Annotated in this window: 51 protein-coding genes (1 of these 51 cut by a window edge); 24 read left to right on the top strand and 27 right to left on the bottom strand. The window is 64.3% G+C overall.

Annotated elements, in window-relative coordinates; all coding sequences use genetic code 11:
* Nucleotides 1–1812, top strand: partial view of a caspase family protein gene (locus tag A3A9_RS39780; protein ID WP_051371280.1) — the 3' portion only. 759 nt of this gene lie to the left of the window's left edge; the window shows 1812 of its 2571 coding nt (coding positions 760–2571); its start codon lies off the left edge, out of view; it ends in the stop codon at nt 1810–1812.
* 68 nt (nt 1813–1880) lie between these two features.
* On the opposite strand, the gene A3A9_RS0130510 is transcribed toward A3A9_RS39780, so the two are convergent.
* A complete protein-coding gene (locus A3A9_RS0130510; protein ID WP_027062024.1) occupies nt 1881–2522 on the bottom strand; it encodes a glutathione S-transferase family protein in 642 nt (213 codons plus the stop codon).
* Nucleotides 2523–2755: 233 nt separating this feature from the next.
* Between A3A9_RS0130510 and A3A9_RS0130505 the strand changes: the two genes are divergently transcribed.
* The 6 genes from A3A9_RS0130505 (at nt 2756) to A3A9_RS0130480 (ending at nt 7466) form a co-directional block, all read left to right on the top strand.
* On the top strand, nt 2756–3064 hold the full coding sequence (locus tag A3A9_RS0130505; RefSeq protein WP_027030030.1) for a hypothetical protein: 309 nt from the start codon (nt 2756–2758) through the stop codon (nt 3062–3064).
* A gap of 56 nt (nt 3065–3120) precedes the next feature.
* Complete coding sequence (locus A3A9_RS0130500) at nt 3121–4128, top strand: LacI family DNA-binding transcriptional regulator (RefSeq protein ID WP_027062023.1); 1008 nt, start codon at nt 3121–3123, stop codon at nt 4126–4128.
* Nucleotides 4129–4202: 74 nt separating this feature from the next.
* A complete protein-coding gene (locus A3A9_RS0130495; RefSeq protein ID WP_027062022.1) occupies nt 4203–4994 on the top strand; it encodes a 3-methyl-2-oxobutanoate hydroxymethyltransferase in 792 nt (263 codons plus the stop codon).
* 23 nt (nt 4995–5017) lie between these two features.
* Nucleotides 5018–6022, top strand: coding sequence for a sterol desaturase family protein (locus A3A9_RS0130490; protein WP_027062021.1), 1005 nt, complete (start codon nt 5018–5020; stop codon nt 6020–6022).
* A gap of 110 nt (nt 6023–6132) precedes the next feature.
* Entirely contained in the window at nt 6133–7074 is a 942-nt protein-coding gene (locus tag A3A9_RS0130485) for a substrate-binding domain-containing protein (protein ID WP_027062020.1), read from the top strand.
* A gap of 74 nt (nt 7075–7148) precedes the next feature.
* A complete protein-coding gene (locus tag A3A9_RS0130480; protein WP_027030035.1) occupies nt 7149–7466 on the top strand; it encodes a MocE family 2Fe-2S type ferredoxin in 318 nt (105 codons plus the stop codon).
* 1 nt (nt 7467) lies between these two features.
* Here A3A9_RS0130480 and A3A9_RS0130475 read toward each other — a convergent pair whose 3' ends face one another.
* The 3 genes from A3A9_RS0130475 to A3A9_RS0130465 form a co-directional block, all read right to left on the bottom strand.
* Nucleotides 7468–8298: an aldo/keto reductase gene (locus A3A9_RS0130475; protein ID WP_027062019.1), complete on the bottom strand. Its 831-nt coding sequence runs from the start codon at nt 8296–8298 to the stop codon at nt 7468–7470.
* A 132-nt stretch (nt 8299–8430) separates the two neighbouring features.
* Nucleotides 8431–9063 carry a DUF5074 domain-containing protein gene (locus A3A9_RS0130470; RefSeq protein WP_027062018.1) on the bottom strand — a complete coding sequence of 211 codons (633 nt, stop codon included), beginning with the start codon at nt 9061–9063 and terminating at the stop codon, nt 8431–8433.
* Nucleotides 9064–9096: 33 nt separating this feature from the next.
* Nucleotides 9097–10317 (bottom strand): hypothetical protein, encoded by a 1221-nt coding sequence (locus A3A9_RS0130465; protein ID WP_027062017.1) that lies wholly within the window; start codon nt 10315–10317, stop codon nt 9097–9099.
* Nucleotides 10318–10636: 319 nt separating this feature from the next.
* On the opposite strand from A3A9_RS0130465, the gene A3A9_RS0130460 reads away from it, so the two are divergent.
* The 4 genes from A3A9_RS0130460 (at nt 10637) to A3A9_RS0130445 (ending at nt 13285) form a co-directional block, all read left to right on the top strand.
* The gene (locus A3A9_RS0130460; RefSeq protein WP_027062016.1) at nt 10637–11386 is read left to right on the top strand and encodes a DUF899 domain-containing protein; all 750 of its coding nucleotides are present in this window, start codon (nt 10637–10639) and stop codon (nt 11384–11386) included.
* A gap of 121 nt (nt 11387–11507) precedes the next feature.
* Entirely contained in the window at nt 11508–11786 is a 279-nt protein-coding gene (locus tag A3A9_RS0130455; RefSeq protein ID WP_027062015.1) for a hypothetical protein, read from the top strand.
* Nucleotides 11787–11826: 40 nt separating this feature from the next.
* Nucleotides 11827–12831 (top strand): zinc-dependent alcohol dehydrogenase family protein, encoded by a 1005-nt coding sequence (locus A3A9_RS0130450; protein ID WP_027062014.1) that lies wholly within the window; start codon nt 11827–11829, stop codon nt 12829–12831.
* A gap of 181 nt (nt 12832–13012) precedes the next feature.
* Nucleotides 13013–13285, top strand: a complete 273-nt coding sequence (locus A3A9_RS0130445; protein WP_027062013.1) for a hypothetical protein — start codon at nt 13013–13015, stop codon at nt 13283–13285.
* On the opposite strand, the gene A3A9_RS39775 is transcribed toward A3A9_RS0130445, so the two are convergent.
* The 8 genes from A3A9_RS39775 to A3A9_RS0130405 form a co-directional block, all read right to left on the bottom strand.
* Nucleotides 13282–14736 carry a pyridoxal phosphate-dependent decarboxylase family protein gene (locus A3A9_RS39775; RefSeq protein WP_033838883.1) on the bottom strand — a complete coding sequence of 485 codons (1455 nt, stop codon included), beginning with the start codon at nt 14734–14736 and terminating at the stop codon, nt 13282–13284. The genes A3A9_RS0130445 and A3A9_RS39775 overlap by 4 nt on opposite strands.
* Nucleotides 14736–16328 (bottom strand): hypothetical protein, encoded by a 1593-nt coding sequence (locus A3A9_RS41945; RefSeq protein ID WP_051371278.1) that lies wholly within the window; start codon nt 16326–16328, stop codon nt 14736–14738. The genes A3A9_RS39775 and A3A9_RS41945 overlap by 1 nt, the downstream gene beginning before the upstream one ends.
* Nucleotides 16315–17955, bottom strand: coding sequence for an ATP-grasp domain-containing protein (locus A3A9_RS39765; RefSeq protein WP_202596421.1), 1641 nt, complete (start codon nt 17953–17955; stop codon nt 16315–16317). The genes A3A9_RS41945 and A3A9_RS39765 overlap by 14 nt, the downstream gene beginning before the upstream one ends.
* A gap of 359 nt (nt 17956–18314) precedes the next feature.
* Nucleotides 18315–19466 carry a substrate-binding domain-containing protein gene (locus tag A3A9_RS0130425; RefSeq protein WP_027062012.1) on the bottom strand — a complete coding sequence of 384 codons (1152 nt, stop codon included), beginning with the start codon at nt 19464–19466 and terminating at the stop codon, nt 18315–18317.
* A gap of 80 nt (nt 19467–19546) precedes the next feature.
* The gene (locus A3A9_RS0130420; RefSeq protein WP_027062011.1) at nt 19547–20533 is read right to left on the bottom strand and encodes an ABC transporter permease; all 987 of its coding nucleotides are present in this window, start codon (nt 20531–20533) and stop codon (nt 19547–19549) included.
* Entirely contained in the window at nt 20530–22098 is a 1569-nt protein-coding gene (locus A3A9_RS0130415; protein ID WP_027062010.1) for a sugar ABC transporter ATP-binding protein, read from the bottom strand. The genes A3A9_RS0130420 and A3A9_RS0130415 overlap by 4 nt, the downstream gene beginning before the upstream one ends.
* Before the next feature lie 358 nt (nt 22099–22456).
* Entirely contained in the window at nt 22457–23188 is a 732-nt protein-coding gene (locus A3A9_RS0130410; RefSeq protein ID WP_027062009.1) for a DeoR/GlpR family DNA-binding transcription regulator, read from the bottom strand.
* A gap of 129 nt (nt 23189–23317) precedes the next feature.
* On the bottom strand, nt 23318–23932 hold the full coding sequence (locus tag A3A9_RS0130405) for a TetR/AcrR family transcriptional regulator (protein ID WP_027062008.1): 615 nt from the start codon (nt 23930–23932) through the stop codon (nt 23318–23320).
* A gap of 272 nt (nt 23933–24204) precedes the next feature.
* On the opposite strand from A3A9_RS0130405, the gene A3A9_RS0130400 reads away from it, so the two are divergent.
* The 6 genes from A3A9_RS0130400 to A3A9_RS0130375 all read left to right on the top strand — a co-directional run bounded on the left by A3A9_RS0130400 (nt 24205) and on the right by A3A9_RS0130375 (nt 31876).
* A complete protein-coding gene (locus A3A9_RS0130400; protein WP_027062007.1) occupies nt 24205–24702 on the top strand; it encodes a (2Fe-2S)-binding protein in 498 nt (165 codons plus the stop codon).
* A complete protein-coding gene (locus tag A3A9_RS0130395; RefSeq protein ID WP_027062006.1) occupies nt 24699–25757 on the top strand; it encodes an FAD binding domain-containing protein in 1059 nt (352 codons plus the stop codon). The genes A3A9_RS0130400 and A3A9_RS0130395 overlap by 4 nt, the downstream gene beginning before the upstream one ends.
* A complete protein-coding gene (locus A3A9_RS0130390) occupies nt 25747–28005 on the top strand; it encodes a xanthine dehydrogenase family protein molybdopterin-binding subunit (RefSeq protein WP_027062005.1) in 2259 nt (752 codons plus the stop codon). Before A3A9_RS0130395 ends, A3A9_RS0130390 begins: the two co-directional genes overlap by 11 nt.
* A gap of 105 nt (nt 28006–28110) precedes the next feature.
* Entirely contained in the window at nt 28111–28584 is a 474-nt protein-coding gene (locus A3A9_RS0130385) for a (2Fe-2S)-binding protein (protein WP_027062004.1), read from the top strand.
* Nucleotides 28581–29564, top strand: coding sequence for an FAD binding domain-containing protein (locus tag A3A9_RS0130380; RefSeq protein ID WP_027062003.1), 984 nt, complete (start codon nt 28581–28583; stop codon nt 29562–29564). Before A3A9_RS0130385 ends, A3A9_RS0130380 begins: the two co-directional genes overlap by 4 nt.
* Nucleotides 29561–31876, top strand: a complete 2316-nt coding sequence (locus tag A3A9_RS0130375) for a xanthine dehydrogenase family protein molybdopterin-binding subunit (RefSeq protein ID WP_027062002.1) — start codon at nt 29561–29563, stop codon at nt 31874–31876. The genes A3A9_RS0130380 and A3A9_RS0130375 overlap by 4 nt, the downstream gene beginning before the upstream one ends.
* Before the next feature lie 64 nt (nt 31877–31940).
* Here A3A9_RS0130375 and A3A9_RS0130370 read toward each other — a convergent pair whose 3' ends face one another.
* A complete protein-coding gene (locus A3A9_RS0130370; RefSeq protein ID WP_245279159.1) occupies nt 31941–33182 on the bottom strand; it encodes a hypothetical protein in 1242 nt (413 codons plus the stop codon).
* Nucleotides 33183–33396: 214 nt separating this feature from the next.
* Here A3A9_RS0130370 and A3A9_RS39760 point away from each other — a divergent pair, with 214 nt between their 5' ends.
* The gene (locus A3A9_RS39760; RefSeq protein WP_051371276.1) at nt 33397–33705 is read left to right on the top strand and encodes a hypothetical protein; all 309 of its coding nucleotides are present in this window, start codon (nt 33397–33399) and stop codon (nt 33703–33705) included.
* A gap of 16 nt (nt 33706–33721) precedes the next feature.
* Here A3A9_RS39760 and A3A9_RS0130360 read toward each other — a convergent pair whose 3' ends face one another.
* Nucleotides 33722–34603, bottom strand: a complete 882-nt coding sequence (locus A3A9_RS0130360; RefSeq protein ID WP_033838892.1) for an EamA family transporter — start codon at nt 34601–34603, stop codon at nt 33722–33724.
* A gap of 196 nt (nt 34604–34799) precedes the next feature.
* A complete protein-coding gene (locus tag A3A9_RS0130355; protein WP_027061999.1) occupies nt 34800–35885 on the bottom strand; it encodes a sensor histidine kinase in 1086 nt (361 codons plus the stop codon).
* Nucleotides 35886–36161: 276 nt separating this feature from the next.
* On the opposite strand from A3A9_RS0130355, the gene A3A9_RS0130350 reads away from it, so the two are divergent.
* Nucleotides 36162–36566, top strand: coding sequence for a host attachment family protein (locus A3A9_RS0130350; RefSeq protein ID WP_027061998.1), 405 nt, complete (start codon nt 36162–36164; stop codon nt 36564–36566).
* Between the two features lie 135 nt (nt 36567–36701).
* On the opposite strand, the gene A3A9_RS0130345 is transcribed toward A3A9_RS0130350, so the two are convergent.
* From A3A9_RS0130345 to A3A9_RS0130315, 7 genes are all read right to left on the bottom strand, one after another.
* Entirely contained in the window at nt 36702–38192 is a 1491-nt protein-coding gene (locus A3A9_RS0130345; RefSeq protein ID WP_027061997.1) for an efflux transporter outer membrane subunit, read from the bottom strand.
* A gap of 11 nt (nt 38193–38203) precedes the next feature.
* Nucleotides 38204–41371 carry an efflux RND transporter permease subunit gene (locus A3A9_RS0130340; RefSeq protein WP_027061996.1) on the bottom strand — a complete coding sequence of 1056 codons (3168 nt, stop codon included), beginning with the start codon at nt 41369–41371 and terminating at the stop codon, nt 38204–38206.
* Nucleotides 41372–41374: 3 nt separating this feature from the next.
* Complete coding sequence (locus A3A9_RS0130335) at nt 41375–42652, bottom strand: efflux RND transporter periplasmic adaptor subunit (RefSeq protein WP_027061995.1); 1278 nt, start codon at nt 42650–42652, stop codon at nt 41375–41377.
* Nucleotides 42636–45785, bottom strand: coding sequence for an efflux RND transporter permease subunit (locus tag A3A9_RS39755; protein ID WP_051371274.1), 3150 nt, complete (start codon nt 45783–45785; stop codon nt 42636–42638). Before A3A9_RS39755 ends, A3A9_RS0130335 begins: the two co-directional genes overlap by 17 nt.
* Nucleotides 45782–46927, bottom strand: coding sequence for an efflux RND transporter periplasmic adaptor subunit (locus A3A9_RS39750; RefSeq protein ID WP_161634555.1), 1146 nt, complete (start codon nt 46925–46927; stop codon nt 45782–45784). The genes A3A9_RS39755 and A3A9_RS39750 overlap by 4 nt, the downstream gene beginning before the upstream one ends.
* Entirely contained in the window at nt 46908–47120 is a 213-nt protein-coding gene (locus tag A3A9_RS0130320; RefSeq protein WP_027061994.1) for a hypothetical protein, read from the bottom strand. The genes A3A9_RS39750 and A3A9_RS0130320 overlap by 20 nt, the downstream gene beginning before the upstream one ends.
* A 131-nt stretch (nt 47121–47251) precedes the next feature.
* A complete protein-coding gene (locus A3A9_RS0130315; RefSeq protein ID WP_027061993.1) occupies nt 47252–47941 on the bottom strand; it encodes a hypothetical protein in 690 nt (229 codons plus the stop codon).
* A 210-nt stretch (nt 47942–48151) separates the two neighbouring features.
* Between A3A9_RS0130315 and A3A9_RS0130310 the strand changes: the two genes are divergently transcribed.
* The 3 genes from A3A9_RS0130310 (at nt 48152) to A3A9_RS0130300 (ending at nt 50961) form a co-directional block, all read left to right on the top strand.
* On the top strand, nt 48152–48877 hold the full coding sequence (locus A3A9_RS0130310) for a response regulator (protein WP_027061992.1): 726 nt from the start codon (nt 48152–48154) through the stop codon (nt 48875–48877).
* Entirely contained in the window at nt 48874–50115 is a 1242-nt protein-coding gene (locus A3A9_RS0130305) for an ATP-binding protein (protein WP_027061991.1), read from the top strand. Before A3A9_RS0130310 ends, A3A9_RS0130305 begins: the two co-directional genes overlap by 4 nt.
* A gap of 336 nt (nt 50116–50451) precedes the next feature.
* Nucleotides 50452–50961, top strand: a complete 510-nt coding sequence (locus A3A9_RS0130300) for a hypothetical protein (protein ID WP_152536206.1) — start codon at nt 50452–50454, stop codon at nt 50959–50961.
* Between the two features lie 67 nt (nt 50962–51028).
* Here the strand turns inward: A3A9_RS0130300 and A3A9_RS0130295 are convergent, their stop codons facing one another.
* The 4 genes from A3A9_RS0130295 to minC form a co-directional block, all read right to left on the bottom strand.
* Nucleotides 51029–51352, bottom strand: coding sequence for a hypothetical protein (locus A3A9_RS0130295; protein ID WP_152536205.1), 324 nt, complete (start codon nt 51350–51352; stop codon nt 51029–51031).
* A gap of 322 nt (nt 51353–51674) precedes the next feature.
* Nucleotides 51675–51947 carry a cell division topological specificity factor MinE gene (gene minE / locus A3A9_RS0130290; protein WP_027030066.1) on the bottom strand — a complete coding sequence of 91 codons (273 nt, stop codon included), beginning with the start codon at nt 51945–51947 and terminating at the stop codon, nt 51675–51677.
* Entirely contained in the window at nt 51944–52759 is an 816-nt protein-coding gene (gene minD, locus A3A9_RS0130285; RefSeq protein WP_027030067.1) for a septum site-determining protein MinD, read from the bottom strand. Before minD ends, minE begins: the two co-directional genes overlap by 4 nt.
* A gap of 71 nt (nt 52760–52830) precedes the next feature.
* Nucleotides 52831–53637 carry a septum site-determining protein MinC gene (gene minC, locus A3A9_RS0130280; protein WP_027061988.1) on the bottom strand — a complete coding sequence of 269 codons (807 nt, stop codon included), beginning with the start codon at nt 53635–53637 and terminating at the stop codon, nt 52831–52833.
* Between the two features lie 219 nt (nt 53638–53856).
* On the opposite strand from minC, the gene A3A9_RS0130275 reads away from it, so the two are divergent.
* Both A3A9_RS0130275 and A3A9_RS41940 read left to right on the top strand, forming a co-directional pair.
* A complete protein-coding gene (locus A3A9_RS0130275; RefSeq protein WP_152536204.1) occupies nt 53857–55941 on the top strand; it encodes a hypothetical protein in 2085 nt (694 codons plus the stop codon).
* A 563-nt stretch (nt 55942–56504) separates the two neighbouring features.
* The gene (locus tag A3A9_RS41940; RefSeq protein ID WP_051371270.1) at nt 56505–57002 is read left to right on the top strand and encodes a hypothetical protein; all 498 of its coding nucleotides are present in this window, start codon (nt 56505–56507) and stop codon (nt 57000–57002) included.
* On the opposite strand, the gene A3A9_RS41935 is transcribed toward A3A9_RS41940, so the two are convergent.
* Nucleotides 56978–57439 (bottom strand): winged helix-turn-helix domain-containing protein (locus tag A3A9_RS41935; RefSeq protein WP_027061986.1); only part of this gene is annotated, 462 nt, incomplete at its 5' end. The two genes, A3A9_RS41940 and A3A9_RS41935, sit on opposite strands and share 25 nt — an antisense overlap.

The following is a 57439-nucleotide window of genomic DNA, read 5'->3' as shown; positions in this document are numbered from 1 at the left end:
GTCTATGTGAAGACCGGCGGCCGGCAGCTGCCATGGACCAATGCCAGCCTGCGGCGCCTGCTCTATTTCGGCCAGGCGCCGGAAGAGACCGGCAGCGACGAGGCCTCGATCCGTTCGGCGCGGCGCAAGCTCCTGCTGACCATCGCCGCGACACCGGCCGAGCAGCGCACGATGGTCGAGACGGTGGCGGCTCAGAACGAAGTGCCGCTGGACCAACTCTACGGCATGCTCGGCGCCTTGGAGGTCGACACCTCAGCCGGACCCGGGGAATTGCAGGCGCAACTCGCGGCGGGCGCGCAAAAACTGCGCGAAATCCTCGCCCGGCACGACAGCGAAACCCGGCAAGACCCGGAATTGATTCGGCTTTCCGGCCTTGCCGACCGCGCACAATCGGAGGGCGCGATCAATCTGGCGCTGACCTTCCGCGCCAAGGCCAGCGCCCGTGCCGAGGAGATCAGCAAAGAGCTCGACGAGGCAGAGGCTGACATCAGGCAGAGGCGGCTTGAACTGGCCGGCACCTTCGCCGACCATGCCCGTACCGCGATCCTCAACTTCGACTATCGCACCGCCGCCGAGCGTTACGAGGACGCCTTCAGGCAAACGGAGCGCTGGGATCCGAAAGCCGCCTTCCTCTACAAGGTCTTGGAGGCCGATGCCTTGACCGACCAGGGCATGGTCAAGGGCGAGAACGCGGCCCTTTCGCAGGCCGTCGATGTCTACGAAGCGGCCAAGCTCCTGCCCGGCGTCACCGTTTTCGGCGGCCCTGCCGGCGTCGCCATCAACGAAGGCATCACGCTCACCGCACTGGCCGAGCGCGAGAACGGCACGGCGCGCATCGAGCAGGCGATTGGCGTCTATGAAGACGCGCTCAAGGTGTTCAGCCGCAAGCGCTATCCGCAGGAATGGGCAACCGTGCAGATCAATCTCGGCAATGCCTATGACCTGATGGCCCAGCGCGCCGGTGGTATGACCTATTACAAAAAGGCGATAGAGGCGTTCCGGCAGGCCTTGAAGATCTACACCAAACAGCTCGATCCCGATGCATGGGCAGGGCTGCAGAACAACATCGGCAATGAACTCTCCGCCATGGCCGATGGCGGTGACGCGAAGAAAAACCTGACCCAGGCGATCGAAGCGTTCCATGGCGCGCTCACGGTGTGGACCCGTGAAAAAGTGCCGGTGCAATGGGCGATGGCCGAGGCCAATCTTGCCGTTTCGATGCGCCAGCTCGGCGATCTGCAGGACGGTACCGAGATGCTCGAAGCGTCGGTTGCGGCTTTCAACGACGTCCTCGAGGTTCGCACGCGCGACAAGCAGCCCGTCGATTGGGCGTCCACCCAAAACAATCTTGGCGCGGCCCTTCTGTCGCTTGGCCAGCGCGGCAAGGGCTCCGATTACTTCAAGCAGTCGATTGACGCGTTCGACAAGGCGCAGGAGGTGATCACCCGGGCGCGCGATCCCTTCACCTGGGCGACCCTCACCTACAATATAGGCCGCGCCTACCGTTTCATGGGCGATGCCGAAGACAGTGTGCTGCTCTACCGCAAGGCGCTGGAGCAGATGGACCTGGCGCTCACCGAACTGAAGCGCGACAAGTCGCCCGTCATCTGGGGCAAGACCCATTCGGTGCGCGGCGAGATCCTGCTCGCCATCGGCACCAGGACGCACGACAAGGCGACCCTGCTCGCCGCCCGCGACGCCTTCATCACCGCCCGCGATATCTTTCGCGAGCAGCATTATTCCTCAAACTTCGAGGGTTTCTACGTCAGGGAACTCGGCCTGGTCGAGCAACAGCTCGCGCAGGCCCAATAAGTTCCAGCCAAGTAAGCCCAAGCCGATCGGGTCGTGTCATTGGCGCAGCGCGCTTTTTGCGCAGCGCCTCAGGTGGATTTTACCGGCGGCAGTTCGGGCGCGTCGAGCCCCTCGAACGGATCACGCCAGGCCTCGATGGCTTCGAGCCGGCGGTACCAGCCGGCGAGCGCGGGATAATCGCCGATCGGCAGGCCGCCGACATCGTTGAAAGCCAAAAACGTCGCCATGCGGAAGTCGGCGTAGGAAACCGAACTCCCCACCAGCCATTGCCGGTCGCCAAGCGCTGCCTCCAGGATCGCCGCCGTTTTGTGAAACAATTTCAACCCCTCCTCGACCAGCTGATGATCGATCGGGCCCAGATGATAACGCTGCTTGGTGCCGCGCTCGAAATGCACCATGTCGCAGGCCCTGGCAAAATTCTCCTTGCCCCAGCTCAACCAGCGGATCATGTCGGGCTCGTCATCGCCGGTGCGCCAGAAATCCGATCCGACGTCGCGCGACAGCCGGCAGGCGATGGCGTCGGCCTCCCACAGGCTGCCGCCCGGCCACGTCAGTATCGGGATGGAAAGGTTGGGATTGAGCGGCCGGAACCGCTCCGCTTGCCCCGGCGCGAACGGTGACGCGAATTCGAAGGTCACCCGCGCCTTGAGGTAACGCGCCACCGCGACCGCCAGGCGCGGATTGGGATTGCGGCTGAAATACAGTTTCATTTCGCCCCCAGCCGGCACCGGCTCGACCTTGTCACGCATGTATGCCTCTCCTCTCCCTGGCGAACATCGCCAGACCTAGGACGAAAGCAATCGATGCCATCCGACATTTTTGATCAAGGCGGATTGAGACATTTGACTGCCGATCGAAACCGTATGAGTTGCGTAAAGTTTGGGTTGACCGCCCCTGATGGCGAGGCGACACTTCATCTCGCACCAAGGCAGGAGGAAATACGATGGACGAGCCCGAACGGTGGCGCCACATGTCGACGGCGCCGAAGGACGGCAGCCGCATCCTGGTCACGGTGCGCCCGTCCGAACAAGGGCCCGCTGAAGTCGACCTTGCCTATTGGGCGCGCGGCGACCAGTTCGCCGGCGAAGGCTGGCGCGCGTCGGATTCCTCGCCCGGCCGCGTCGTCGAATATGCCGACCCGGAGCTGAAGTGCTGGATGCCCCTGCCCTCGGCCAACCTCAGCCGCGGCGGCGCGCTGCCGGCGCCTTGGGAAGGCGAGGATGCGCAGCAATTGGATGGGTCGGGGATCTGAGCTTTCCCAGCAAAAGTATGATAACTCCCTGATCAAATCGCATCAGGGAGGACGCCATCGCCAAACCAACCTTCGCCGCCATCGCCCGCCGTGCCGGTGTCGGCACCGCGACGGTCGAGCGCGTGCTCAACGGCCGGGGCGGTGTTCGGCCCGAGACGGTGGAGAAGGTGGTTGCCGCCGCGCGCTCGCTCGACTATCCGCGCCGGCTGCCCGAGGCGCATCGCGGCATCATCCGCATCGAGGTCATCCTGGTGCGGCCGGACTCGACTTTTTTCTCCCGACTGTCCCGCGCCTTCGAGCGCATCGCGGCCACGCTCGACCGCACTGTCGCTGTGCACCGGACCTTTCTCGACGAAGGCGACGCTTCCGCCGTCGCCCGGCGCATCCGCGAACCCGGCATGCGCCGTGGCGGGCTTATCCTGGCGGTGCCGGACGATCCATTAATCCGCGCCGCGCTCGCCGAAGTCGAGGCGCAAGGCGTTCCAACGGTCCAGGTGGTGACCCGCATCGCCGGCTCGAAGGCCGACTATGTCGGCATCGACAATTACGCCGCCGGCCGCATGGCCGCGCAATTGATGAGCCGCATGCAGACGGGCAGCGGCAGCATCGTCGCGCTCTGCCACAGCCAGATCTACCAGGTGCACCGCGACCGCATCCGCGGCTTTTCCGATTATCTTGCAGAACATCCGCGCGCCGACCTCGCCTTTGTCGAGGTGCTGTTCGGTCATGACGAGGGCCACCGCAGCGCTGACCTTCTCGTCGATGTGCTGGGCCAGCGCCCGGATCTCGCCGGCTTCTACAATGCCGGGGGTGGCAATGGCTCATTGAACGAGGTGCTGGAACGCCGTTCACGCCGCCACGAAATTTTCTTCGTCGGCCATGAACTGACCGAGCGCAGCAGCGTAGCCCTGCGCGCGGGGACCATGGACGTCGTGCTCGACCAGGCGCCGGAAGCGCAGGCGCGCCGCGCCATCGACCTCATCCTGGCTCGGCTTGGCCTGCACGACCTGCCGATCGAAAACCCGCCGATCCGCTTCATCACCTTTACCGCTGAGAACCTTTGATCTGATTTGATCAAGGAACAAGCGGCCATCTGCCGCCCGCGATGCTACGCCTCTCGCAAATGGGAGGATCACCGGTGACGAGACGGCTGACAGTACAAGACCTCCAGAGCACCAAGGGCATCCGCAAATGGCTGCAATTGCATGTCGACACGCCGGCCGAGGCCGGCGCCGACGTCGCCAGCGACATCGTCATCCTGTCCTGCGAACCCGACCACAATCTCGAATTGATCCGCCAGGCGGCGCCGTTCGCCTTCCTCTCCGTCGGCATGCCGCATGGCGCGGTCGCCTCGCCTGATGAGGCGGTGCGGCTCGGCTTCGCAATGATAAAGCGCGGCGCCGATGCGGTCTATTCGTCGCATTCGCCGCGCTTCATCGAAGCCATGGCGGCCGAAGGCATTCCCGTCACCGGACATGTCGGCCTGGTGCCGAACCGCGCCACTTGGACGAATTTCCGCGCCATCGGCAGGTCAGCCGAAGAGGCCATCAAAGTGCTGCGCGCCGCCAAGGATTTGGAAAACGCTGGCGCGGCCTGCATCGAGGTCGAAGTGGTGCCGGTCAGGCTTGCCGAGCACATCACCCGCTCGACGCCGCTGATCACCATGGGCATGGGTTGCGGCAGCGCCTGCGACACGCAGTATCTGTTTTCCTCTGACGTGCTCGGCACTCATACCGGCCACTATCCACGCCACGCCAGGCGCTACGCCGACTTCGTCACGCTGGAAGCCGAACTGCAGGAAAAGCGCATCGCCGCCTTCCGCGCGTTCGGCCGCGACGTGGCCGATGGCCTTTACCCCGAGGCCAGGCACCAGGTGGACATGGACGATGCCGCCCATGACCGCTTCCTCACTCTTTCCCAGTCTTTGTGAAACCAAGCCCTCGTGAGACCGCCATGGACGATCTGAAATACGGAACACGCAACAAGCGCGGCGACTGGGCTCCGAACGAGCCTGCCGGCACCGCGCCGCTTTTTACCTTCCCGCCGCGACCGCTGGCGTTCCTGAAATGGCTGCCGCACTATTTCCTGCCCTACAATCTCCTCTTCGCGCTCTCGGCGGTGGCCTGGTGGCACTTCGTGCTGCCCGATGTCGAGGTGATGAAGACGATTGGCTGGGGCTGGATCCTACGGCTGTTCCTCGTCAACTGCGCGGCATTGCTTCTGTTCTTCGGCGCTTTCGAGATCCGACTCTACATCTTGAGAAGCCAGGGCAACCGGTTCAAATACAACGGCAAATGGCCGTCGGAGCAAAAGAGCAAGGCGTTCTTCTTCCAGAACCAGAATCTCGACAACATGCTGCGCACCTTCGGCACAGGAATGCCGATCTGGACAGCGATCGAGGTGGCGATCCTCTATGCCTACGCCAATGGCTACGTGCCGTGGCTGACGGTCGCGGAGCACCCCGTATACCTGTTCTGCCTGGCGCTGGTGGTGCCGATTATCCACGAGACGCATTTCTTCCTGCTGCACCGGGCGATCCACTGGCCGCCACTCTACAAATGGGTGCACTCGGTGCACCACAATTCGGTCAACCCGTCGCCATGGTCGTCGCTGGCGATGCATCCTGTCGAGCAGTTCGGCTATCTCGGCGTTGCATTCTGGCACCTGGTCATCCCGTCGAACCCACTGCTGGCGCTCTATCAACTCCACTATGCCGGCTTCGGCGCCATTCCCGGCCACGTCGGCTTCGACAAGGTCGAACTCGGCGAAGACACCAGCGTCGATAGCCACGCCTACATCCACTACCTCCACCACAAATATTTCGAGGTGAACTACGGCGACGGGCTCATCCCGTTCGACCGATGGTTGGGCACTTTCCACGACGGCAGCAAGGAAGGTGAGGCCCGCATGCAGGCTCGCTACGAGAAGAAGAAGGCGCGTGCCAACGCCGCCAACTGATAGCCCGACCAGACAGCCACACGGATGGCGCCAGCCATCCATCCAGCCATCCCGCAAGGGCCGGTAATCAAGGGAGGAGTGAACCGGCACTCCATCCAAGGGAGGAAACCGTGAAGAAACTTCTCATTTCGACGGCGCTGGCCACATTGATGTCGACATCAGCCTTCGCCGCCAAGATCGGCGTCAGCATCGTCAACTTCGACAACAATTTCCAGACGCTGCTGATGCACAGCATGCAGGACCGCGCCAAGGAAAAAGGCGCCGGCATCCAGGTCGAGGATGCGCAGAACGACGTCGCCAAGCAACTCGACCAGGTCAAGAACTTCATCGCAAGCGGCGTCGATGCCATCATCGTCACGCTGGTCGACACCAACGCGTCGAAGACGATCAGCGAGGAAGCCGCCAAGGCCGGCATTCCGCTGGTCTTCGTCAACCTCGAACCGTCCGACATGAAGAATCTGCCGGCAAGCCAAGTCTATGTTGGCTCCAACGAAACGGAATCCGGCACGATAGAGGCATTCGAAGTGTGTAAGCTCTTGCGCGCGAAGGGCAAATCCGCTGGCGCCACGGCCTACATCGTCATGGGCAGCCTTGTTCACCAGGCCGCACTGCAGCGGACCAAGGATGTCGAACAGATCTTCGCCACCGACATGTGCAACTTCATCAAGGTCACCGACAAGCAGTCGTCCGAATGGGCACGCGACAATGCGCAGAACCTGATGACAAACTGGTTGACGGCAGGCCCTGCCCCGGATGCTGTCATCGCCAACAACGACGAATCCGCCATCGGTGCCATCCTGGCGCTGAAGGCCAATGCCATCGACATGAAGAACGTTGTCGTCGGCGGCATCGACGCCACCCAGGATGGCCTGCAGGCGATGAAGGCGGGCGACCTGGCTGTGACCGTGTTCCAGAACGCCAAGGGCCAGGGCGGCGGCGGTGTCGATGCGGCACTCGCCCTCGCCAAGGGCGAGAAGGTCGACCGTGTCGTCTATGTGCCGTTCGAACTGGTCACGCCAGCCAACGCTACCGACTATCTTAGCAAGAACTAGAGTCGAGACTGGGGCCTCCGGAGCGGTTTCAGCCGCTCCGGCCGCCGTTCGCGATCGAATTTAGGGTGAGAAACATGTCCAGTTGGATCAAGGCCTGCGGCCTCGACGACATCGAACAGGAAGGCGCGCTCCGTTTCGATCATGGCGGCCGGACCTACGCCATCTTCCGCTCGCCCGACGACGAAGTGTTCTGCACCGACGGGCTGTGCACCCATGAGGCGGTCCATCTCGCCGACGGGCTGGTGATGGACTACGAGGTCGAATGCCCCAAGCACGGCGGCGCCTTCGACTATCGCACCGGCGCAGCCAAACGTCTGCCGCCCTGCATCAATCTCAAGAGCTATTCGGCGCGCTTGGAAGGCGGCGCCGTGCTGGTCGATCTGCCGGACTAACTCAAAACAAAAACGAAGCCGTGGCCGGGTTCGGGCCGCCGCGTCCGTCAGCCAAATCCATGCCTGCGATCGTCTTCAGGTCCTGCGCGTCCAGTTCAAAATCGAAGACGTCGAAATTGGCCGCGATGCGGTCTTGCTGGATCGATTTTGGAATGACGATCAGCCCTTCCTGGAGGTGCCAGCGGATCATGGTCTGCGCGGCGGATTTGCCGTATTTTTTGGCAATGCCTGCAATCGTCGGGTCGCCGAGCAGCTTGCCGCTGCCCAGCGGGCTCCAGCTTTCGGTGTGGATGTTGTGCCCGGCATGAAACTCCCTGAGTGCGCGCTGCTGGAAGCGCGGATGCAGTTCGATCTGGTTGACGACGGGCGTCACGCCGGTCTCGCCGATGATCCGCTCCAGATGATCGCTGTTGAAATTCGAGACGCCGATCGACCTGATGCGGCCACCCTTCTGCAGCTCCACCAACGTCTTCCAGGCTTCGACATATTTGTCCTGGCTGGGCACCGGCCAGTGGATGAGGAACAGATCGAGCTGCTCGATGCCGAGCTTCTTCATCGTGTTGTCGAAAGCGCGCAGGGCCGCATCGCGCTGGTGAGCGCCATTGCGCAGCTTCGAGGTGATGAACAGTTCGCTTCTCGGCACATCGGCAGCGCGGATCGCCTCGCCGACCCCTTCCTCGTTCTGATAACCCTCGGCGGTGTCGATCAGCCGGTAGCCGGCCTTGATCGCCCAACCCACCACATCGGCGGTTATGTCATGGTCGACCTGCCACACGCCAAGGCCAAGCTGGGGAATGGTGGCGCCGTCGTTCAGCGTGATCTGTTCTGGCATGTCAGGTCCTTTGCGAAGAGATGTCCGGGCGGTCGCCCATCGCAGCCTATCTAGGCACGACCTTGGGCGACGACCAGTCGCGGCGGACAAATTCGCGAGGCTCGACCTGATGTCTGCGTCAAAAGACCCGGCTCATTTCGGCCGGCGCACTGCCCGCACCACACCATCGGATGTGCTGCCGCAGTACAGGCGGTCGCCGCCATCGGACTCCATCCCCGAGACGCCGATGCCATCAGGCATGTTGAGCTTTTCCAGAACCTTGCCGGTTTTTGGATCGACGCGGCGCAGGTCGCTCTCGTCGCCTTCCCAGGTGGCGTGCCACAGCTCGCCATCCACCCAGGTCACCCCGGTGACGAAGCGGTTGGATTCGATGGTGCGCAGGATTTCTCCGGTCTCGGGATCGATCTGGTGGATCTTGCGCTCGCGGTACTGCCCCACCCAAAGCGTGCCTTCGGCCCAGGTCAGCCCGGAGTCGCGGCCGCCGCCGGGCGCCGGGATGGTGGAGAGCACCGCGCCGGTATCGGGATCGATCTTCTGGATGCGATCATTGGCGAGCTGGAAGAAATGCTGGCCGTCAAAGGCGGTGCCGGCATGGGCGGCGACATCGATCGAACGCAGCGTCTGCCCGCTTTGCGGATCGAAGGCATTGAGTTTTTCGCCCGAGGCAAACCAGACGTGCTCGCCGTCAAAGCTCACCCCATGTATTCGCTCCACACCGGGAAAGGGTCCGTATTCGCGCAGGATTTCGGCCGCTGAATGCTTCATGTGTTTGTCCTCGATAGTGGTCGTTTTCCCTTCCTAGCCGCTTGGCAGCGATGCCGGGAGTAACAAGGTGGTCGTGAATCCGGCCATTGGCGGCGTCATCCAGCGGCGCGCGCGGCCATGGCCGAAAGACTGCACCTTGCCGGCCTCGGCCAACAGCTCGAGCGCCCGCTGTACGCTGCGCTGGCCGGTGCCGAGCGCCAGCGCCAGGGCCGAGCTCGACCAGGCTTCGCCGTCGGCAAGCAAGGCAAGCACCGCCGCGTGCCGTTCCTCGATCGGCCGTGCCAGCACCAGCATCGCGCGCGCTTGGCGCGGCGCCAGCGTGAAACCGCGCTTGGTGGCGCTGATGTCGGCCAGCGCACCAAGCTCGGCGCGCAGCCGGCCGATCTCGACGCGCAGGCGGGCGCGGTGCGATTCATCGGCATGCTTGCCGCCAAAGGCCCGCGCCACGAGCTCTTCACGCGACACATCCCCTGGCCAGGCCTCGGCAAGCGCACGCGCCAGCGCAAACAGCACCGGGCGGCTTGCCAGCGAGACGGTTCTGTCCCCGGCGCGCACGGCATAGCGAAAGGCATCGACGACAACCGCCGGCGACGCCTGCAGCGCCTCGACCTCTTCGAGCAGCAATGGCCGCTCCGTGCCTTGGCTGATCAGCCGTGCCGCCGGTGTTTCCAGCGCCAGAGATGCGCTGTCGACCTCCGCCATGAGGCCCGGAATGCCGGCCTGCCGGGCGGCGTGGCGGGCCCATTCGAGTGCCGCGCGCGCCGGCCGGGTTCTGAGCCGCCGCATGGAGATGCCGGCGACAGCAAGTTCATGCGCGGCCCGTGCAGCCGGCGGCAGCGGCGTCGGGTCGAGCCCGGCCAGCACATGCTCGGCTTCGTCGAGGCGGCCGATCAACAGCAGGCGCCGCACCTTGAGATGGCCGGCATGCGCCGCGTTCAGCCGGTCGCCATGCTTTTCCAGCGTCGTGCGCGCCGCGTCGAGCGCCTTGGCCGGCCAGCCCAGATCACGCGAGACCAGCGCGATCTCGGCCTCGGCGACGACGCATCTGGCCCGCGCGACAGCCTCTTTCGGGCTGAACGCCCGGGCCGCCCGCCGCAAGAGCAGCTTGGCGCGGTCGAAGTCGCCAAGCTGCGCCATGGCAATGCCGCGCAGCGCCAGCGCCGGCGCATCCTCGCGCAGCGCAACGCGGTCGAGCGCGCCGAGCGGATCGCCTGCCGCCAGCGCCAGTGCTGCCGCCGTGATCAGCGAGTCCATTCAAATCCCGTCACACTTGTAACTCCCACCCCTCGGCCTGACCGCCCTAACTTAAGTCACCACCGCCAAGCAGCAAGCCGCATCACCGAAGCGGCAAGCCAAGGAGACCTGAGATGCCCACCGACACGCCGTCCCACAATACAGCCGAACCTGCCCAGCGGATGCGCCATCCCTGCTGCGCCGGGCCGGCCGATTCAAATCCCGTCGCTGAAGTAACGCACCCCGCCCCGTTTCACCGCCCTACCCTGGATCCCCGCGAAGCAGCAGGCCGCAACGGCCCCATCACCAGCAACCCAATGACTGGCAAAGGAGAAGACCAATGACCAAGCACTTGACGATAAAGACCCCTCCGGTCGTTTCACAGCAGGAATGGCAGGCAGCGCACGAGAAGATGCTGGTGAAGGAGAAGGCGACGCTGCGCGCCAAGGATGCGCTCGCCGCCGAGCGCCGCCGCATGCCGTGGGTGGAAGTGGACAAGGCCTATGAGTTTGAAGGCCCCAATGGCAAGGCGAGCCTGCTCGATTTGTTCGAAGGCCGCCGCCAGCTGATCGTCTACCGCGCTTTCTTCGAGCCGGGCGTCTATGGCTGGCCCGAACATGCCTGCCGCGGCTGTTCGCTCGGCGCCGACCAGGTCGGCCACCTCGCTCATCTCAACGCCCGCAACACCACGCTTGCCTACGCGTCTCGCGCGCCGCAGGCCGACATTGTCAGGCTGAAGGCGCGGATGGGCTGGGAGATGCCCTGGTACACAATCACCGACAGCTTCGACAAGGATTTCGGCGTCGACGAGTGGCACGGCCACAACGTCTTCATCCATGACGGCGACCGCATCTTCCGCACGTATTTCATCAACAGCCGCGGCGACGAGGCGATGGGCACCGTCTGGAGCTATCTCGACGCCACCCCGCTCGGCCGCCAGGAGATCTGGGAGGACTCGCCTGAAGGCTATCCGCAGACGCCGCTCTACAGCTGGTGGAACTGGCACGACAATTACGAAGCCGGAGCCGACAAGAAATGGGCCGAAGTCTCCGCCGCCGGGGAAGCCGCGTTCCGGGACAAGGGCGAGTAGCTGGGACTGGCGGGGCGCATCGCAATCTGCCCACCTCCCCCTTGTGGGGAGGTCGGACCGCAGGTCCGGGGCTCCCACACGCGACGCTCCAAGACTGGCATGGCCATCAGGGGAAAAGACCATGAGCGACATCCACACAAGCGCCGGCGGCACCACCTCCGACAATACGGGAACTCCCGCCCTCGGCATCGCAGACTGGCTGTGTCTCGCCGCCGCCCCGACTTTCGCGGTGATGGCGCTGCTCTCCTGCCTTCAGGGCAGTGATGCATCCATGATGTGCATGGGCGCCTTGCCGCTCACCGGCCCGTCCTTAACCGGGATGCCGGCCATGTATCTCCTGATGAGTGCATTTCATCTCGCACCTTGGCTGAGGGTGATCTCAGGCCGACCGGTCCGATAGATCCAAGCCGTCCTGACCACATCACACATCGGAGAAGACAATGAAGCTCGTCAGGCTGAGAGCGCCGGGTGGCTTGGAGAGGCTCGAACTGGTCGAGGAATATCCGCCGAAGCCGGGCCCGGGTGACGTGCTGGTCAGGATCCGCGCCTGCTCGTTGAACATGCGCGACGATTTCGCCGTGCAGGGCAAGACGCCGCTCGCCGATGGCCGAGTCCCGTTGTCCGATGGCGCCGGCGAGGTGATCGCCGTGGGCAGCGGCGTCGAGGCGCTGAAGCCCGGCGACCATGTCGTCAGCGTTTTCTACCCCTTCTGGCTGGATGGCGACATGACGCCCACCACCAGGCGCGATGTGCCGGGCGACAGCTTTGACGGCGTGGCCAGCGAATATGTCTGCATGCCCGCGCATGCCTTCACCAAGGCTCCGGACGGCTATACGCATATCGAAGCCGCAACCCTGACCTGCACCGCCGTCACCGCCTGGCGAGGCCTGGTTGTCTGCGGCAAGGTTAAGCCCGGCGACACGGTATTGGTGCTTGGCACCGGCAGCGTGTCGCTGTTTGCGCTGCAATTCGCCAAGGCCGCCGGCGCACGGGTCATCGCCACCTCATCCAGCGAAGAGAAGCTGGAGAGGCTCGGTCGGCTCGGCGCCGATGCAACCATCAACTACAAGGCCGTGCCGGACTGGGGTCGTGCCGCCAGGGAGTTGACCGACGGACGCGGCGTCGACCACGTCATCGAGGTCGGCGGCCCCGCCACGCTGGCGCAGTCGATAACCGCTTGTCGCACAGGTGGTCACATCGCCCTGATCGGCGTGCTGACCGGCTTTGCGGCTGAGGTCTTCATCCCGGCGCTGTTTTCAAACCAGATCCGCATCAGCGGCATTTCCATCGGCAGCCGGGCGGACCAGGAGGACATGATCCGGGCGATCGAGGTCAATCACCTCAAGCCGGTCGTCGACCGCCGTTTCCCGCTGCGCGACATAGCAGCCGCCTTCAGGCATTACGGAGCGCAAAAGCATTTCGGCAAGGTCTGCCTGGAGCTTTAGACGCTTCCCACGGACGTGGCGATATCTGACGACCTGGCTTTGCACTTTGCCCGATACCACAGCATCCATCAGCAACAGCTAATTGACAGCCCGATGGAAACGGCGCTCACTGGCCGCACAGGTGGATCGCAGCAACAGGCGGGCGATTTCGGCCGCCGGCGTCACCTTGGGGAGGGATGCCATGCCAACCGTAATCGGCCATCACAACATCTCGAAAGACACCAAGCACTGGCTCAGTTCACCCAAGCGCAAGGAGCTTTTCGGCTCGCTGGGGATCACCAACATCCGCACCTTCGTCGATCCGCAGAACCCGAAACGGGTGGCCGTGATGATGGACGTTCCGGACATGGACAAGATGGCGGCGCTGATGCAGAGCAAGGCGGCAGCGGATGCCATGACGCACGATGGCGTGGTGCCGGAATCGCTGGTGATCCTGGTGGAAACGAAGGGCTAGCCGCTCGAACCGGCCAGATACTGGTCGAGCGTATCGATGAACGCATCGATGTCAGCCACCGTCGTGCGGTGGTTGACGATTGCGCAGCGCACGACCAGTTCACCGTTGAGAGTTGTCCACGAAGGCGCGGCCAGGCCGGAGTCCTGAAGGTCCAGCACCAGTTTGCGGACAAACTCGGAATCCGCCCCGCGAATGCCGAAACAGACGATGTTGAGCGCCACGGGCGCTTTCAACTCAAAGGACGAATGGCGTTCCAGGCGTTCGGCGAGATGGCCGGCGAGCCTGCATGTGTGGGCGATCGAGCCGCCGATACGGTCCGCTCCCAGCGCTTCGATCGTCATCCAAGTCTTCAAGGCGCGGCACCCGCGCGACAGGTCCGGGCCAAGATCGCAAGGCCAGGTTTCGCCGGCGGCAAGCCCGCGATCGGCACGCTGCAGATAGGCGGCCGGCTGCGCGAATGTCCGCTTCTGGGCATCGCCGTCGCGCACGAGCAGGAACCCGGCATCATAAGGAACCTGGCCCCATTTGTGAAAATCGAGCGCCACCGATGCCGACTTTTCGATGCCCTTGAAAAGCCCCTGCAGCGTATCGGACAGCATGGCAAGTGCACCGATCGCGCCGTCGACATGAAACCAGAGACCTTCCCTCGATGCGATTTCGGCGATTTCAGCCAGCGGATCGATGGCGCCGGTGTTCACCGTTCCCGCGGTTCCGACGACGAGAAACGGCAGGAATCCGCTGACGCGATCCTGGTCGATGGCGGCGCGCAACGCGCCAGGCAGCATCCTTCCGGCAGCGTCGACCACGATGGTGCGCAGGTTCGCCGAGCCGATGCCGGACAGCTGCATGGCCTGCGCGATGCAGGAATGCGCCTCGGTTGACGTGTAGGCGACAAGCTGACGGTCAGTGCCGCGCAGGCCGGTTTCCCGGACCGACTGGCCCATGGCTTCGGTTCTGGCGATCGTCAACGCGACGAAGTTTGCCATCGACGAGCCGGTGAGGAACAGGCCGCTAGCGCCATCGGGGTAGCCGAGCACCTCGCTCATCCAGCGCGCTATCTGCTGTTCGACCACGAGACCGGCATGGTCGCGGCCGCCGCAATTCATGTTCAGGCCGCCGGCGACAATTTCGGCCACCATGCCGATCGGCGTGCCCGCGCCATGAACCCAGCCCATGAACGAGGGATGCAGATTGCCGGTCGCGAACGGCATGATGTGCGTGCGCACGTCATCGACGACATCGCCGAGGTCGCGGGGTCGGTGCGGCAGCGGTCGGTCAAACCGGGCACGCGCTTCATCGCTTGGCCTCTGCCATACCGGCCTTTGCCGGATCGTCTCGATGTGGGTGATCATGTCATCCAGCAGGCCGTGCGCGACCGCGCGGAACTCATCCCAGTCCGCAGGATCAAGGCTGGTCTCGCCCGCATCATTCTGCTCGACAGGCAGCGGCATCAGGCTTCCCGTGGCTGTTGCAGGACAACAGCCAATTTCTGGAAGAAGACGTCGAGCCTGGATTCGATCGGACCAAACGCCTGCTGCAGCGACTGGCCGGCCGCCATGCGCGCCGAAACGCCGACCACATCGGCGGCGGAGGCGGCAAGGCGCAGCACCGTGCGCGGGCCCAGGCGCACGGCTTGCCCGATATGGCAGATCGGCCCGCCACTGAGGCCGCGCATCGAGTGCTGGACAGCCTGGCATACCTCGAACGAAGCGAAATCTCCGGCACCGTCGGTGACGGTCAACGGCACCATGGCGCTGGCGCCGAGATGATCGCCTTCGTCATCAGGATGCAGGGAGATGCCTTTGACGGCGCCGATGCGAGACAGCGCCAGGCGGACGAACTCTTCCTTCAGCAGGCCTTGCCGGAATTCATCGATCGCGGCATAGCGGTCGAGATGGGCGAGCGCGGCAACCCAGCGCAAACCCAGTCCAAGGTTCATTTCCGACTTGAACGAGAAGCCCATGCGCTGGCGAAGGGCCACCGGCCAGTCCTGCGCCGCCGTGTAGTCCGCCAGCCCTGCCGGAATGGCGGACCTGGCGGCAAGCGCCTCGGCCATGGCCTCGGGTATGAGGAGCGCGCCCGAAAAAGGCGGGCCGGCAATGAACTTGGATCCGGTCAGGGCCACAATGAAACCATCCGCCAGGTCTTGGCGCAGCCGCGAAATCGAGCCGCGGAACTGGCAGGCATCGACGACGACATGCACCCGCCCGGGCGCAAGGGCCGCGACATGGCGCGCGGCCTGCCGGGTCACCGCCGGGAGGCCGGTTTTCGAAGCATCGAGCACGTGGACGAGCACATCGCGATCGCGCTTCAATTCGAGCTCGACGGTGGTGATGATATCGGCATCGATGTCATGGTGGCGGCGAGGCCCGCCCGTCTCGGTGCGGATGGCGATGGTGCGCACGTCGATGCGGTCCGGCGCCAGGCCTTCAAGCGGCGCACCTGCCTCGACGACGCTGCCGAGTGCCGTCAAATCCGAGTAGTGACATCCCGCCGCCGCGCGTGGCACGCCATTGCCCGTTTCGTCCGGCGCGACAAGCACATTGGTCAGGGAACGCCTCGAGACGCCGGCAATCATGCAGAGCGCGAGAAGCTCCGCATCCGTTCCGGAAGCGGCCAGAACGACGTCAGTTCCCGCACAACCAAGATTACCGGCAATCCTGTCGCGAATGTCGGCGAACCATTGCGCGGATGCGACAGGCGAAGGCGACGCCATGTTGATAAGGCGCGCTGCCTCGACCCCGGCCGCCTGAAAACCCTCGCGCGAGATGTTGCTTGCCGTTGTCGACGAAAATGAGATCTCGTCATCAGCCGGGGTCGTGCGCGTTCCGTAGCGGTTGCGCCGGGTGATCGCATCCAACCAGATGCGCCTGTCGCCACCCGTACCGAGCAGGAAGGAAACGGACGCCGGGGAACGGTGCTCATGGCTGCCCGTTTGCTGGTCCGGACCGGCCGGCACCGGCAGGGTCCCGCGCTGATTTGCAGGCATGATGGTCTCCGAAATCAGGGCGAAGGCGAACTGCTCGCGATCAAAGCGGTTCATTGGACGTTACGGCACCGGCCAGGTAGGAGATCTGGACGTCATGGCTTATCAGCGGTTCGAGATCGCTCGCCCGCTGCGTGAATTCCAACCCGCACCGGTCGACATAGGCACGATCGACGCGTTCGCAGAAGCCCGGATCGATGATCTTCTCGCCGTCCCAGAAGACGGCGTGGCCGGTGTTGGGAACGGTCGGCGAAACCACGCCGATGATCGCCGGTTTGGCCCACAGCATGTAGATGCTGCTCAGGAGAACGAAACCGCATTTGTTGGCAACGCCTCGCATGATCGAATGGCTCATCGGCCCGCCGAACGGATAGGCCGGATCGCAGCCTCGCGCGGTGGCCTCGATCTCCTCGTAGGTTCGGCAAGTCAGCATCGCCAGGGCGCAAACCAGGCAGTCGTCATGGGTTCGCTGGTAGACGGCCGGCTTTCCCGTGTGGGCGCATGCGGTCGTCGGCGTCGGCAGCATGCGCGCCACGCGCCGCTCCAGCGCGTTTTCAAACGCCGCGAAAAGCTTGTGCATGGCGCTTTTCTTGTAGGGAAAGATGCTCTCCCAATCCATGGAATGGACGATCATCGCCACATCCGCCTCGAATACCAGCAGGCGGCCGTCGGCGAGTTCGGCGCAATCGATGGCGAAATAATCCAGCCCCAGACGCCGATGAAGCGCATCGAAGGATCGCGCGTGGCGCACCGCGAAATCGCTGTCGAAATTGGCCATCCACAGCGCTTCCTCGGCACGCCTGTCTTCGTGCTGGGTCATGCCGGCGTTGAGATAATGGACCATCCAGTGCTCGGAAACCGCGAGATGGCTGGCATAGGGGCGCCCATTGATGAAAGCGACACGCTGCTTGCGGAATTTGCCGTCCGTGCCGCTGTAGTCGATGAAGGGCGTGACGTAGAATTCGGTCTCGGCGTGCGCTTCCAGGTAGGCCGAAAGCTCCAGGCGCGTGGCGATCTTCTCCATTCCCTTGCCGGCATGCGTGCCGAGCGGGCGCACGATCACCGGAAACGAATTCGCCCCAAGGATCGCGCCGACCTCGATGTCCCCGCGAGCAAGGCTCTCGACCACGGCTCGATCAACGCGCGCGGCGGCCGGGGCAAGGATCGAAGGCTCGTCCTTGAGCGCGTCCGCGACGCCGTCCCTGGACAGTCCCATGATCTGGCGCGGCGCGTTGTTCATGATCGGGCCGGTCCAGTCGCGCAGCAGCCGGTCGAGGTTCGCCAGCACCGCCAGATTTTCAGCCGACTCGCCGACCGCCACGAACGCGACATCGTGCGCTGGAATGTCCTTGAGGTCAGCGGTGTCGGCGTCGACATAGTGAAGCAGGATGTTCGCGTCGGATGTCTCGAGCAGGAATTCGATCGGCGTGTTGGCCATGAAGTCGCCGGCGGTCATGAAAACAAGCACGTTCGGCCCCGTGCCGCGACCGTTGCGGATGCGGTATTTGCGGCTGATATCGAGTGCCGCCTTCTGGCTGAGCGCGGCCTTTTCTTCCTCGCCTATGGCGTGAAGCAGGATCGACACATCGAGAAACGCCGCCGCATCGGTGATATCGGCCGAAACGCGCCCGAACAGCTCGTTCCACAAGGGCGAGATATCTCGCCCCTCGAAGACCGCACGCACGATGGGCGCCTTGCCAATGATCAGATTCGGTTCGTCAAAGGCCTCAATTTGAACTGCCGCGCTTTTCAAGCCCTCAAGCCTTTTGCCACGCGGTGGTTACGGCCGGTTCAGCCTCCACGCCGCCTGCACGATGTGCGGCTTCACTGTGGCCCCCGGCGCTTGTGCGAGCCTTGTGGCGTCCTGATGCGGCATCGGGACCAAATTTACGCCTGTTGACGCGCCACATTGGTGGCCCCGGTGGATGCCGAACTCCGCCGCCAGCCGGTGCGCGCCTGACGCCGGTCTGACGTGGCCGAACGCGCCTCTCGTGCCAGGCAGCCACGGGCACAAATTGCTGTGCCCGTGGCCATGTCATCAAATCAATTGCACTTCGGCTTCGCCGCATTGCAGGCGTCGACCAGTTCGGCCGGCGGGTCCTTGTGGAAGACGGTCTTGTAGGATTCCAGCACGTTGGATTGCACCACCGGCAGCGACTGCACGCCGACCCAGGCGGGCGTGGGTTGCCCGATCAGCGCCTTCATCATCGCTAGCGCCTCGGCGACGCCCTGGTCATAGGGACGCTGCGAACCGGTTGCCTTGAGCGGGCCGCCCTTGGCGATCTCGATCGCCGATTGCAGGCCGAGATCGACCGTGGTGATTGGAATGTCGATGCCTTGCGCGCGCATCGAGGACAGCGTGTCGAGCGCCGGCTGATCCCACACCGCGTATAGGCCCTTCACATCGGGATTACCGGTGAGGAAGTCGCCAGCAATCTGCGACACTTTCGAGGGATCGGTGAAGTCGACCTGCTTCATGACGATGTCGGGCCGGTTCTTCTTCATCCACTCGCTGACGCCCTTGGTGCGCTCATTGGTGCTGAAATAGTCGACGCCGAAATTGACCAGGCCGATCGTGCCGCCCTTGGGCATGCAGGACGCCAGGATCGTCGCCGCGATCTGGCCATTGCCCTGGCTGTCGGCCGAGATCATCGAGGCAAAATCCTTTGGCGATGAGAGGCCGACCGGGATAGAGTCCATGAACACCAGCTTGATGCCGGCCTCGCCCACCTTCTTGTAGGTCGGCGCCGTCGCGGTGAAGTCGACCGGGATGGAGATGATGCCGTCGGGGTGCTGCTGGATGGTGTTTTCGATATCGGCGATCTGCTTGTCGACCTGATATTCAGCCGACGCCACGCCGGTGACGGTGACGCCATATTTGGCCAGCGTTTCGCTGATGCCCGCCACTTGCAGCTGCGACCAGTCGAGGTTCACCGTCTGCATGGAAATGCCGACCTTGAACTTGCCGGCCTTGACCTTGGCGGCTTCGTCGTCGGTCAGTTTCAGCTCGTCGGGCGAAGCTGCCTTTTCGCCGTGCGGGCCCTGCCCCACAATTCCCTTGGGGCCAAGCGTCGCCAGGTCGACGCCGGTAACGCAGGTGTCCGGCGTTTGCGCCAGACCGAGGGACGTCGACAGCGCAAAGGCGCTGGCGGCGAGGCTCAATGTGCCGAATAGGATTCGTGCCGAATGTTTCATGACTTTCCTCCGTTGGTTTTTGAATGTTCGTTTGCCGTTTGGAGCCGGCGGTCTTCTGCTGATATCCGTGGGTGCGCGCCTTACCTCCTCGTGAACGCGACCGCGGCGATGATGATTGCTCCCTTGATGACGAGTTGCAGCGACGAGCTGACGCCGAGCAGCACCAGCCCGTTGTTGAGCGTGCCGATGATCAGGCTGCCAAGCAGCGTGCCGAGCACGAAGCCGCGCCCGCCAAACAGGCTGCAGCCGCCGAGGATCACCGAGGCGATGACGTCGAGCTCCATGCCTTGCACGACGTCGGGCCGCGCCGCGTGCGAGCGCGCCGACAGGATCAGCGATGCCAGCCCGGCGAGTGTCCCGGTCAAAACGAAGGCCAGCGTCGTGACCTGCTTGATATGGACGCCGGAATAAAGTGCTGCCGTCGGATTGCCGCCCGCCGCATAGACCCGCCGCCCGTAGACGCTGTAATGCAGCAGCAATATGCCGGCGATGGTGACGCCAAGCGTCCACAGGATCGGTGCGGGAATGCCGAGCACCGAGCCTTCGCCGAAGATCGCGAAATAATATTCGTTGGTGATGATGACCGGCTTGGTGTTGGTGACCATCAGGGCCAGCCCGCGCGCACCGCTCAGCGTGCCCAATGTCACCAGGAAGGACGGGATTTCGAGCCGCGTGGTCAAGACACCGTTGATGAGCCCGATCAGCGCACCGGTGCCCAGCCCCGCCACGGCGCCAACAACCCAGTTGTTGGCGACAAAAGCCATGGCCAGCGACGCGCTCATGCCTGAAAGCGCCAGCGTCGAGGCGACCGACAGGTCGATCTGCCGGGAGATGATGACGAATGTCATGCCCACGGCAATGATCGAGACCAGCGTCGTCTGCCGGCCGATGTTGAGAAAATTGTCGATCGACAGGAACCAGGGCGATGCCAGGCTGAACACGACCAGCATGATCGCGAAGGCGACGTAGAGCATGTAGGGACGCTCGCCTTGCAAGAGATGCAGCAATGCCAGGCGTCCGCCAGGCTGGTTGACGGCGGCTTTTGCCGGGCTCTGGGTTTCAGTCATGCCGCGTGCTCTTCCGATGGCTGCGAAATTTGGATGAGATGATGAAGATCCTCGGCGCTGCCGAGATCCAGTCTGGCAATCGTCCTGATGATGCGGCCATCGACGACGATCGAAATGCGGTCGCAGAGCTGCAGCAACTCGGAGAGATCAGACGACACCAGCAGCACACCACTGCCAGCGGTCGCCGCCGCACGAATGACGCCGTAGATTTCCTCGCGCGCGCCGACATCGACGCCGACCGTTGGCTCGTCGAGCAGCAGCACGCGCGGCCGCGGCTCGTTCCATTTGCCGAACACCACCTTCTGCTGGTTGCCGCCGGACAAGTTCTTCACCAGGGTCGATGCGCCCGGCGCCTTGACGGCCAGCCTGCGCATCGCCGCATCGGCGTGCTCGCTCGCCGCATGACGCTGCAGCCAGCCAAGGCGAGAGAAAGTCGGCAAGCGCGGCAAGGTCAAATTGCGCTCGATCGAATGTTCGAGGACCAACCCCTGGACATGCCGGTCCTCCGGCACCAGCGCGATGCCCTGCCGTATTGCCGCTGCCGGGTCCGTGCCCTTCAGCGACACGCCCTCAAGGCTGGCGTCGCCAGACTGGAAGGGCCGCAGGCCGAAGATGGTCTGCAGGATTTCGGTACGCCCGCTGCCGATCAGCCCGGCAAGGCCATGAATCTCGCCGCCACGCAATTCGAGGTTGACGCGATCGAGCCTGTCATTGCTGACATCAGCCAGTTCGAGCACCGGCTTTGCAGGCGAACCAGTCGACGGCACGCTTTGTCCCGATGCCGCCCCGTCCGTCTTCAGCACAGCATGATCCGGCCCGACGATCGCGCCGACCAATTGCCGCATATTGGTTTGATCGGTGACGAAGGTTCCGGCATTCTGCCCGTCTCGGAACACGGTCACCCGGTTCGAAATCCGGAACACCTCGTTGAGGCGATGCGTGACGTAGATCACGCCGACGCCACGCGCCGCGACCGCACGGATCGCCTCGAACAGGATCTTCTCCTCGTCGTCGGTCAGCGCCGAGGTTGGTTCGTCGAGGATGAGCAGGCGAACGTCGCCCATCAGCGCCTTGGCGATCTCGGTCATCTGGCGATAGGCAAAGGGCAGCGACCCGACCATGGCGCGGGCATCGAGCGGAATGTTCTGCGATTTGAGGAACGCCTCGGCCTGTGCCACCAGCTGGCGTTTTTTCAGGAAGCCAAGCCGTGTCCTCGGCTCTCGGCCCAGCAGCAGATTGTCGGCGACCGAAAGCGATTCGACCAGGCTCAGATCCTGATAGACGACCGCCACGCCTGCATCGCGCGACTGGGCGGGTGACGCAAACGAAACAGGCTTGCCGTCGATTTCGATCGAGCCGCCATCATGCACATGCACGCCGCTCAGGATCTTGATCAGCGTCGATTTGCCGGCGCCGTTTTCGCCAAGCAGCGCGTGGACTTCACCCGACAGGATTTCGAGGCTGACGCCGCGCAGCGCATTAACGCCGCCGAACCGCTTGCTGACGCCCTCGACGCGCAGCAAGGGGGTCTCGGACATCAGCGCAATCGAACCCTGTTCGATCATGGCGCCCGCACTTCCTCCCTTTGACGCGTCCCCTACCCAGATCGTCGAGAGTCTCTTTTGAGACTTCTCTTACTTTTTTTGTGACTTTTCCATCAGCTTGAGCAAATGTCAAATGAAGCTTGGCTGCTCCCCTAACTTCATCATCCACGGGCGAAGCAGGAGCGAAGCTCCGTCGCGGAGACCCGAGGATCCATGCCGCGACATAGGTCAAAGAACACGGCGGAACAGAATTCTGCACTCCTGCGGCGCGCCAGAGTCCCGACACACAGGCTCCTCGGGTCTGCGCCGCGTCGCTGCGCTCCTTGCTCCGCCCGTGGATGACGAATCGATGGGCGTTTGCGCCAATCGTCGAGAACAATCAGAACGAGCCCGGCCCGGCCTCCCCATGTTCGGTGATCACCGCATCGAAGCCATCCATGCCGGAGAAGAAGGCGCGCTTGAGTTTGCCGATCTTGCTCGAGTCGATGACCAGGTAGTTTTCTCGCGCCACGCTCATCACCTTCTGCTTCACCACCGCCTCGTGGAAATGCTCGCAGGTGGCGCCGCGCTTGGCGTCGACGCCGGCGGCCGACAGGAAGGCGGCGTTGATGCCGACGCTCTTCAAGATGTCGAAATCATGCGTGCCCGAGAAGGACGCCGAAGCCGGATGATAGACCCCGCCCAGCATGATGATCGTCACATTTGGCTTGCGGCTCAGCCGCTCCGCGACATTCATGGCGTAACATATTGCCGTTATTTGATAATTGTCGGGAATGAGGTCGATCAGATGGATCAGCGTCGTGCCGCAGTCGACGAAGATCGTCTCGTCGGGCCGTATCTTGCGCACCGCGTGCGCACAGGCCTCGCGCTTCGCCGCGGCATGGCTGTCGGCAGCGGTCGCCAGTTCGTAAGGGGTGTCAGTGTCGATCTCGGCTGCCGCCAATATGTGCCCTCCGAGATAGGCGATCTGCCCCTGATTGGTGGCGATGTCGCGCCGCACCGTCATCTCGGAGACGCCGAGCAGCGCTGCCGCTTCGCTGAGATGGATAACCCGCCGCTGCGACAGCAGATCGATCAGCCGTGCCGTCCGTTGCGCTTTGCGAGCAGTCATGCGTGGGGCCTGTTGGTCACCTGAAATGTGAGGATTTTAACAACCGCTCGCGTTCGGATGCAAGCGCGGTGTGTGGGCGCGTCCTGCAGGGCTTGCCTGGAGCCGATCGCGCAGACCATCAGGCCTTGGCTACTTCCCTGCCCCGAACCGCAAGCCATCCATCAAAAGCTTAACCAGCCGCCGCGAGCGGTCGCGCCATTCCGGCGTGTCGGGGGCGGAGTAGATGCCCGACAGCGCATGCAGCACGTCGGAGGCATCGACATCGTCGCGAATGGTGCCGTCGGCCACCGCCGCCTCGACCAATTGCCGCAAGGCTTGCGACACCCGCCCCGACGTGTCGGAAAACAGTGTCGAATTGGTGGAGATCAGGATGCGCAGGCTGGTCGCCAGGCCGCGCTTGGTGGCGATATAGTCGACGAAGCGCCGCATCCATTCTTCCAGCGCGACATCGGAGGGATTTCTTGACGCAAGTTCGCCGGCGGCGGCGCACAGCGCCTCCGCCTCGCGGCGATAGACCACCTCGACCAGGTGTTCGCGCGTCGGGAAATGCCGGTAGAGCGTGCCGATGCCAACACCGGCGCGGCGCGCGATCTCCTCCAGCGAGGCATCGATGCCGCGCTCGGCAAACACCGCCGCCGCCACCTCGACCAGACGGTCGCGGTTGCGCTGTGCGTCGGCACGCAGCGGCTTTTCCTCCGCGGCCTTCTGTTCGATGATGACGGCTTCGGCCAATTTTTTCTCCACGGACGAAATATGGGACTTGAACCCGGCCAGGCCAAGCCCCAACTAATAAACGGAGGCACCTCCGCTTTAGTGGAGTGCCTTTATCATATAAGAAGGGGAACGGGTATGTCACGTCTTTCGAACCTGCAAGCCGACATCTCCCCTGCCCGCCCGTCTCTCGGGAGATCCGCTGTCACCTCAGCCTGCACCTGACCATAAGGTCACCTTGCCCTTCTCCGGCAAGGCACCAGTTCACTTCCCATCCGCGTCAAGCAAACTGGAGCCAGACGCCCATGACCAGCCTTCCCATCACGCTCACCATCAACGGACACCGACACGAACTGGAGGTCGATCCACGCGTCACCCTGCTCGACCTCTTGCGCGAGCGGCTTGATCTCACCGGCACCAAGAAGGGCTGCGACCGCGGCCAGTGCGGCGCCTGCACGGTGCTGGTCGACGGCAAGCGCATCAATTCCTGCCTGGCGCTGGCGGTCAGCCATGATGGCGCCAATGTCCTGACCATCGAAGGCGTCGCCCGTGGCGAAGAACTGCATCCGGTGCAGGCCGCCTTCATCGCCCATGACGGCTTCCAGTGCGGTTTCTGCACGCCCGGCCAGATCATGAGCACGCTCGGCCTGATCTCCGAGGGCCAGGCCGGCGACGATCCCGAACGCATCCGCGAGGGGCTGAGCGGCAACATATGCCGCTGCGCCGCCTATGGCGGCATCGTCGAAGCCGTCCTGGAAGCCCAGGAGCAACTTGCCAAATCCGACCGGAGGACCGCGGCATGAGAGACTTCGATTACATCCGACCCGCCACCATTCCCGATGCCATCGCGGCGGCGGCCGAGCCGGGTTCGGCCTACCTGGCCGGTGGCACCAATCTGCTCGATTTGATGAAGGGCGGCATCACCAGCCCCGAGCGCATCGTCGACATCTCGCGGCTGCCGGAACTCAACCGCATCGAAAGGCTGGAGGATGGCGGCCTGCGCATCGGCGCGCTGGTCCGCAACGCCGATCTCGCCCATGACGCGGCATTCGCCAAGGCCTATCCGATGGTGGCGGAAGCGCTGCTGTCGGGCGCCTCGGCGCAGCTTCGCAACGCTGCCACTGTCGGCGGCAACCTGCTGCAGCGCACGCGCTGCAGCTATTTCTACGACACCGCCAGCGCCTGCAACAAGCGTGTATCAGGCGCCGGCTGCGCGGCACTTGGGGGCGAGAACCGCCTGCACGCCGTGCTTGGCTGGAGCGATGCCTGCATCGCCACCCATCCATCGGACTTCTGCGTGCCGCTGGTGGCGCTTGACGCCGTCGTCGAGATCGAGGGCAAGCAGGGTCGGCGCCATGTCACGCTGGCGGAATTCCACCTGCTTCCCGGTGAGACGCCGCAGCGGGAGAATGCGCTGGAGCCCGGCGACCTGATCGTCGCCGTGCGCCTGCCGGCGGAGGCCGCCTCCTTCGCCGCCAATGCCCGCTACCTGAAAATCCGCGAGCGCACCTCCTATGCCTTCGCTGTCGTCTCGGCCGCCGCGGCACTTGTCGTAGACGGCGGCAAGATCCGCGCCGCAAGGCTGGCGCTGGGCGGCGTCGCGGCCAAGCCGTGGCGGGCGCGCGCGGCCGAAGCCGTGCTGCTTGGTGCCGACGCCAATGAAGCGACCTTCGCCGGCGCGGCCGATGCCGCCTTGGCCGATGCCAGCCCCTCTGGCGACAATGCGTTCAAGATCGAGCTTGCCCGCCGCATCGTTGTCAGGGCGCTGACATCAGCGCAGGCGGGAACGCCCGAGCGGCTGCCGGCCCTGCCTGCCTCCCCCTTTTCCTCCATTCCCGGAGCGCGCCATGACGCTTGAACTCAGCCTCAACCAGCAACCCGCCCATACCAGGCAGGGCTCCAGCATCGGCCAGCCGCTGACCCGCCGCGATGGCTTTCTCAAGGTCACCGGCGCCGCCCGCTATGCCGCCGACAACCATCCGTCCGGCATGCTCTATGCCGTGCTCGCTGTCTCCAGTATCGCGCGTGGTCGCGTTGCCGCGCTCGATGTCGAGGCGGCCAAGGCGCACAAGGGCGTGGTCGAGGTGATGACGCCCAGGAACCGGCCGGCGCTCGCCGCCGACCCGGACGCCAAGGACCATCCCTTCATGTTCCGGCTCGACCTGCTGCAGAACGAAGAGGTTCGCTACCCCAACCAGACCATCGCCGTGGTGATCGCCGAGACGCTGGAAGCGGCGACCGAAGGGGCGGCGCTGCTCTCGCCGCGCTATGAGGCGTTGCCGGCACGCGTCGGTCTCGACGACGCCGAAAGCTTCGTGCCGCGTGGTGTCGGCGTCGGCAATCCGGCGGTGCAGCACAAGGGCGATGTCGAGGCCGGCCTCAAATCAGCAAAGACGCGGATCGAGGCCACCTACGAGACGCCGGCCCAATACCACAACGCCATGGAGCCGCATGCCATTGTCGCCGCCTGGGATGGCGACAAGCTGTCGATCGACACACCGAGCCAGGGCCTTGCCATGGCGCAGGGCCGCATCTCTGGACTGTTCGGCATCGCGCCGCAAAACATCCACATCCGCAGCCCCTTCCTCGGCGGCGGCTTCGGTTCGAAAGGCATGATTTCCGGGCCGCAGGTGCTGGGCGTCCTGGCGGCGCGCCTCGTTGGCCGCCCCGTCAAGCTGGTGCTGCGGCGCGAGCAGATGTACGGGCCGGTCGGCCACCGTGCGCCGACACGCCAGACCTTGCGCATGGGCATGGATGGCGAGGGGCGGCTGACGGCGATCCACCATCACGCCAAGACCGCGTCGAGCACCTTCGACGATTTCTTCGAACCGGCGGCGGACGCCTCGCATACGCTCTATGCCAGCCCGGCCATCACCACCTCGCACGAGGCGGTGCGGCTCGACACCGGGACGCCTCTGTTCATGCGCGCGCCCGGCGAAGCCACCGGCTCGATCGCGCTGGAAAGCGCTATCGATGAGGCGGCTCACGCCTGCGGCATGGACCCGCTGGAATTCCGGCTGCGCAACTATGCCGAGGTCGAGCCGATGACCGGCAAGCCGTTTTCCTCCAAGGCACTGCGCGAATGCTATAGTCAGGCCGCGAAGGCATTCGGCTGGGCAAGCCGCCCGCTGCAGCCCCGCTTGATGCGCGACGCCGACGGTTTCCTCACCGGCTGGGGCGTGGGCACGGCGACATTCCCGGCCATCATGTTCCAGGCCGAAGCGCGTGCGGTGCTGAAGGCCGATGGCAGCGGCCTGATGGAGACCGGCGCGCAGGACATGGGGCAAGGCGCCTGGACCGCTTTTGCGCAGATCGCCGCCGACGGGCTGGGGCTCGACATCGACCAGGTCGATTTCAGGGCCGGCAGCTCCGACCTTCCCAATGCGGGCATAGCCGGCGGCTCCGGCCACACGGCGACGGCCGGCATGGCGATCCACAACGCGGGTGCGGCCGTCATCGCCAGGCTTGCCGATCTCGCCACCGGCAACGAGGCCTCGCCACTATTCGGCGCCGACAATGAGGGCGTTGTGGCGCGCGGCGGGCGGCTGTATCGCCGCGACGATGAGAACCGGAGCGAAAGCTATGCCGAGATACTGACCCGCGCGGGCCTCACCGAGATCGAAGGCCATGGCAAGGGCGCTCCGGACGCGGCGTCCCAGGAGACCTATGCCAAGCACGCGCATGGCGCCGTGTTCGCCGAAGTGAAGGTCGATCCCGATTTCGGCCAGATCCGCGTCACCAGGCTGGTCGGCGCCTTCGCCGCCGGGCGGGTCATCAATCCCAGGCTGGTGCGCAGCCAGTATTATGGCGGCATGATCTGGGGCGTCTCCTTCGCGCTGCACGAGGAAGCCATCACCGACCGGCGCTCGGGCCGGATCCAGAACGCCAATCTCGCCGAATACCATGTCCCGGTGAATGCCGACGTGCCGTCGGTAGAGGCGATCCTGATCCATGAGGACGACCCTTACGTCAACGCGCTCGGCATCAAGGGCGTCGGCGAAATCGGCATCATCGGCACGGCCGGCGCGGTCGCCAACGCCGTCTGGCATGCAACCGGCGTGCGGCCTCGCCGCTTTCCGATCCGCATCGAGGACCTGCTGGGGTGAGAAGTGACGAAAGCCCGGAGCGAAAGCGCCGGACGGACAGGTGGGCCTCCACCTGTCCAACATGAAATAATTTCACCAGCGTCAAGCAACTGGAGCCCGACGCCCATGACGAAAATCCCCGTCCATCTCGACATTAACGGCACCCATCATCACCTGGAACTCGAACCCCGCGTGACGCTGCTCGATGCCTTGCGCGACCGGCTCGGCCTGACCGGCACCAAGAAGGGCTGTGACCATGGCCAGTGCGGCGCCTGCACCGTGCATGTCGACGGCGAGCGCGTGCTGGCCTGTCTGACGCTGGCGGCCCAGACCGAAGGCCGCACCATCACCACCATAGAGGGGCTTGCACGGGAGGGCGAACTGCATCCCGTGCAGGCTGCCTTCCTCGAGCAGGACGCCTTCCAGTGCGGCTATTGCACTCCCGGCCAGATCATGTCGGCGGTGGCCTGCATCCGCGAAGGCCATGCCGGCTCGGACGAAGAAATCCGCGAATACATGGCCGGCAATCTCTGCCGCTGCGGCGCCTATCCGCACATTGTCGCCGCTGTCCGCCAGGCAGCGCTGGAGGTCGCGTCATGAGGGATTTTTCCTATTTTCGCGCCAGCTCGCTTGATGCGGCACGTCAGGCAGCCGCCCTGCCCGGCACCATGCTGCTGGCCGGCGGCACCACGCTGATCGACCTCGCCAAATGCGGCGTCGCCGAGCCCGACACGCTGGTCGACATCACCCACCTCAAGGGGCTGGACCGGATCGACGTGAATGAGCGCGGCGCCACCATCGGCGCTCTCGCCAAGATGGGTCATATCGCGGACCATGCCGACATCAAGAGCCGCTTCCCCGCAATCTCCGAGGCGCTGTGGCAGGCTGCCTCAGCGCAGATCCGCAACATGGCGACCATCGGCGGCAATCTGATGCAGCGCACGCGCTGCCCCTATTTCCGTGGTCCCGCGAATTTTTCCGCCTGCAACAAGCGCGAGCCTGGCTCCGGCTGTTCGGCGATCGGCGGCGTCACCAGGGGCCACGCCGTGCTCGGCACAAGCGAGGCCTGCATCGCCATGTATCCCGGCGACCTCGCCACCGCTTTGGTCGCCTTCGACGCAACAGTTCATCTCGGCGAACGCAAGCTCCTGGTCGACGACTTCTTCCTGCTGCCCGGCAGCACGCCCGACAGGGAACACGCGATCGAACCGGGTGAGATGATCACCTCGATTGAAATCCCCTCATCCGCCGCTGCCCACCGCTCGACCTATCTGAAGATCCGCGATCGGCAATCCTATGAATTCGCCGCCGCAAGTGCCGCGGTCGGCATCGAGTTCGAAGCCGATGGCCGCACCATCCGCGACCTGCGTGTCGCGCTCGGCGGTGTCGCGACAAAACCATGGCGGGCACGAGCCGTGGAAGAGGCGCTGAAAGGCAAGGTCCTGGAACCGGAAACCGTTCGCGCCGCCAGCCGGCTCGCCGTCGAAGGCGCCGTCGACCATGGCGCCAACCACTACAAGATCGAGCTCGCTCCGCGCGTTGTCGCGCGCGCCATCCTCAAATTGGGAGAGACGGCATGACCGTTCACATCGCAAGCACTGTTCACGTCGGAAGACATGGCGACGCATCGGACGGCGCCTTGGCTGAAGCCGTTGGCGGCCGGCTGTCGCGCGTCGATGGCCCGGCCAAGATCACCGGTGCCGCCAGATACGCCGTCGAGCAGCAGCTTGAAGGGCTCGCTTATGCCGTGCTGGTCGAAAGCACGATCGCCTCAGGCAAGGTGCGCGCGATCGACACCAAAGCGGCCGGGGCGGCGCCGGGCGTGCTCAAGGTGCTCACCCCGGACACCATCATCAGCCTCAAGGGCGCCTCCGACTGGTTCGGCACGCCGCCGCTCCACAAAACCTACTGCCCGCTGGCGCGCGACATCACCTTTTCGGGCCAGCATGTCGCCGCTGTCGTCGCCGACACCTTCGAGCAGGCGGTCGCCGCAGCCGCGCTCCTCAAGGTCAGCTATGACGAGACGCCGGCAATCGTCGACCTCAGCGACGGCAAGGCCGGCGACGGCATTCCGATCGACGCCATGACCAAGGAATGGGGCGACGCGCCCGCCGCCTTCGCCTCGGCGCCGGTGCGCATCTGCGCCGCCTACAACACGCCGCGCGAATACCAGGCGCCGATGGAGCCGCATGGCCTGATCGCCCGCTGGGAAGGCGATCATCTCACTGTCTGGGAGCCCAGCCAATGGCTTGACGGCATGGCCCGCACCTATGCCGAATGGTTCGACATACCGTTCGAGAATGTCCGGCTGGTCTCGCCCTATATTGGTGGCGGCTTCGGCTCCAAGGCGCTGGCGCTGAGCCACGGCGCGGTGGCCGCTAGTGCGGCCAAGATGCTCGGCCGGCCGGTGCGGCTGGTGATGACGCGGCCGCAGACTTTTACCGGCTATGGCGGCCGTGCCGCGACGCGGCAGACGGTGACCATCGGCGCCGGCCATGACGGCGTGATCCAGTCGATCGTGCATCGCGGCGTCAATGAAACCTCCATGGACGGCATGTGGGTCGAGCCGCTGGGCTCGGTCACCTCGATCATGTACGCGACGCCGAATTTTTCCTCGAAACAGAATGTCGTGCGGGTGAATTCGGTGGTGCCGGGCGCCATGCGCGCGCCGGGCGAAAACCCTTCGGCCTTCGGCATCGAAAGCGCCATCGACGAGCTTGCCTATGAGGTCGGCATCGACCCGCTGGAGATCCGGCTGCGCAACTATGCCGAGCAGGACCCGCATGCCAAAAAAGCCTGGTCGACCAGGCAGTTGCGCGAGGCTTTTGCCGCAGGCGCCGAACGCTTCGGCTGGGCCAGGCGCACGCCGCAACCGCGCTCGATGCGCGACGGCAACCAGCTGATCGGCTGGGGTGTCGCCGCCGGCACCTATCCGGTGCGGCGCGCCTACGGCGAGGCGATCGTGCGCATACTGGCCGACGGCTCGGTCGAGGTCGAAAGCTCGTCGATCGACATGGGCCAGGGCACCTACACCATCCTGGCGCAGACCGCCGCCGAAACGGTCGGCGTGCCGGCCGACAATGTCGTGGTGAAACTGGGCGATTCCCGCTTTCCCCGCGCCGGCGTCACCGGTGGCTCGCGGCTGGCCGGCGTCATGACGGGAGCGGTCTACAAGGCAGCGACCTCGGCACTCGACCAATTGGTGGGCTTGGCAATCAGCGACCAGCGCTCGCCTTTCCACGCGCTGCAGGCCAACACGCTGGTCGTCGCCAACGGCCGCATCGCCTCGCCGCGCGGCGATGGCCCCGATATCTCGATCGCCGAACTGCTGAAGAGCGTCGGCCGCGACCATATCGAGGCGACCGGCGACACCATGCCGGCCAATTCGACGGCCGAGGACCGCTACAAGAACTACACCACCATCGCCATGTCGGTGCCGCACACGGAAGGCGACTTTTCCCGTCACTCCTGGTGCGCGCATTTCATCGAGGTGCGCGTCGACGAGGATTTCGGCACGGTGCGTGTGTCGCGCGTGGTGTCGGCGCTGGATTCGGGCCGGCTCTACAATCCGAAACTCGCCGAAAGTCAGTGGAAGGGCGGCATCATCATGGGCATCGGCCAGGCGCTGCTGGAGGAAGGCATCATGGACCGCCGCCACGGCCGCATCGTCAATAACAACCTCGCCGACTACCTCGTGCCGACCAATGCCGACATCCCCGACATCGAGGTGATCTCGGTTGGCATCCCCGACCTGCACTCCTCGGTGCTCGGCGGCAAGGGTGTGGGCGAACTGGCGATTGTCGGTGTCGCTCCGGCCATCGCCAACGCGGTGTTCCACGCGACGGGCAAGCGGATCAGGGATTTGCCGATCACGCTGGAAAAGCTGATCTGAGGGCGAGAGTTGCCAAGCCTCTCTCACGGGAGTTTGGCAGCGCATCGCCAGTGCGATCTCCAGCCTACTCCGGAAAATCCCAGCTCGATCGCGTCAATACATCCGCGGGTGGAAGGATCTCTTCGGTCTTGAGGTCCCGGCGCTGGACCTCATCGGCGACAAATTCTTCGGACGGCCCCAACCCGCCAGTTCTGATTTTCAACGGGATGCCGTCCTGCCTGAGACAGTGGTGAAGGCTCCCATCCTCCATGTTCGGCGTCATGTCGAACCACGCGCATGGCTCGCCCATAACGCTGCTGTTTTTACCGGTGCTTTTCGGTGCGCCGGCGAGACCACGACCATCGGGAAGAATGATCCTTTGTCCGGGCAGGTATCTCTGCAGCATGGAGAGATGCTCGAACGCGCCGCCCTTGAGCGTATTGAAGGATAATTGCTGCCCCGTCTGGTCGTTCCAGATGATGAGATATCGCCGCCCGTCGGCGTACGATCTCTCATCATAGGTCCAGGCATCGTGCCGGCGTACTGTCCTTGTTGCATCTGCAGAATGCATGTGGAGAGCATAGTCCGGAGACTGTTCAACGGCGGTTGCATCTTGCGCCGACTTGTCGTCGAAATGCAGCCATTGCGCGACGTCGAGCAGATCTGCGGGTGGACTAACCTCCTCGGTGGAAACAGGCCGGCGTTCGAGCCTGACCAGCGTCACCTGCTCCTCCGGCGAACCACCGTCACCCAGCACCCTCGCACCGATCTCAATCCCGTCGGCTGTAAGGCAACTCAGCCATTGCGGCCCGTTCTTCATCCGGTCCGGATCGCCGCGCAGGAATTTTCGCACGGTGCATGACTCGCCGGCATGCATTTCTGTTTGCCCGGTCTGGCTTGTTCCGCGTACCCCAAGCGACGATGCGGGTATCTCACGGTAGATCAGGACGGATGAATAGCTGGCCTCTGGATGTGGGCGGATGACGATCGATGTCTGCTTTGCCGGATTTCCATAGATGGTCGCTTGCTGTTCGTCGACACGCACCCAACCGCCATGCTGTGTGACGATCCGCGTTTGTGACCCGGTTGATTTTCCCCACATCTCCTCGGCCGTCATGGTCGCGACATAGTCGGGGATATCGGCTGAGGACGCATAGGGTATGCCGCCTGCCCGCACCGCGGAACTTGCCAGAACGAGTCCCACCATGATCGATAATCTCATCATGGCTTTCTCCCCCGCGCCACACCGCCGCAAGCCGTAGATTTCCCGGCAACAGCGGCGAATTTGCGACTGCCGAGCGGCGATCCGGGGCAGGCCGGCCGTCAACGCCGAACCCCCGAGCGGTATACCGCGACATGACGAAATCCGCCCCCCAACACCCAATGATCTCCGCCAAATGACGATTGTCCTCCAAGAGGCGTAGTCATATTCGCTTCCACGGATTGCCGGCCAACGGTTCCCCGACGGAGCTGCGTAGCGCGCCTGAAGCGCGGCTGTGGTATGACTGCAAGTATCTTATCGGGCAGCGGGAGGAAGTACGATGAGGCATGCACGAAGCAAGATGGCATTTGCCGTTCTGGCCTTGGGATTGTTCCAGGGTCTCGGCGTGGCACAGGCCGAGCAGGTCAAGGCATCGGGTTGTGCAAGAGCCGGCACTGAAGCCGGCTGCATCATTTTGCAGGACGGCGACAAAACTTACCAGATCACCTCTGCCAAGCCGAAACCGGCCATCGACACCTATGGAACCGTGACTGGCACCATCGGCAGCAAAATGACCATCTGCATGGAGGGCAAGCCGCTCGATGCCGCCGAATGGAAGCCGGATCCAGCCAAGGCCTGCACTAACTAACGCGGCGCAGCCGCCCCTACTCCGGCGAAGGCACCGGCGGCTTGGAGGTCAGCGCCGTCCCTGCGGCCGCGACAATGACCGCCGCGATGCCGGCCAGTTGCGGCGCGGTCAGGCTCTCGTGCAGGAACAGGAAGCCGGCGAGCGCGCCGAGCCCCGGTTCGAGGCAAGTCAGCGTGCCGTAGATGCGGGCCGGCATGCGCGTCAGCGCCACCATCTCCAGAAAGAACGGCAGTGCGCTGGAAAACAGGCCAACGAGCAGCGCGCTGATCAGGATCGACGGCGACAGCAGCGCCGTTCCCGCCTGCGCCACGCCAAAGGGCAGCACCAGCACGGCGGCGATCGCCATGCCATAGGCGGTGGTGCGGGTGCCAAGTTCGGCGCCAGCTTTCTGCGCAAGCACGATGTAGAGCGCCCAGAAACCGCCGGCCGCCAGCGCCAGCATCACGCCGGTCGGATCGAGCGGCTGCAGCGAATGGATGAAGGGCGACAACAACAAGATGCCGGCCACCGCAAGCGCGATCCAGGCAAAGTCGCCGGCGCGCCGCGAGGTCAGCGTCGCCACCAGCAGCGGCCCGGAAAACTCGAGCGCCACCGCGACGCCGAGCGGGATCCTGGCAAGAGCCGCATAGAACAGCAGGTTGAGCGCGCAGAGCGTCACGCCATAGGCGACCAGCCACGGCAAGGTGGCGCGCGACGGGCGCATCTGCCAGGGCCGCAGCACCGCGATCAGCATCAGCGCGCCGATGACCAGCCGCAGCGTCGTCGTGCCTTGCGCGCCGATCACCGGAAACAGCGTCTTGGCGAAGGTGGCGCCGATCTGGATCGACACCATGGCCCCCATCAGCGCCGCGACCGGCAAGGGCGCCGCTTCGCGACTGGCAATTGGCGTCGATGTCACTTTGGTTTCTTCCTCCCTGCCCTGCCGGGCATCCGCGCGACCCGGCGGCATGGCTGGCAGCTATGGCCTCCCCGGGCAGGCCTGTCGTGAGGCACCGCGAGACAGTCGGCTGGGGCAAGCGCCGAAATGATGGGAGTATCCGGAGCCGATGTTGCCTGCCATCCACGGCATCGGCGTGGGATCACGCCTGCCCGGACTAAGCGGTAGCGGCAACAGAGCGCTTGAAGACGATGGTAACCCGCGTGCCTTCGCTGGCGCTCGAATTCACGTCGAATTCCGCCTTGGCGTTCTCGGTCAGCGAGCGCGCGATCAGCGCGCCGAGCTTGCCGGGCTTGGGCCAGGTCTCGCCTTCCGGCAAGCCGATGCCGTCATCGGCGACGACAATACGGCAGCCATCGCCGTCAACGATGCTGTGCAGCGTGATCGTGCCGCCGTCGCGCCCTTTGAAGGCATGTTTGAGCGCATTGGTCAAAAGCTCGTTGACCACCAGCCCGGTCGGCATGGCGACGTTGATCGACACCGGATAGGTATCGACCTTCATGTCGAGGCGAATGCCCTCGACCGCGTGCGAGTTCATCACCGCTGACGCGATCTGGCTGAGATAGACGCCGAGATCGACCTCGTCCTTGTGATCGTCGCCCGACAGCGTCTGGTAGAGGATCGCCAGCGCGTCGACGCGGCCGGCAAGCCTCTCGAAGCGCTTCTGGTCCGGCGCGGTCGCGTTGCGTGTCTCCATCCGGATCAGTGCAGTGATCATCTGCAGATTGTTCTTCACCCGGTGCTGCAATTCGCGCAGCAGCGTATCCTTCTCGCGCACGCGCTCCTCGACGGAGCCTGCATCCTCGGTCTCGCCATGGGCCGAGACATCGACCAGCGCCACCAGCCGGAAGCAGACCTTGCCATTGTCGTCCTCGATGACGTTGGAATAGGCGTCCACGATCGCCGGCGTGTCCTGCGCCCGCTCCAGCCGGAACGTGCCGACGAAATCGGTTCCCTCGACCACCGCCTCGGACAACGGCCGGTCCTTCTGCTGGTGCAGGCCGGTGCCGGAAAGTGCCGCCCAGTGCTTCCTGGCAAGACTGGCCGCCTTCAGGCCGGACAGTTTCTCGAATTCCGGGTTGGCATAGACGACGCGTTCCTTCGCACTGAGGTCCGAGACGCCAATGGCGATCGGCACCTGGTCGAGGAATTTCTTGAACTGTTCGCTTTCCAGCGCGCTGGCAAGGTCCGGCGTATCGAGCAACTGCCCGACCGCTTCGGCCTTCTGTGTATCGGATGTCATCGGCGGCGCCTGTGCTGTGCGTGGGCGCCATCAATATCAGCGATGCGATCAGGTCGCTATCGCCAAAGCGGAAGGCAGCTTTTCACGCGCGTATCGGCATCAGGAACAGGCAGGCAGCCTGTTGTCGCGCAGCGGCAACGCCATGGTGATAGCGCGCCGAACTGGACAAGTTGGAGGCAAGTCCATGGAACGCCATGCCAACATGGGGCGTTTAGCCTGACGTCAGCAGGCCACCAATTGGATTTGGTCAGCGACTGGCGCAATTGGAGACTCATTATGGATATTCCCAAAGGCGCGACCGTTGCAGTAGCGGACGGCGAAAAGCTCAATCTGTTTCGCAACTCAGGAGACGAAGCCAATCCAAAGTTGACGGCGTCGGAAGTGGAAGACGTCTCGAATGACAACAAGGGGTCCGGCGCGCGTCATCAAAGTAGCTCCGCCAACCCGGACAACAGTCAGATCGACGAAGATAGCTTCGCGGCAGGAACAGCCGAACTTCTCAACCGACAAGTGCTCGGCGGTCAAATCGCCAATCTGATCGTCATTGCCGCTCCCCGAACGCTTGGGGAACTGCGCAAGCACTACCATCAGAAACTGTCGGCGGTGCTTATTGGCGAGATCGCAAAAGACCTCACCGGGCATTCGGCGCAGGAGATAGAGAAAGTCGTTGCCGCTGCCTAGATGGTCAATCTGACCTTAGAAAATCCCTGCATGTTCACCGCCTGAAGTCTCTCGCCGGAGCAGTTGGCGAGAGTACTCCACTTGATTGCCCGCAGCACGATATCGTCGGCGGCGAACAGGCTGGACGGCCATTCATCACTGCGCCGCCATCTTCGCCAGCCGTGGTCCGGTCTTGACGTCGACGATCTCGGGCTTGCTGCTGTCGACCGCGCCATCCCAGCCGCCGCCCAGCGCCTTGTTGAGGGCGATGTAGTTGGTCGCCAGCAGCACGCGGCTTTGCAGCAGTGAATCCTCGGCCGAGTAGAGCGAGCGCTGTGCGTCGAGCACATCGAGCAGGCTGGTCTCGCCGGCCTTGTAGAGCGTGCCTTCGAGACTTGCCGCCTCGCCATAGGATTTGGCCGACGCGGCGAGCTTGCCGATCCGGATGCGCTCCTGCGCCATCAGCACCAGCGCATTCTCCACATCCTCGAGCGCGGTCAGCACCGAGGCGCGATAGGCGATGAAATACTGGTCGCGCTGGGCGCGGGCGACATCGGCCGCCGCCTGTAATTGCCCGGCATTGAACAGCGGCACGCTGAGCGACGGCCCGAAGGACCAGCCGATGGACGAATTCTTGCCGAGATCGCCGAGATTGAGCGCCGCCGTCGAGATATTTCCCGTCAGGCTGACCGAGGGATAGCGCGCCGCCTCGGCCTGGCCGACCTTGGCGGTGTATTGCGCATATTGCCGCTCGGCCATGCGCACATCCGGGCGCGACAACAGGATGTCGGCGGGGATCCCGGTCGGCATCGGCAAACGCGGCGACGGTATCGGCTTGCCGCGCTTCAGCCGCTCGACGAGTGCGGCCGGCGGCCGACCGGTGAGCACCGAGAGACGATGCACCGCCTCGGCATAGCTTGCTTCCAGCGTCGGCACCGCGGCCTCGGTGCTGGCCGCCTGCCCCATCGCCTTGGCGACATCGGCCGCCGTCGCCGACCCTGCCAGCAACATGGTGCGGGTGAGTTCGGCGGTCTGTCGCTGCGACACGGCCGAACGCCGGGCGAGCGCGATGCGGGCCTGGTAGCCGCGCGCCTGGGTGTAATAGGACGCGACATCGCCAACCAGGCTCAGCAGCGTCGAGCGCAACTCCTCTTGCGACCCATCCACGCCGTAGCGCGCCGCCTCGACACCCCTGCGGTTGGCGCCGAACAGATCGAGTTCCCAACTGGCGTCGAAGCCGGACTGGTACTCGCTGTAGATCGAATTGGCCCCCGATGTGGTCTCCGCTGACTTGTTGCGCGTCACCGACCCGGAACCATCCAGGGACGGCAGCAATGTGCCGGCGCTCTGGCGGTAGCTGGCGCGCGCCTCGCGGATCTTGGCTTTCGCGGTGGCGACATCGAGATTGCCGGCGACCGCTTCCTCGACCAGCGTGTTGAGCGTGGGATCGCGCAGACGCTGCCACCATTGCGACAGCTGCGCCGGCTGGGCGGATTTCGTCGGCTTCTGCCCGCTCCAGTTTGCCGGCATCGGCAGGATTGGCGTTTGATAATCCGGACCAACGACGCATCCGGTGAGAAAAACAGCCGTAATCATGGGCACAATGAGCCGCCCCGCGGCCACCGGGCCACGTTCAAAACCTGTCATGTGAAGTTTCCTTATTGCTGGTTGGCCGTCGCCGGCTTCTCGTCGGTGCCCTGCCCGGTATCCTGCCCAGTATCCTGTTCGGCCGCCCCGCCCTTGAAGATGCGGCGCACGGTGACGAACAGCAGCGGCACCAGGAACACGCCGATCACGGTCGCCGCGATCATGCCGCCCATGACGCCGATGCCGACCGAGTTCTGCGCGCCCGAACCGGCGCCGCTGGCGATCGCGAGCGGCGTGACGCCAAGGATGAAGGCCAGCGACGTCATCAGGATCGGTCGCAATCGTTGTCGTGCCGCCTCCAGCGTCGCCTCGACCAGCCCCATGCCGGCCGCCTGCCGCTCGATGGCGAACTCGACGATGAGGATGGCGTTCTTGGCGGCAAGGCCGATCGTGGTCAGCAGGCCGACCTTGAAATAGACGTCGTTGGTCTGGCCGAAGATGGTCGCCGCCAGCAACGCGCCGAAGATGCCGATCGGCACCGACAGCATGACCGCGAACGGGATCGACCAGCTCTCATAAAGTGCCGCCAGGCACAGGAACACGACCAGCGCCGAAATCGCATAAAGCGACAGCGCCTGGTTGCCGGAAAGCCGCTCCTGATGCGACAGCCCGGTCCATTCGTGGGAATAGCCGGGCGGCAACTGCGCCACCAGCCTGTCGATCTCGTCCATGGCCGCACCCGAACTCACGCCGGGCGCCGCGGCACCCTGGATCTCGACCGCCGCCGAACCATTGTAGCGTTCAAGCCGGGGCGAGCCGAATGTCCAGTGGCTGGAGGCGAAGGCCGAGAACGGCACCATGGCGCCGCTGGCATTGCGCACCTGCCATTTGTCGAGATCTTCCGGCTGCATGCGGAAGTTCGCGTCCGACTGCATATAGACCGGCTTCACCCGCCCGCGATCGATGAAGTCATTGACATAGTCGCTGCCCCAGGCGCTCGACAGCGTGTTGTTGATGTCAGCGAGGCTGACGCCAAGCGCGCTGGCCTTTTCCTGGTCGATGTCGACAGAGAATTGCGGCTGGTCCTCCTGGCCATTCGGCCTTGTGGCGGTGAGCAGCTTGCTCTGCGCCGCGAGGCCCAGAAGCTGGTTTCGCGTCTGGATCAGCGCATCATGGCCGGCGCCATTGACGTCCTGCAGGTAGAAATCGAAGCCGTTGGTGTTGCCAAAACCCTGGATCGCGGGTGGCGCAAGCGCGAAGACCTGCGCATCCCTGATCTCTCGGAAGGCCCCCATGGCGCGGCGGGCAACCGCTTGCGCCGACAAGGTTGGCGATTTGCGCTGGCTGAATTCCTTCATCGGCACGAACGCAATGCCGACATTCTGGCCCGCGCCACCGAAGCCGAAGCCGGAAGCGGTGAAGACCCCTGCGACCGCGTCCTTCTCGTCCTTGAGATAGTGGTTGGTCACCTCAGCCAGCACGCGCTCGGTGCGGTCCTGCGTCGCGCCGACGGGCAGCGACACGCTGGTGATCAGGATGCCCTGGTCCTCTTCCGGCAGGAACGAGCTCGGCAGCCGGGCAAACATCCAGCCCATGGCGACGACGATGGCGAGGAAGATGACGAGAAAGCGCCAGGACCGGTTGATGATGCCGTGCGAGCCGTTGCGGTAGGCCGTCGTGCCGCGGTCGAAGACGCGGTTGAACCAGCCGAACGGGCCGGTCTGCGTCGCATGGTCCTTGGGCCGCCGCAGGATGGTGGCGCACAGCGCCGGCGTCAGCACCAGGGCGACCAGCACCGACAGCACCATCGCCGAGACGATGGTCACCGAGAACTGCCGGTAGATGATGCCGGTCGAGCCGCCGAAGAAGGCCATCGGCACGAACACCGCCGACAGCACGGTGGCGATGCCGACCAGCGCGCCGGTGATCTCGTTCATCGATTTTCGCGTCGCCTCTTTCGGCGACAGATCTTCCTCCTGCATGACGCGCTCGACATTTTCGACCACGACGATGGCGTCGTCGACCAGCAGGCCGATGGCCAGCACCATGGCGAACATGGTCAGCGTGTTGACCGAATAGCCGAAGAAGGAGAGCACGCCGAATGTGCCGAGCAGCACCACCGGCACGGCAATGGTCGGGATGATCGTCGCCCGCAGATTCTGCAGGAAGATGAACATCACCAGGAACACCAGCACGATCGCCTCGGCCAGCGTCTTGACCACCTCCTCGATCGATAGCCGCACGAAGGGCGAGGTGTCGTAGGGGTAGACGACCTCGACGCCTTGCGGGAACGTTGAGCTCAGCCGGTTGATCGTCGTGCGCACCGCTTCCGCGGTGTTGATCGCGTTGGCGCCGGTCGCCAAATTGATCGCGACGCCGGCCGCTGGCTGGCCATTGAACCGGGCGGCCGTCGTATAGCTTTCGGCGCCGAGCTCAACGGTGGCGACGTCATTGAGGCGAACCAGCGAGCCGTCGACCGTGCTCTTCAGGATGATGTTGCGGAACTGTTCGGCGGTTTGCAGCCGGCTCTTGGCGGTCACCGTGGCATTGAGCTGCTGGCCCTTGCGTTGCGGCATGCCGCCGAGCTGGCCGGCCGAAACCTGGGTGTTCTGCGCTTCGATCGCCGAAGCCACGTCACTCGGCATCAGCGTGTATTTGGCGAGCTTGTCGGGATCGAGCCAGATGCGCATGGCATAGCTGGAGCCGAACAGCTGCGTCGAGCCGACGCCTTCGACGCGCTTCAGCGTGTCGTTGATGGTGCTGTCGACATAGTCGGCAAGATCGGTCGAGTTCATCTTGCCGTCACTGGAGACGAAGCCGATGACCATCAGGAAACCGGTCGAGGATTTGGAGACGGTGATGCCGTTGCTCTGCACCACCTGCGGCAGCTGCGACTGCACCAGCTGCAGCTTGTTCTGCGTCTGCACCTGGGCGGTGTCGGGATCGGCGGCGGTGGTGAAGGTCAGCGTGATCGTGGCCGCGCCGGTCGAGGTCGAGGTCGCCGTCATGTAGTCGAGATTGTCGATGCCGGTCATGCCTTGCTCGATGACCTTGGTCACCGAATTCTCGACGGTCGACGCATCGGCGCCCGGATAGGTGGCGCTGATGTTGACGGTGGTCGGCGCGATCTGCGGATATTGCGAGATCGGCAGCGTGGTGAGCGCCAAAAGTCCGCCCAGCATGATCACGATGGCGATCACCCAGGCGAAGATCGGCCGGTTGATGAAGAATGCTGACATCGCTCAGTTCCCGGCCGAGGCGCCTTGCGCCGATTTTTGGCCACTGTCGGCCACCGCTGTGGGAGATGCGGACGAAGAGGTCTGCGCGCGGTCCTTGACCTCGCCGGTTGTCTCGTCGATCGTCACTTCGACGCCCGTCGCATCGCCGCCGGGCCGCACCAGTTGCAGGCCCTCGACGATGACGCGGTCGCCGTCGCCGACACCTGAATCCACCAACCAGTTGTTGCCGACGCTGCTGCGGACAGCCAGCACACGCGTCTCGACCTTGCCCTGCGCGTTGATGACCATGGCGGTCGCCTCGCCCTTGGTGTTGCGGGTCACGCCGCGCTGCGGCACCAGGAAACTGTTCTGGGCAACGCCCTCCTCGACCAGCGCCCGCACATACATGCCCGGCAACAGCAGGCGGTCGGGATTGGGGAACTCGGCCCTGAGTGCGAAAGTGCCTGTCGTCTGGTCGACATTGGCGCCGGCGAATTCCAGCTTGCCGGTCTGCGTGTAGATGGTGCCGTTCTCGAGCTTCAGCTTGACGCTGACATTGGGGCCGCTGAACTTCAGCCGGCCCTCATTGATGGCCTGGCGCAGATTGAGCAGATTGGTGCTCGACTGCGTGACGTCGACATTGATCGGATCGAGCGAACGGATGGTGGTGAGCAGGGTGTCCTGGTTGGCGGTGACCAGGGCGCCTGGCGTCAGCGACGACTTGTCGATGCGGCCGGCGATCGGCGCGGTGATGCTGGTGTAGTTGAGATTGATGCGTGCGGTCTCGACACTGGCCTTGGCCGACGCCACATCCGCATTGGCCTGCGCCAGCGTTGCCGCGGCATCGTCATAATCCTGTTTCGAAACAACGTTCTGCTTCAACAAGCCGGCATAGCGGTCGAACTTGGCCTGCGCGGTCGGAACCGCCGCTTCAGCCTTCTGCTGGGCTGCCTGCGCACTGTCATAGGATGCCTGGTAGCTCGCTGGATCGATGAGGTAGAGCGGCTGCCCGACCACCACCTCGCTGCCTTCCTTGAACAGTCGCGCCTGGATGATGCCGTTGACCTGCGGGCGCACATCGGCGGTCAGCGAGGCTGACGTGCGTCCCGGCAGTTCGGCCGTTATCGCCACCGATTGCGGGTGCAGCGTGACGACGCCGACTTGCGGCTTGCTTGCACCGGCCATGCCGGCGGGAGCTTTGCTTCCCTCCTGCGAACAGGCGGCCAGAAGAACCGTGGCAGCAAGCGCTGCTGCCCAGGGTGCGAGCCGGCGGCGGGAAGACGGGCTAGACTGGATAGACATGGCCTGGATGATCTTTCGCTGGAGTTGCGGTCGCCGTCTGGCTGTCGAGGTCGGATCGTTCCACCAGGAGCCGGGCGAGATGCCGGCCAAGGAAGCGCTGGATGTCGTCCATGAAGGTGTAGACGACCGGAACGTAGACGAGGCTGAGCACGGTCGAGGAGATGAGCCCGCCGATCACCGCGATCGCCATCGGCGCCCGCGTCTCGGCGTCGGCGCCGATACCGAGTGCGATCGGCAGCATGCCGGCGCCCATGGCGATCGATGTCATGACGATGGGCCGTGCCCGCTTGCGGGCAGCATCGAGCAGTGCGTCGAAGCGGCTCATGCCACGCTCCTTCTGAGCGACCAAGGCGTACTCGACAAGCAAGATCGAGTTCTTGGCCGCAATGCCCATCAGCATCAATATCCCGATCAGCGGCGATATGCCAAGCGCCTTGCCGGCAATCAGCATGAAGCCGAGCGCACCGCCGATCGAAAGCGGCAGCGCGACCAGGATGGTCACCGGCTGCACGAAGCCGCGGAAAAGCAGCACCAACGTCAGGTACATAAGCAAAATGCCGGCGGCGATCGCGGTGGCAAAGCCGGAAAACAGCTCCTGCATGCGTTGGGCATCGCCCCGCGCCAGCTCCTGCACGCCGGCGGGCAGGCTCCGCATCGCCGGCAAGGCATGGATGGCCGTGGTCGCCTGGCCGAGCGTCATGCCGGAAAGATCCGCCTCTATCGTGGCGCTGCGGCTGCGCCCGACCCTTGTGATGCTGTTTGGCCCGGCATCGAAGCCGATATCGGCGACGGCGCCCAGCGGCACGGTGCCCTTGCTGCCGATCAGCGGCAGCATGGCCAGTTTCGCCGGATCGTCGATGGCGCCGTCGGGCAAGGTCACCACGACAGCCACCTGGCGGTCGCCTAGATTGAACTTGGCCAGGCTGGTGTCGGTGTCGCCGATGGTGGCGATCTTGACCGTTGCCGCGATCTCGGTCGGCGTGACGCCGAGTTCGGCCGCCCTGGCACTGTCGGGGCGCACGATCAGCTCCGGCTTGGTCGTCGCCGCCGTCGAGGTCGGGTTGATCAGGCCGGGCACCGACTTCATCCCGTCGATCAGCGCATCGCTCGCCTTTTCAAGCGCCGCGCCGTCGTCGCCGACCAGCGTGATCGCCACCTTGGCGCCGGCAAAGCCGTCGGCGCCGAACTGGATGCGGGCGCCTGGAATAGCGTTGAGCTTCGGTGACGCCTCGGCCTCGAACTGCTGCTGGCTCACCCTGCGCGCGCCACGCGGCTTCAAATTGACGGTGACATTGGCGCTGCGCACCTCAGCCGATGTCGAGCCGCGGTTCGGGCCGCCGCCCGAGGCGGCCGCAGTGCCGATCGTGGCGAAGATGCTGTCCACTGCCGGCTCGTCCTTCAGGCGCCTTGTGATGTCCTGGACGACAGCGGTCGTCTGTTCGATCGTCGATCCCGGCTGCAGCTCGACCGAAATCATCGAGCGGCCGCGATCGGTCGCCGCCATGAATTCAGTCGGCAGTTTGGTTGCCAGCCCGAGCGAACCGGCGAAGAAGGCGATGCCGGCGACGAGCGTGATCCAGCGATGGTCGAGCGCCTTGCGCAGCAGCCAAAGATAGGTCGGCACCCAGGCCGGCATGTCGTCCTCGCTATGGCCGCCGGCGCGCACCAGATAGGCGCCCATCAGCGGCGTCAGCATGCGCGCCACCAGCAGCGAGAACAGCACCGACACGCAGACCGCGACGGCGAAGGAGAAGAAGAATTTTCCGGGAATGCCGGGCATGAAGGCGACCGGGAGGAACACCGCGACAATGGTCGCCGTGGTGGCGACCACGGCCAGCCCGATCTCGTCGGCGGCCTCGATTGCCGCCTGGTAGGCGCTGGCGCCGGTCTGGCGCATATGGCGCACGATGTTCTCGATCTCGACGATGGCGTCGTCGACTAGGATGCCGACCACCAATGACAGCGCCAGCAAGGTGATGTTGTTGAGCGAAATGTCGAACGCCGCCATGACGGCGAAGGTCGGGATCAGCGACAGCGGCATGGCGACCGCCGACACCAGAGTCGCCCTGATGTCGCGCAGGAACAGCCAGACGACGCCGATGGCGAGCAGCGCGCCAAGCCACAGCGCCTCGAACGCGGCGTCATAGCTTTCCTGCACGAAGCCGGACGACGAGGTGACTTCGGTGAATTTCGCGGTGTCGGTCTTCGCGCTGATGCTCGCGATCGCAGATCGCGCAGACTTGACCACGTCGATCTCGCTCGATCCGACCGAGCGGTAGACGTTGAAGGCGACGACCTGCCGGCCGTCGAGATAGGCGGCCTGGCGCGGCTTTTCCCAGCTGTCGACCACGCGGCCGAGGTCCGAGAGCTTGACGCCGCCAGCGCCATTCAGCGCGATGCGTGTGTCGGCCAGCGCCTCGACGGTTCCGGCACTGGCCAGTGTGCGCACCGACTGCTCCTGGCCGCCGACGCTGGTGCGCCCACCCGGCTGGTTGACGTTGTTGGAGGCGAGCGTCTGGCTGACATCGCCGGCGCTGATGCCGAGTGCTGCAAGGCGGTCCGGATCAAGCTCGACGCGGATGACCCGGTCGACGCCGCCCGAACGGGTGATCTTGGAGACACCGTCGACGCCGAGCAGCGCCTTGGCGACATCATTGTCGATGTACCAGCTCGGCGCGTCCGGCGACATTGAAGGCGCTTCGACGACATAGGTCAGCACCGAATTGCCTGATGCGTTCATCTTGGCGACGACCGGCGTCTGCGCCGCGGCCGGCAGGCTTGACTGCACTTCCGACACGGCGTTGCGGACATCGTTGGTCGCCGTCTCGGGATCGGTGCCCAGCGTGAACTCGACCGTGGTGACGGAGGAGCCCTCGCTGATCGAGCTCGAGACGTCGTCGACGCCTTCGAGCGTCGCCACGGCGTTCTCGACCACGCGGGCCACCTGCACCTCCATTTCGCTGGGCGCCGCACCCGGCTGCGAGACGTTGACGGTGACCGTCGGCAGGTCGATGTCCGGCATGTTGTTGGTGCGCAGTTGCATGAAGCCGTAAAGGCCGGCGATGGTCAGCGACAGGAACAAAACAATGGTCGGCACCGGGTTGCGGATCGACCAGGAGGAAATGGCATTCATCGCGCCGCCTCCGCCACCTTGCCGGCGGCATCAGTGCCGGCTTGCGCATCCGCGATACGCACCAGATTACCGTCGCTGAGGAAACCGGCGCCGGCGACAACGACGCTGTCGCCTTCCGACAGTCCGCCTTCGATGGCGACGCGGCCATTCTGGTGCCCGCCGACCCTCACCGCACGCGCGCTGGCCTTGCCGGCGGCATCGACGACGAAGACAACAGGCTTGCCGTCCTGCCAGACAAGGGCTGCCTCGGCGACGCTGAGCCTTTGCGAGGCGGCGCCGGTAATCGAGACGCGGGCGAACATGCCGGGCTTCAGGCCCGAGCCAACGCCCAGCCCGACATAGACGGTGGCGAGCCGCGTCGTCGAACTGACCGTCTGCGCGATCGAGGAGACGCTGCCGGCGAAAGTCCGGCCTGACGCATCGACAACATTTGCCGCCTGCCCGACCGAGATCGCCGGCAGGTCCTTTTCCGGGACAAGCACGCCGACCTCCAGCCTGCTGTCGCGGATGATCTTCATCAGCTCTGTGCCGGCCTGGACGATCGAGCCGGCGACCGCGGGCCGGTTGGAGACGATGCCGTCGAAGGGGGCGCGGATGGTCGCCTGGTCGAGCTCTGCCTGCAGCCGCTCAGCGGCGGCCTCGGCCTGCGCGACCCCGGCCCGGCCGGTCTTGACGGCGGTGGTCTTTTCCTCGGCCGTCTCAGCGCTGATTGCCTTGCTGGCCAGCAGCCTGTCGGCGCGGCCGGCGGCGGAGACGGCGGTGTCCAGCGTCGCCTGGGCCTGGTCGACCGCAGCCTTTTGCTCGGCCAGCTGTGCCTTCAGCACCGAGGCGTCGAGCCGCGCCACCACGTCGCCGGCGCGCACATGGTCGCCTTCGCCAACCAGCACTTCGGTCAATTTGAGGCCCGATGTCTCGGCGCCGATGGTTGCTTCCTGCCAGGCAGCGACGGTGCCGGTGGCGCTGATCGACGAGGCGATGGCCTGCGAGCGCACCTTTTCGACGGCAACCGTCAGGCTGACGCGCGGCGCCGCCACCTGCGCGGCGACTGTCGCGCGGCCATAGGCGCCCAGCGCCGCCGTAGCGACCAGGACGACCAGCACGCCCGCCAGGACAAGATAGGTCTTACGCGATCTTGCGGTCATGATGTCCATGGCAGTTAGGCTGCTGCGAAGCCGGCAGCGACAGCCGCCAGGCGGCGAAGCTCAGGCGCACCGCGCCCTTCAGCGTATCGGCAGGCAAGGCCGGCAGCGTGGCGGCATGGCCGGCGCGCCGGCCGAGCGAGAATTTTGGGGTGACCGATGCGATCAGCCGCAGCATCATCATGGCTTCCCACATTGTCGTGTTTCCATTTGTGGATTGGGCATGGTTGGAACGTTGGGATGGCGGCGAGCCGCCATCCCTGAGAAAACCGGCCGGCCCGAGAACGGGTTGAGTACCGGGCCGGCCGGCGCAGCCGCTCGGAGTTATCAGCCATTCCCGGGCTGGGGTGGCGGAAGCTGTCGGCCCTGATCGGGCGGACCTCCGGGTGGGGCTGCGTCTTCCGGCGGGCCGCCCCAGGGACCGGGGGGTGGTCCGTGGGGGCGTTCCGCCGAAGCGAGGATTTCGAGCTGTTCGGGGGAAAGCTTGGTGCGCAGTTCGGCGATCGCGTCCTTCAATTTGGCGGCCGAAGCGGCGCGTGCGGTAACCTCGTCGGCCAGCCTTTCCTGGAAGGCGAAGGGGTCGGACTTGCCGCCCGGACCAGCATCCGGACCCTTGGCCTCGGGCCCGCCAGGACCAGCGGGGCCGCCCGTGCCGCCGGGGCCGCGATCATGCAGCGGCGGCGCAAGCATGGCCTGCAGCGCGCTGGTATAGTCGCGCCAGGCGTCGAGTTGCTCGCTGCGGATGCCGACGCGCGTCTCGAGCACTGCCAGCCGGGCAGCCAGCATGAATTCCGGCGGCGGTCCCATGCGGTGGAGGCCAAAGGCTTCCGGACCGAAGGCTTGCGGACCCCAACCTTGCGGACCAGGCCGCATCGGTCCATGCGGACCAGGAATCGGCCTATCCTGAAGGGCCATCACCGGCGGCGCATCGCCGGGACCGGCATCGGGCTGTGCCGCCAACGCGGGGTGGATTGCGGCGACGGAAAACAGGCCGAGCGCAAGAAGTCTGCTTCGCATGACGGTGTTCCTTTCTCTCATGCATCGGACAGCCCTGAGGATAGGAAGCGTGTTTGTCTGCTTCGCGTCGGCATGTTGCCGAAGGTTTCCGCAAAGCGGCAATTTGTTTCCGAACGTTTCCGGCGGCCCGTTGGAAACATTGCGTTGCAATTTTCCATGCCGCTTTGGCGTGCGCTCCCTATAATCACGGTCAGGCAAAGGGCACGCATCATGCAGTCACAACCCCATATCCTCGTCGTTGACGACGACCGCGAGATCAGGACGCTGCTCGGCCGCTATCTCGACGGCCAGGGTTTTCGCGTCTCGGTGGCGGCCGACCGGCGCGAATGCGAGCAGAAGCTCGCCGCCGGCCAGTTCGACCTCGTCGTGCTCGACGTCATGCTGCCGGACGGCTCGGGCCTCGACATCTGCCGTGCCATGCGCGACCGCAAGCCACATGTCCCCGTCATCCTGCTGACGGCGCTGAAGGAAGATGTCGACCGCATCATCGGGCTGGAGCTCGGCGCCGACGACTATCTCGGCAAGCCGTTCAACCCGCGCGAGCTCACCGCCCGCATCCGCGCCGTGCTGCGGCGCGCCACCCCCGAGGAGGCGCCGGCGCCCCGCGCGCGCATTTATCGCTTCGCCAGCTACCGGCTGGAGCCGGACACCCGCAAGGTGATGGATGCACGCGGCGAGCTTGTCGATCTGACCGGCGCCGAGTTTGACCTGTTGCAGGTGTTCCTCGATCGTCCCGGCCGCTTGCTCTCACGAGACCAGCTGCTTGACCTGACGCAAGGCCGCGAGCGCGACCCGCTCGAACGCTCTGTCGACGTGCTGATGAGCCGGCTGCGCCGCAAATTCTCCGACACCGGCGACGGGCCACTGTTCAAAACGGTGCGCAATGGCGGCTACCAGCTGACCGCGCGCGTCGAGGCTGTGGAGGCACAGGCGTGAACTCGCTGCGCCGCCGCCTCATCCTGCTGCTGATCCTTTCGATCGTCGGCGTCGTCGGCCTGGCGACGGCCGCCGTCATCAGCGTGCGCGGCGGCGGGCCGCCGCCGGAGCTGACCGTGCCGTGGATCGCCCAGCAGATGGAACTGGTGGTGCGGCTGCTGCCGGGACCCATTCCGGACGTGCTGCGGGTGCAATTCACCGACCATCCGGCCCCCGGCAAGGTCGCCCGTGCGGAAACGGCGATGCTCAACGACATCCTGCAGCGCCGCGGCTTCGACCTTCTGGCGATCATCAGCGAGAAGCCCGACGGACCCGGCCAGACCGCCTCGGTGCAAATGCCCGATCACCGCTGGGCGATCACTGACGTGCCGCACCTCAAGCCGCCCGGGCGCGAATGGCTTGTTCTGGCCGGCTGGATCTCGTTGATCGTCGCCGGCGCCACCGCCGTCTCGGTCTATTTCACCTCGGTGCTGATCCGGCCGCTGGAAATGCTGGAGGCCGCCGCCTCCAAGATCGGCAGTGACGGCGTGCTGGCCGCGGTGCCGGAAGTGGGCTCGGCCGAGGTGAAGGCCACCGCGCATGCGCTGAACCAGCTCTCGTCGCGGCTGCGCACCGCCATGGAAAGCCGCATGCGGCTGGTGGCCGCCGCCGGCCATGATCTGCGCACGCCGATGACGCGCATGCGCCTGCGCGCCGAGTTCCTCGACGAAGAACGCGACAAATGGCTTCACGACCTCGACGAGCTCGACCGCATCGCCGACAGCGCCATCCGCCTGGTGCGCGAGGAGGTCAACCAGGACGCCGTCGAGACGCTGGACCTGCGCAAGATGGTGGAGGATATCGAAGCCGAGATGGTCTCGCTCGGCCATGCCGTCTCGATCGGCCATCTGGACAATGTGTCGGTGCGCGCCGGCGCGCTCGGCCTGCGCCGCGCGCTGCGCAATTTGATCGTCAACGCCGCCACCCACGGCAAGGCCTGCAGCATCGATCTCGCCTTGGCCGACAGGCGTGCCGTGCTGACCATTTCCGACAACGGCCCGGGCATTCCCCCCGACCTCATCAACAAGGCCTTCGAACCCTTCTTCCGCGTCGACCCCGGCCGCCAGCAATTCATCCCCGGCGCCGGCCTGGGGCTGGCCATCGCCAAGGAAATCATCGAGCGCTATGGCGGGACGGTGACGCTGGAGAACCGCCAAGGGGGTGGGTTGGCGCAGACGGTGGTGTTTGCGGCTGTGTGAGGGCAAATGAAAAGGCAACGTCGGCGGGACAGCGCCCCCCTCTGTCCTGCCGGACATCTCCCCCTCGAGGGGGGAGATTGGTTGCTTCGGCGACAGCTCATTCTTTGCAACGTTGGTGGTTGGCGAAAGCCTTCGCGACATCCGATCTCCCCCCTTGAGGGGGAGATGCCCGGCAGGGCAGAGGGGGGCGCCTGGCGCTGGCATCACACAGAACCCGGTTTCGTCGCTCCCTTGTAGAGACCCCAAGGGCCGGCGAGACCATAGCAACGCCGCAAATCGCGTGCTTCTCAGCCAGGCCGCCTGTATGCTCGGCCCAGTGCATCAGGGGGGAAAGCGATGAGGCTCTTTCGGTTGGCGATACCGGCACTGGTGCTTCTCGGCGCGGTGGCGTCGGCGCAAGCGGCGGCCAAGTGGATCGCTTTCGAACCGGCCGGTGACGGATACCGCATCGATTTTCCCGGCACCCCCACGGTCAAGAGGGACACGACGCAGAGCCGCGTCGGCCCCGCGCCACACGTCGAAGCGGCACTCAGCGCCAAGGGCTATTCATACTCCGTCGACCTGACGACCTACGCATCGGCCTCCGACCCCAAAGCCGTGCTCGATCTCTTCGCCACCACCATCGCCAATGCGGGAAAGGTGCGCAAGCAGACGCCCCTGAAGGTCGGACCCGACATGGCCCGCCGTTTCGACGTTGAACTCGCCGACGGCAAGGTCATCGACACGATGCTGGTGGTGACGGACGGAACGCGGGTCTACATCGTATCGTGCACCGCTTCACGCGGCCAGGAAAGCTCGGCCAGCGTCAAGCACTTCATCAGTTCCTTCGCACTGGCGCAGCAGTGAGGCTCACCGGCGCAACCGCGTAGGTCGCGCCGCCCGGCTTCGACGACACACCTTCGGCACCAGCCGCTCAGTGCGCCATCAGCTTCCACATTTCCTCGTTGAATTTCCGTATCTTCTCGCGGAATTTCTTTTCGGCCGCCATGCGCGCCAGCGTCGCCTTCTTGCGCCTGGTGTTGGCGGCCCGCCACAGCGGCTCGACCCGGTGGAACTCGCGCCCGGCGGCGGCCGTCGCTTCCTTGCCCTTGGCCCGCATCACCGCATTGCTGGCCGCCTTCATCGCCGCCAGCGCGGCCTCTTCAGCGGCCTGCGCGGCCTCTTCGTCCTGGCGCGCCGTTCCATAGTCCTTCGCGGCTTTCGTCAGGTCCTGCACTGCTTGATCGATGCCCGGCATCATTGCCTCCCAAACGTTTGCTTAACAAACATTAGTGAGAGCTTAAATTATAACGGTGTCAATAAGGGGCATTCTGGCGGGACAGCGCCCCCCTCTGTCCTGCCGGACATCTCCCCCACTTGGGGGGAGATCGGCAGGTTCGGCGCCTCAGCTGTTCTTGCAACATAGGTGATTGGCGAAGGCCGCGATTACGGCCAATCTCCCCCCTTGCGGGGGTTGAGGAATGGTCCGCGAAGCGGATGGAAAGCCAATTGCTTGGCTTTCCAAATGACGAACGTCCGGCAGGACAGAGGGGGGCGCGAAGGATCGCGACCTTCCCATCCTACCCCGCCATCGCCAGCGGCACGGCGCTCTTGTTGGGGATCTGGATATCGATCTCCAGCGTCGACATGGTCTCGCCCCTGTCCATCGACACCTGGAGGTAATCCTGGTCGATCTGCACATGCTTGGCGATGACGGCCATGATCTCCTCGCGCAGGATGGAGACGAGGTCGGGCTGGTTGCGGTTGCGGCGCTCATAGGCGAGCAGCACTTGCAGCCGCTCGCGCGCCACCGGCGCGCTGGAGCGCCGCTTGAAGATGTCGAGCAGGTTCATGCCGCCCTCCTTCCCAGCAGACGATCGAGGAAGCCCTTGCGCTCGAACGGCACGATGACGGGCAATTGCTCGCCTTCAAGCCGCCTTGCGGCATCGAGATAGGCCTTGGCGGCCGCATTGAGCGGCTCCGACAGCGTGACCGGCGAACCGAGGTTGGAGGCGCGCAGCACGTCCTGGCTTTCCGGAATGATGCCGAGCAGCGGCACCGACAGGATCTCCAACACGTCGTCGATGCTGAGCATTTCGCCGCGCGCGGCCCGCGCCGCGTCATAGCGGGTGACCAGCACATGCTTGGCGATCTGTTCGCCCTGTTCGGCGCGCATGGTGCGGGCATCGAGCAGGCCGATGATGCGGTCGGAATCGCGCACCGACGACACTTCCGGATTGGTGACGATGACCGCCTCGTCGGCAAAGCGCATGGCGAGCTGCGCGCCGCGCTCGATGCCGGCCGGGCTGTCGCAGAACACATAGTCGAACACCGAGCGCAGCTTGTCGATGACTTCGCCGACGCCCTCTTCCGTCAGCGCGTCCTTGTCGCGCGTCTGCGAGGCCGGCAGCAGGAACAGCGTGTCGACCCGCTTGTCGCGGATCAGCGCCTGCGACAGTTTTGCAGTGCCCTGGATGACGTTGACGAGGTCGAACACCACGCGGCGTTCCGCCCCCATGATCAGGTCGAGATTCCTCAGGCCGACGTCGAAATCGACGAGCGCCACCTTCTTGCCGGTCTTGGCCACGGCCGCACCCAGTGCCGCCGTCGAGGTGGTCTTGCCGACGCCCCCCTTGCCCGAAGTGACCACCACTACCTTGCCCATGAAAAAAGCCTCCGTCGTTGTTGTCGGTTGTTGTCCCGGCCGCCCTGACGGCCTTCGTCTCAATCAGTCGCTCAGCTCAAAGTCTCGACGCGCAGGCCCTCGCCGTCGAGGAAGGCCTGCACCGGCTTGCCGCGCGACACCCCTTCCATCTCCTCGGCGGTGATGTACCAGCCGTCGACCGACAGAAGCTCGGCCTCGTTGCGGCGGCAGAAGATGCGCGCCCCGGTGTTGCCCAGCGCACCCGCCGAAGCCCGCCCGCGCAGCGTGCCGTAGACATGGATCGAGCCCGCCGCGACGATCTCCGAACCGGACGCGACCGAGCCCAGCACGATGACATCGCCATGCGGATGCATGATCGCCTGGCCGGAACGGATCGGCGCCTTGATCATCAGCGTGCCCGAATCGTAATGCGAAACCTGCGGCTCGCTGTCCTCGGTCTTGCTTGCGCCAGCCTTGCCCTTCGCACCGGCATCCGCGCGCGCATCCAGGCCGCGCTCCGGCGCCTTGCCCTCCGGCTTGCTTTCGTCCCGCGCCTTGCGGCCCGGCAGCAACCCATCCGTCGTCGCCTCCTTGGCGCCGACCAGCACCGGCGGCAGTTCGGGGCCGAGAACAGCCCCTTCAAGCTCGATGGCATAGATGCGAATGCCGCGCGTAAAAAGCTCCGCCACCAGCGCCGCGATCTCGCTTGGGGCGGGCTTCAAGACGTTCAGATCCAGCAACACCGGCCGCCCGGCAAAATACCCCGGCGAATTGCCGATCCAGTGATCCAACCCCTCCAGCCACCCCTTCATGGGCGCTTCCGGGGTCAGTGTGAAAGCGACAAAAGAGCGGGCACGAAAGCGAATGGATCTGGCCTCGAGGGGAGCGGCAAAGGTCACGGCTGGCGAATCCTTACTGAGAGGTAAACGCTAGCGGGAGGATGGTTAACGAATGGTTAATGGGCCTAGCCGATGGTTCGCTCCGAGAGGCCGTTCAGCAAGCGCATCGCGCCAAGTACAAACTGCCTAGCGCGTACATTCGGCTGACTCATTTGTAGGCCCTTGCTTTCACACCCGTGTGTCGCGACACTACTGGAAGTAGGCATGGGGGATTGCCGGGTGGACGCCGAAGCGAAAACTACAATTGATGAATTATTCGAGCTTAAGGGCGCTAACAGGGAGGCGAAAGCATACGCATTCCTGTGGGCAGCTTTTAGGCGCACGGAGATCAGTGCAAACCCAGTACGCGATGCGCTAGATTGCCTTATTCCGTTCGTCGCGCCCTACACGAACAAGATTGCCGGGAAGCAAGTCACAGCCCAGGGCATCCAGACTTACCTCAAACAGGACTTCGGTTTTGACATCCCACAGTACGCGATTGACCAACTTATCAAGGCACTCGCTCAGCAAGGTTTTGTGACATATCGTCAACAGGTTAAAGCTCACTTTGCCGTGCCACACGAGAGCAAGTTCGATGTTGTGAAGTCGGAGATTGAGACCGAGTTTGATGACATCACTGCCGAGCTAGCAGCTTACGCAGAGACGGTTGGCTTCACGGTGAAGCCCCCACCATCGGGAACATGGGGACAGGCACTTATTTCGTTCCTGCGGGTCCGTACTGATAAAGGTGCTGCAGCTATTGTAAAAATAAAAGGTGCGCTGATTGATCCCAGCTCAGCCGAGATGGCGATTGTCGCCGCTTTTATCCGCAAGTTGAACACGGACTCACCTGAGCATTTTGAGAAAATCGTCCACATCTTCATGGGCGTACTGATCGAGGACTTTATCTCGTCAATCACGGAAATCGGCTCGCTCAGCCTCGATAAACCTGTGACGGTGTTTTATGACACGGCGGTATTGCTCCGGCAGTTGGGATGTTCCGGCAAGAGTCTGAAAGTTGCCACTGAGGAATTGACGCGCTACCTGCAAGATCTTGGGATGGAAATTCGATACTTTTCTGGCAACGAGGCTGAGGTATCCAACATTCTGAATACTATCGTGTATGTTAAAGACACGGGAGGGGAACTGGAGGGTGAGACGGCTGCCGCAATCGCAGACGGAGAGGTTACGACAACAAGCCTCCGTATGCTACAGAATAACTTTCCCGAGCAGTTGGCACGGTTTAATATTTTCCCAGCTGAAAAGCTGGAGTCCAACGCCGCCGATGCTGCTCGCTTTCAAATCGACGAGGCGGGATTTTCCACTTATCTCGCCACCCAAGCAAGGAAGTCCGGGCGCCTATACAACGAGAAGAACCGCACCAATGACTCTGGTTTTCTCGCCTTGATTATGCGCCTGCGGCGCGGCAACAGAACCCGTGATCTCGCGGATTGCGGGTTCGTCTTTGTGACGCCCAACACCTTTCTCGCCTATGCGTCGAGGCGCTTCCTCATCGAGGAACGGATGCTTGGTTACAACAACTTCCCTCCAATCATCTCGCTCGGACAGATGGCCACCATCGCCTGGCTCCTGAAAGATCAGACGATTCCGCCTGAGAAGGCGGGGCGCGAGCTTTTGACCAACTGCTTCGCGGCAGTTCGGCCCGACGCAGAATGGTTCAAGTATTTCCGCGAGGGCATAGAGCAAGTCGTTTCCGATTCGTTGGAGGATTATTCAAGCAATGGCACTAACGCGTTGACCATCCAGGCCGCTCGGCGGATTGCCCAGGACGAGAGTTTCGGCAGCTCCGCCATCGTGCGTCAGCTCAATATGGCCGAGATATTGAGCCGGGCCGAAGCCGAGCAGAAACGCATGACCGAGCAACAAGAGGCGAGGCTAGCTGACGATCGAAGGCGGGCTGAGGAAGACAAGGCTTCGATCGTGCAACGGATGGAGCAGACCAAGGCGGAGGAGTTGGAGCACGCGCGCCTTCGTGAGCGAAATGCCGTTGACGTAGCCGTTGCGGAGGCCAAAGCTGAAATCCGGGCTCAACTCGCCGAAGAAAAGAAACGGACCGCGCGCGCGCTCGCATATCGGGTGGTGACGGGGTTGAAGATTTTGCTATTACTGGCACTAGTTTGGGTTGTTGGCGATGCATTTATCCTACAAAATGAAGAAGCTCACTCTTCCAGGACTTTGTGGGTGTTGAGCGGCGTGCTGGCCGTTGTGACTATACTTGCATTTGCGGACCTCTTCAAATTGCGGTTCATGGAACCGTTCTTTGATGGATTGCACAGAAGGTTGGCTCACTTGTTCGGCGGCTAACTCCGCCGTCGAAATTCGGATAGCTGCCAGGTACAAGATCTACTGACGCCTCGAACTGGTTTTGCCACCGTCTTTAGGGCGGTCCTGCAGCGCGTCGTCTGTTGCCATTTCAACCGCTAAGGTAGGGCAGCTACCCACTCCTGCCTCAATGCCGCTTGAAATACCGCACCTCGCGCTCATGCTTCTCCGCTGCTTCCTGCGGCTCAAACGTCCCCAGATCCCACCTTTTCCCGGTCTTCTCATCCTTCTTGCGAATAACGCCAGTATTTCCCATCCTTGAGCTTCCGGATCATATCGTGCTCGCCAGTCAGGATTTGGCCTCGATCAGGACTTCCGCTTGGCCATGGCGATCGGTCTTCCCCGGGAGGGTGCGCATCACCCGCCGATGCTGATCCACAGGTCTTGATCGTTCCCAATGATGGGCACCGCCATGCCACAAGAATCCCGGACATGTCGCTTAAACCACGCCCTCCCGCTCAGCCGTCTCGCCCCGTGGAGTTCGAGAACCCACCTATGCTAGCCTACCATCGAGCCGGCTGAAGCTCGGACCCGAGGGGCAAGTCATGTTGGATCAATGGACCAATTTCTTCGTCATGGTGGGCGGCGGCGCGGCGGGGCTGGCCGGGTTGATCTTCGTGGCGATCTCGATCAATCCCGAACGCATTGTCCGCAACACGACGCACAAGAACCGGGCCATCAACATGCTGTCGGGCTTCAGCGCGATTTTCATGGCCTGCAGCCTGGCGCTTCTGGGCGGTCAGTATCTTCCGGCACTGGGCCTCGAATGGCTTTTGCTGTGGCTCATCGCGACATTCATCTTTGTCAGAGGTTATGTCGTCGCCATCAAGTCGGGGATGAGTACCATCGGGCTGACCGCGCCCCGACTAGCGGGTGGCACGATGTGTTACCTGGCCGAAGTCGCCGGCGCGTTTCTCCTGGTTCTCGGACGCGGCATAGGACTCTACATCGCGGCCCTTGGAACCATCGTCCTGTTCGCCTTCCTCATTTCGGGTGCATGGCTGCTGATCATCGGCATCTACGAAGAGCCGGCCAAGGAATGAGCTGCACGCCCGGCGCTGCCGTCGGCGGTCTCGCGGGTTTGCGGCAGGCGTGCCGCGGTGACGTATCGATAGCCGGCCTTCGGGACCGTCTGGATGCAATCGCGCCTGGGCCCCAGCTTCTTGCGCAACGTCCGCACGACCGTATCGACGACGTTGCTGCCGACATAGGTGCGTCGCCAGATGCGTTCGATCAGGTCCTCGCGTCGGACCACCGCGGGCGCATGGTCGATCAGTTCACCAAGGACTTGCGCCTCCAGGCTGGTCAATTCGACGACGTGCCCTTCCACGACGATCTCGCGGCGATCGCGCGCGAAATCCAGAGTGTCGCGATCGACCATCCCCGTCGGTCCGGCATCGACCAGAGCCGCTACCCATCCAATCATGTCGCCGCCCGGAACTTCGAGCACCATGGTGGCCGGCATGTCGGTTGATGGTTC

It is taken from the genome of Mesorhizobium loti CJ3sym (genome assembly GCF_000472785.1).
GTDB lineage: Bacteria > Pseudomonadota > Alphaproteobacteria > Rhizobiales > Rhizobiaceae > Mesorhizobium > Mesorhizobium loti_E.
The sequence above is the reverse complement of the archived record's forward strand: the minus strand, read 5'-3'. Positions and strand labels throughout refer to the sequence as shown.

Bases quoted from the DNA above. Each gene is read 5' to 3' on its own strand.
- A3A9_RS0130400 (WP_027062007.1), top strand. From the start codon at position 24,205: ATGACCAGCCTTCCCATCACGCTCACCATCAACGGACACCGACACGAA.
- A3A9_RS39750 (WP_161634555.1), bottom strand. From the start codon at position 46,927: ATGACCGCAAGATCGCGTAAGACCTATCTTGTCCTGGCGGGCGTGCTG.
- A3A9_RS41945 (WP_051371278.1), bottom strand. From the start codon at position 16,328: ATGAACCGCTTTGATCGCGAGCAGTTCGCCTTCGCCCTGATTTCGGAG.
- A3A9_RS0130295 (WP_152536205.1), bottom strand. From the start codon at position 51,352: ATGCCGGGCATCGATCAAGCAGTGCAGGACCTGACGAAAGCCGCGAAG.
- A3A9_RS0130345 (WP_027061997.1), bottom strand. From the start codon at position 38,192: ATGACAGGTTTTGAACGTGGCCCGGTGGCCGCGGGGCGGCTCATTGTG.
- A3A9_RS0130460 (WP_027062016.1), top strand. From the start codon at position 10,637: ATGACCAAGCACTTGACGATAAAGACCCCTCCGGTCGTTTCACAGCAG.
- A3A9_RS0130380 (WP_027062003.1), top strand. From the start codon at position 28,581: ATGAGGGATTTTTCCTATTTTCGCGCCAGCTCGCTTGATGCGGCACGT.
- A3A9_RS0130375 (WP_027062002.1), top strand. From the start codon at position 29,561: ATGACCGTTCACATCGCAAGCACTGTTCACGTCGGAAGACATGGCGAC.
- A3A9_RS0130415 (WP_027062010.1), bottom strand. From the start codon at position 22,098: ATGATCGAACAGGGTTCGATTGCGCTGATGTCCGAGACCCCCTTGCTG.
- A3A9_RS0130420 (WP_027062011.1), bottom strand. From the start codon at position 20,533: ATGACTGAAACCCAGAGCCCGGCAAAAGCCGCCGTCAACCAGCCTGGC.
- A3A9_RS0130490 (WP_027062021.1), top strand. From the start codon at position 5,018: ATGGACGATCTGAAATACGGAACACGCAACAAGCGCGGCGACTGGGCT.
- A3A9_RS0130445 (WP_027062013.1), top strand. From the start codon at position 13,013: ATGCCAACCGTAATCGGCCATCACAACATCTCGAAAGACACCAAGCAC.
- A3A9_RS0130395 (WP_027062006.1), top strand. From the start codon at position 24,699: ATGAGAGACTTCGATTACATCCGACCCGCCACCATTCCCGATGCCATC.
- A3A9_RS0130315 (WP_027061993.1), bottom strand. From the start codon at position 47,941: ATGCGAAGCAGACTTCTTGCGCTCGGCCTGTTTTCCGTCGCCGCAATC.
- A3A9_RS39755 (WP_051371274.1), bottom strand. From the start codon at position 45,785: ATGAATGCCATTTCCTCCTGGTCGATCCGCAACCCGGTGCCGACCATT.
- A3A9_RS0130335 (WP_027061995.1), bottom strand. From the start codon at position 42,652: ATGTCTATCCAGTCTAGCCCGTCTTCCCGCCGCCGGCTCGCACCCTGG.
- A3A9_RS0130475 (WP_027062019.1), bottom strand. From the start codon at position 8,298: ATGCCAGAACAGATCACGCTGAACGACGGCGCCACCATTCCCCAGCTT.
- A3A9_RS0130385 (WP_027062004.1), top strand. From the start codon at position 28,111: ATGACGAAAATCCCCGTCCATCTCGACATTAACGGCACCCATCATCAC.
- A3A9_RS0130470 (WP_027062018.1), bottom strand. From the start codon at position 9,063: ATGAAGCATTCAGCGGCCGAAATCCTGCGCGAATACGGACCCTTTCCC.
- A3A9_RS0130425 (WP_027062012.1), bottom strand. From the start codon at position 19,466: ATGAAACATTCGGCACGAATCCTATTCGGCACATTGAGCCTCGCCGCC.
- A3A9_RS39775 (WP_033838883.1), bottom strand. From the start codon at position 14,736: ATGCCGCTGCCTGTCGAGCAGAATGATGCGGGCGAGACCAGCCTTGAT.
- A3A9_RS0130455 (WP_027062015.1), top strand. From the start codon at position 11,508: ATGAGCGACATCCACACAAGCGCCGGCGGCACCACCTCCGACAATACG.
- A3A9_RS0130510 (WP_027062024.1), bottom strand. From the start codon at position 2,522: ATGAAACTGTATTTCAGCCGCAATCCCAATCCGCGCCTGGCGGTCGCG.
- A3A9_RS0130505 (WP_027030030.1), top strand. From the start codon at position 2,756: ATGGACGAGCCCGAACGGTGGCGCCACATGTCGACGGCGCCGAAGGAC.
- A3A9_RS0130310 (WP_027061992.1), top strand. From the start codon at position 48,152: ATGCAGTCACAACCCCATATCCTCGTCGTTGACGACGACCGCGAGATC.
- A3A9_RS0130300 (WP_152536206.1), top strand. From the start codon at position 50,452: ATGAGGCTCTTTCGGTTGGCGATACCGGCACTGGTGCTTCTCGGCGCG.
- A3A9_RS39760 (WP_051371276.1), top strand. From the start codon at position 33,397: ATGAGGCATGCACGAAGCAAGATGGCATTTGCCGTTCTGGCCTTGGGA.
- minE (WP_027030066.1), bottom strand. From the start codon at position 51,947: ATGAACCTGCTCGACATCTTCAAGCGGCGCTCCAGCGCGCCGGTGGCG.
- A3A9_RS0130480 (WP_027030035.1), top strand. From the start codon at position 7,149: ATGTCCAGTTGGATCAAGGCCTGCGGCCTCGACGACATCGAACAGGAA.
- A3A9_RS0130410 (WP_027062009.1), bottom strand. From the start codon at position 23,188: ATGACTGCTCGCAAAGCGCAACGGACGGCACGGCTGATCGATCTGCTG.
- A3A9_RS0130320 (WP_027061994.1), bottom strand. From the start codon at position 47,120: ATGTGGGAAGCCATGATGATGCTGCGGCTGATCGCATCGGTCACCCCA.
- A3A9_RS41940 (WP_051371270.1), top strand. From the start codon at position 56,505: ATGTTGGATCAATGGACCAATTTCTTCGTCATGGTGGGCGGCGGCGCG.
- A3A9_RS0130390 (WP_027062005.1), top strand. From the start codon at position 25,747: ATGACGCTTGAACTCAGCCTCAACCAGCAACCCGCCCATACCAGGCAG.
- A3A9_RS0130350 (WP_027061998.1), top strand. From the start codon at position 36,162: ATGGATATTCCCAAAGGCGCGACCGTTGCAGTAGCGGACGGCGAAAAG.
- A3A9_RS0130355 (WP_027061999.1), bottom strand. From the start codon at position 35,885: ATGACATCCGATACACAGAAGGCCGAAGCGGTCGGGCAGTTGCTCGAT.
- A3A9_RS0130465 (WP_027062017.1), bottom strand. From the start codon at position 10,317: ATGGACTCGCTGATCACGGCGGCAGCACTGGCGCTGGCGGCAGGCGAT.
- minD (WP_027030067.1), bottom strand. From the start codon at position 52,759: ATGGGCAAGGTAGTGGTGGTCACTTCGGGCAAGGGGGGCGTCGGCAAG.
- A3A9_RS0130340 (WP_027061996.1), bottom strand. From the start codon at position 41,371: ATGTCAGCATTCTTCATCAACCGGCCGATCTTCGCCTGGGTGATCGCC.
- A3A9_RS0130450 (WP_027062014.1), top strand. From the start codon at position 11,827: ATGAAGCTCGTCAGGCTGAGAGCGCCGGGTGGCTTGGAGAGGCTCGAA.